Below are 51647 nucleotides of genomic sequence, written 5' to 3' on the forward strand. Positions count from 1 at the left end.
TGCGGCGGCTCGGCTTCCGGCGCCTGGTCCCGCGGCCCCGTCACCCCGGCCATGACGCCGCGGCGCAAGCGTCTTTCAGCGCGACTTCGCCGCCCACACTGCTCGGGCATTCTGAGCGAGCGGGTGAAGCTGCGGGGGTCGGCGAGGTTGCCACCGGACGCCGCGACCAGATTGCGCTCCAGTCGATTGTTGAGCCGCGCAAGCAATCCGCGTTCGATTATATCTTCGGCAAAGGCGACGCCCTGCATGGCCTGCGTCACAGTCCCGAGATCGCTGATGCTGTGAAGGAGGCTCGTGGGCACGCTGATGCCGTCCGTGTCGTCCGGCTCGTCGAGCAAAGCCGGGCAAGCCACATAGAGTGGATCGAGGATAGCGGCGCAGGCGAGCTCCAGCAGTTCTCGGTTCTCATCGAAGTCGCTCACGAAGCCGCGCTGGCGGGTGAGTTCCTCCCGGATGTCCCACAGCTCGGCAATGGTGCGCTCTCGGCTCCAATCGACCTCGGGCAACAGAAACAGCCCTTCGTAGTCGAACAGGCGCTCACTGAATTCGGCAATGACATCGGCTTGTTCGTGGTCCGCCGGTATGCCGAGGCGTTCCGTGACGCCATCCGCAATCGTGCCGATAAGCCGCGTGCGGTCTGACGGGTCGCAGAGGCCAGCCTGCCGAAACAGGCCGGCCACGTCGTTCCATTGCTGGCGAACTAGTTCCGCCTCACTCGGCTTGAACAACCCGTGTGCCAGGGCATGGACGCGCGCGCCGATGCGCCAGACCATGTCAGGCGGCCCTGAGGATGAGGTCCTTGGCCTGTTCCTTTGGCAAGGGATCGATGGTGTGACGCTCGACGCCATCCCAGTGCTTGGCGCTTTCCATGACCTGGCGGAACACGCCGCAGGCCCCTTCGAGCCACGCTTCCTTTTTCGCCAGCTCCACCACGCTCTCGCAGGTGAAGTTGCGGCCGTGCAGCATATCCTTGACGAAAATGGTCTCGCGCTTTTCGTTCATGAGCCAGTAGCCGGCGCCGACACCGGCCGCGACGCCTCCCCAAAATCCGACGGCGGCGCCTCCCATGTAGGTCAGCAGGAGGGCGGCGATCACGAAGACGATGGCGCCGAGCTTGACGGACTTCCGTAACAGCTCGGAATCGTCCGAGCCGATGAGGACGGACTCATCGAAGCGATATCGGGTGATGAGCGCCTGCTCGTCTTCACTGACTTCAAGCTTGCCCCACAGTTTGAAGTTGATCCGGCCCATCTTGCCGGATGTTTGCTCCCGTTTAAAAAGCAGTTCCATGGAATGCCCCCGTTGTTGCCCGACGCTATTGAGACGGGAGTCGCCAAAATGGTCAAGGGTATTCGAGATGACGTCTAGGGTGAGGGTAGATTCATATTGAATATACGGGATTCATTATGAAGTCGCGGTCGGTGCCGCCCGCAGTGGGTGACGCGATGCGCAGCCATGTGCAGCAATGGATGGGGAGCGAAAGCGCTACGAGATGGGGATAGAGGTACGCGGCAGCTTCGCGCCCAAGCCCGTCGTTTCACGGCCGGTTTGACGCCCCCCAAAATCTGCCTGTCCGGTTTCGCTTGCCGAACAGGTTCAACCGCAGCGGAGCTCAGGACCTTTTTGCCCCTTTAATATCGTAACCCTGCCCCCGCCTCCGTTTAGTGCGGTTGCTCTGCGGGACGGCGCCTTGCTCCGGTGCCACAGAGGAATTCGCATTGGGTTCCGCGTTCTCGGCTGGCGTATTGACCTCCTGAGTATCGACGGGCTCCACAGTCTCTGCTCTTGCTTGAGGCTTGCCGCGTAAATCCTCTCCGGCTCCGCGAATGGCATCGGAAATTTCGCCAAGGTCGGCCGGGCCGGAATGGTGCGAGCGTGCGATGAGCCTCTCCAATCCCTTGGGCGACATGCGCGTCAGGATCGGCAACATGCGCCTGAAGCCCTGGGTGCGGCCTTTCAGATCGGTGGCATTTTGCTGGTGCGATAGGAGGAAGCCGCGAACATCGCCGATTCTAGGAAAGGCGCGCCCATCGTCAAAGCGTCTGGCGAGGTCTGTCATGAGCCGTCGGTGTTCGGGTGACATCTCCATCTCGGCGACTAGCGCCTCGACACCCCGGAACCTATCCTCGACCGAGTGCTTGTCGCGTCTATGCTTATCTCCAGGCGTCGCTGTATCCAGCGCCTCGAGCGCCTCCAAGATCGCGCCCTTTCCCCATCCATCGACGAGGGTTTGAAGCAGGCCGCGGAGGATTTCATCACGGTTGAGCTTGGCCACGGTGGTTCACAATCCCAGATGGTCGAAGAATTCGCTCGCAAACGTCCAAAATAACGCTGCGTCGCCTGGATAGCTGTAGTCCCCGCGCATCAATTTGGGATAGCCCCGCGAGTGGTACATTTGCTTCGAAAAAATGTGCCAGCCATTATTCGCGCATTCCTGCGTGATTGCGCGCATGGCCCTCCCTTTCTCCGGACCACCGTCGTTCCCGCCATCATAGAAGGCGTTGTTGATCACGACGCCAGCGACATCGATCGCGTGTCCTTTGTTGTTCCTCCGAAAATTCGCGAGCGATTCTGCCAACAGCGGAAAGCCAATCGTCGCGAAAAACTCGGGCTTTACCGGGATCAAAACATAATCGCTGGCGTGATAGGCGGCGGTTGTGAACACGGATTCTGTGGGCGAGCAGTCGATCAGAATGAGATCCTTGCTCTTAAAATTCTTCGACAGGAATTTGGCGAGGATGCGCGGGTCGGGGCGCACCGCATTGGTCAGTGCATCGGAAAAATCGAAGCGCGATGGAATGAGGTCGAGCCGCCGTTCGTCTTTTTCAAGGATCAGCTCGGTGACTGCCTCGGCCGTGAGAGGCTGAGGCCCGCCTCCACCCTGCGGTGGCATATAGTCGGCAAAAACTTCGACAATCGAGCCACCCTTTTGCGAGAGAAAAGTCGAGTAGGTCTGATGCATGAGACCCTGGCTTAGATTGGCCTGAGGATCGAGATCAATGGCGAGCACATCCTTACCACGGGTGTTGAATGCATAGCGGCTCAAAAGTGCAGTGATGGTCGACTTGCCGACCCCGCCTTTCAGATTGATCACGCAGACCGTGATCGGTCCGCTCTTCCCTACGGCTTTGGCCATACGCCCCCCCTTTTTGTAATTCACTCAACTTTGTAGCTGTTCAAAGTTTGCGTGAACATAGCTTGCTTAACGCAGATTTGCGGCGCGGCCCAGATCTTGGGATAAATGAGCGGCACGCTTCTAGACTAACCAATTAGCCCTCCGAGTAGCTCCTTGCGTCCTGGCCGGCTTTAGGCGCACTACCGTCCGGCTGCTGGATAGCATGCAAACAACCGGTTCCGGCGTGAGCGAACGTTCAAGCGTCAGCCCCGGAATGGATTCAATTGGTCGCGAGTTGCTGCGGTGTGAGTGTCAGTTATCTCACCATTCCAGCTCCGAACCGGACATTCTCCTATCGGCCAAAAATGGGTGGCCGGGCTGTGCACACCCGGCCACCCGCTCCTTCAGAAGGAGTGTCGGCTAGGCGCTTCTCGACGATCCAACCGTTTTTGAAGCCAATCGAGCACTTCAGCCTCAACCCACCCCACTCGGCTAGGGCCAAGGTGTACCCGCTTGGGGAATTGCCCGGCCATTTCCAATCGTGCGATGTGCTGCGGTGAGTACAGAACGAGCTCCTTGAGCTGACGCTTTGATAGTATCCTCATCACGATGTTCCCATGAAGAGAGCATCGCGATGCCCCGGTTACGACAAACCCCGAGGTGGGCTGACGCTATCAGGATCGGGGCGAGTCGCAAATGGGGTGAACATGGCCGCGCATAGCGGGCCGCCCGAGTGCGTAATCTAAGGTGGCCTAAAAGGTGGTCTGGCCTATTACCATCCCACTAACCCCTTGAATTTCATCGATGAATTCAAGGGATTGGTGCGGTCGAGAAGACTCGAACTTCCACGGGCTTTCGCCCACAACGACCTCAACGTTGCGCGTCTACCAATTCCGCCACGACCGCTAAATCAACGGGCCGGATTGCATCCGGCCCTTGGCAGGAGCGGGCCATTAGCAAAGGGATTCGGGGGCTGCAAGCGAGTCGCCGAAGTTTATTTTCGGGTTTCTTTCGATGGCGTCATCGCTCAATCCGGCTTCCAGCCGATCTCCGCGGCGCTGGCGGCCTTGGGGATGTCGGTGAGGGCTTCGTTGATCGTGAGCGTTTCGCCGGGCGCGAGCTTGTGCTTGGGCGGGACGATTTCCTTTTCATAGACGATGCGCTCGCGCTGGTCGCGCAGCACGACCAGTAGCGAGGGAACGTAGCGCGCCTCGCTGCCGATGTTGCTGATCGTGCCGCTGACACTGAAGAACTCGCTGCCGTCGGGCAGGGGCTTGCGGTCCTGGCGGGCTCTCGGGAAGTCGAGCTGGAGGTCGGGCTGGGCCCGCTGGAAGGTCGCGCGCGGGATCGGCACCCAGTCGGGCAGCCCGCCCCAGGCGATCACGCCGGTCAGGCCCAGCGTCACCACCGCGAAGGTCCCCGCCGCGTAGGTGCCGATCTTGGTCCAGTTGCGGCGTGGGCGGAACGGCGGCGCGAAATCGAAGCTCGACGGTCCGTGGTTTGCAGGGCGGCCGGGGTCGCCGTCATCGTAGATGGCCGCGCGTCCGGACTGGCGCGGTGCGGCCATCGGCGGTGGCGGCGGTTCTTCATCCGGCTCGGCCGCATAGCCACCCGGCGCGCCGATCCGCGGCCCGGCTTCGGGTTCCGCTTCCGGCGCCTGCCGGGCCTCCTGACGCGGCGGGGCGGGCGGCGGGGAAGCCGGCGCGACCGGGGGAACCGGAACCGCCGCCGGCCGGGAAACGGGTGCGGCCTGCGCGGTTTCGAGCTGGAGCGCGGGACCTTCCTGGAACCAGCTGTGGCGGCACTTGGCACACCGCACGGTGCGGCCGTCCACCCCGATCGCACTGTCCGGTACGGCATAGCGCGTCGAGCAGGCTGGGCAGGCGATAATCATGATCGCCCTCATAAGCACGGTTGACTCGCACGCGACAAGCTTTGGACCTGTGGGTTCGCGGTCTATTGCCCTTTTTTCCACATACATTGGTCGTTATAGCCGCTAGGCCGCCCGTTCGGACCCGGCGAGCATGGTTAACAGATCGAGCATGACGGCGGACGGGGAAATCATTCACTTCGACAATGTCGGCCTGCGCTACGGCACCGATCGCGAGGTGCTGAGCGACCTGACGTTCACGCTGTTTTCCAGTCGGTTCTATTTCCTGACCGGGGCCAGTGGCGCGGGCAAGACTTCGCTGCTCAGGCTGCTCTATCTTGCCCAGCGTCCTTCGCGCGGGGCGGTCCGCATGTTCGGGACCGATGCCATCACCATGCCCAGGAACCGGCTGCCGCAGCTCAGGCGGCGGATCGGCGTGGTGTTCCAGGACTTCCGATTGATTCCGCATTTGTCCGCCTTCGACAACGTGGCGCTGCCGCTGCGGGTCGCCGGCCATCTCGAGCGGGACCTTGCCGGTCCGGTCCGCGACATCCTCGACTGGGTAGGCCTGGGCGACCGCCTCGACGCGCGGCCCGCGACGCTTTCGGGCGGCGAGCAGCAGCGCGTCGCCATCGCCCGCGCGGTCATCGCCCGCCCGGCGATGCTGGTGGCTGACGAGCCGACCGGCAATGTCGATCCGGAAATGGCGCTGAAGCTCATGCGTCTGTTCGAGATGCTCAACCGGCAGGGCACCACCGTGGTGGTGGCCACCCATGACCTCGACCTGCTGCGCAAAGTGCCCGACAGCCTCATCATGCGGCTGGACCGTGGCCGTCTTTCCGACCCTACCGGCGCGCTGCGCTACCCGCCCCGGAAGACTTCGGGATGATGGGCCGCCTGTTCGCCGCCGGGGATGCGGAACTGATCCCGCAGACGCGCATGTCCGGGCCGATGCCATGGGTCATCGCGATCATGGTGGCGATGACGGCCATCGCGCTCGCCGCCGGCTTCGCACTCGGCAACGCGGTCTCCGCCGCGCGGGCCGAAATCGAGGGCGGCGTCACCGTCCAGATCATCGAACCGCGCCCCGACGTGCGGGAGCAGGAGGCCGTGCGGGCGGTGGAGGCGATCAAGGCGATGCCGGCCGTGGCCGGGTTGCGGCTGGTCCCGCAGGCTGAGCTTGACGCTCTGATCGAGCCATGGCTGGGCACCGGGATCGCCACGGCCACCGGCGCGGCGATCCCGGTGCCGGCGCTGATCGACGTGCGGCTCAAGGGCGCGGCCGGCCCGGCGCAGCTGGCGGCGATCGAGCAGGCGTTGAAACCGGTGGCGCCGTCGGCGCGGGTCGATGCGCAGTCGAACTGGCTGAAGCCGGTGTTCGACGCCATGGTATCGCTCCAGGTGCTGGCCATCGCGCTTGTCGCGCTGCTGGCACTGGCGCTGACGGCGGCGGTACTGCTGGCCGCGCGCACCGCGCTGGGCGCCAATCGCGACGTGATCGAGATCGTCCACCTGCTGGGCGGCACCGATGCGCAGATCGCTCGCGTCTTCCAGCGTTCGATCGGCTATGACGCGGCGGGCGGCGGCACCGTCGGGCTGGCGTTGGCGCTGGTGGTGATCCTCGTGCTCGGCCGGCGCTTCGCCGGGCTTGGCGCCGGCCTCGTGGACAATGGCGCGCTGACCTGGAGCGACTGGCTGCTGCTGGCGCTGGTGCCGCTGCTTTCCACGCTGCTGGCAATGGTTACCGCGCGCCTTACGGTTCTCCACGCTTTGCGTAAGATGCTTTAGTCGGCATCAGAACGTATATAAGCATTCACAATGTTCCGCCGCTTCGTCGCCTTTATCGTGCTGATCTGGCTCCTCGGGTTCCTTTGGTTCGCCGTCGCGCTGCCGGGGCCGTTGCCTGGCGACGCGCGCACTGACGCGATCATCGTGCTGACCGGCAGCAAGGGCCGGATCGAGCACGCGCTTGACGTGCTCAAATCCGGCGGGACGCCGCGCCTGCTGGTCTCGGGAGTCGATCGCGAAGTGAAGCCGCGCGAATTCGCCGCCGAGTTCGGCGTGTCGGCCGCGCTGATGAAGTGCTGCGTGACGCTGGGCTACCAGGCCTACGATACCCGCTCCAACGCCGTCGAGGCGGCGCAATGGGTCGTCCAGCACCGGGCCCATTCGGTGCGGCTGGTGACGGCGGACTGGCATATGCGCCGGGCCGCGCTGGACCTGGCGCGCGAGCTGCCCGGTGACGTCAAGCTGGAGCGCGACGCGGTGCCCTCGCAGCCGAGCCTGGGCGCGCTGGTGCTCGAATATCACAAGCTGCTGGCCCGGGCCGCGTTGAACCTTTTTGGCCGGTGATGCGAACAACTCCCGTCGACGTCCTGCGCAGCCTGGCGTTCTACGCCGCCTTCTACCTGGGCACGGTGTTGCTGGTGCTGGCTGCTTTCGTGGCCGTGATGATCGGCGACGAACCGCTGCGCCGGGTGGTGCGGGCCTGGAGCCTGTACCACCGCGCCTGCGCGCGCTGGCTGCTGGGCATCCGGCTGGTGATCGAAGGTGAGCTGCCGAACGACGGCGTGCTGGTCGCGATCAAGCATGAAAGCTTCTTCGAGGCGATCGACCTGCCGGCGCTGATGGACCGGCCGGTGCCCTTTCCCAAGGTCGAGCTTGTGGGCATTCCTGGCTGGGGACGCGCCGCGCGGCACTATGGCATCGTCGCGGTCGAGCGCGGCGAAGGCGCCAGGGCGCTGCGCAAGATGGTGAGCGACGCGCGCAAGTTCGCGGCGCGTCATCGGCCGCTGGCGATCTTCCCGGAAGGCACCCGCGTTCCCACCGGCCAGCGGCCGCCGCTGCAATCGGGCTTCGCCGGGCTCTACAAGCTGCTGGACCTGCCGGTGGTGCCGGTGGCGGTGAACAGCGGCCGGCTTTATCACCGCCGCTGGAAAAAGCCGGGCACCATCACCATCCGCGTCGGCACCCGGATCGAATCCGGTCTCCCGCGTGAGGAGATCGAGGCAAGGGTGCGCGCGGCGATCAATGCGCTGAACGGGTAGAAATGTGAAAACCGGGACCGGTTACGGTTCCGCGTCTGCCGGGATGACGTTTTTGCCTTTGGGTTGGTCTCAGCCTTGCCCGCCTTCGTGATCGGCACGGCCGAAGTCGGGGCGGGAATCGTCCTGGCCTTCCTCGATGATCGAGCGGCGGATCGCGCGGGTGCGGGCGAAGTGCTCGAACAGGGTGTCGCCATCGCCCACCCGGATCGCGCGCTGCAGCGCGGTCAGGTCTTCGGTGAAGCGTTGCAGCATGGTCAGCACCGCTTCCTTGTTGGACAGGAACACGTCGCGCCACATCGTCGGATCGGAAGCGGCGATGCGGGTGAAGTCGCGGAAGCCGCCGGCCGAGTACTTGATGACTTCGCCCTGGGTCACGTCCTCCAGGTCCGATGCGGTCCCGACGATGGTATAGGCGATGAGATGCGGCAAATGGCTGGTCACCGCGAGCACCAGATCGTGGTGTTCCGGCGTCATGATCTCGACATTGGCGCCCAGGGCTTCCCAGAATTCGACGAGCGCGCTGAGCCGCAGCAGGTCGGTCTGCTCGGGCGGGGTGACGATGCACCAGCGGTTGCGGAACAAATGCGCGAAGCCCGCGTCGGGCCCCGAGTTCTCGGTGCCGGCGACCGGGTGGGCGGGTATCACCAGGTGATCGGGTAGCGCCTCGCCCAGTGCCTTGGCGATGGCCTGCTTGGACGAGCCGACATCGCTGACGAGCGCATCGGCCGGCATGGCGTCGCGCACGGCGGCGGCGGCTTCGCCCATGACCCCGGGCGGCACGCAGAAGATCACCAGGTCGGCCCCGCGCACCGCCTCGACCGCGGTTTCGCAGACTTTGCCGACCAGCCCGCGCTCGGCGGCGCGGACGCGGTACTCGGGTGAGATGTCGTGGCCGGTGGTGACGACGCCGGGCAGGAATTCCCGCACCGCCAGGCCGATCGAGCCGCCTTGCAGGCCGAGGCCAATGATCGCGACGTGGCGGAAGGTCATGCCCAGCATCCCCTGGCGGCGCCATCGCGTTCAGACGCGTATACCGTGAATGGGTTCAAGGACAGGCGGTGAGGCTCGAAGAGAATGCTTTGGGCTGATGCACGCAGAGACGCAGAGACGCAGAGAAGACACGTTTCGCGGCGCAGCCGCTTTCCGTCGCCACGACGCGTTTTACAGCGAGCAACGAATGGCAGGAGACCTGCGGTACGACGGAACATCTCTGCGTCTCTGCGTCTCTGCATGCTTTTTTTGTTTCGCTTCTCTCTCCGCGTCTCCGCGCCTCCGCGCGAAAATTCGCGGGCTGTGACGACGCCGTCGTTGGAGAATGAAGCGCCCGGGCGGCCGCTCACTTCGCCGCCTCCGCCATTTCGCGCAGGCCCTGCGCTATGGCGTCCATGTCGGCGGGTTTGCCGATGGTGATGCGTAGCGCTTGCGGCAGGCCCTGGTTCGGCAGCCAGCGCACGATATAGCCGCGTTCGGCAAGGCCTTCGAAGGCGGCCTCGGCGGTCAGCCTGCCTTCGAACAGCACCAGCACGAAATTCGCCTGGCTCGGCAACGCACGCAGGCCCAGATTGCCCAGCGCGTCGATCCGCTCGACGAAGCGCGCCCGCTCGTCGCGGTTGTGGACGCGGCTGGCCTCGACGAAGGCGGGATCGGCCAGCGCCGCCAGCGCCATCGCCTGCCCGGTGCCGGAGACGTTGAAGGGGCCGCGAATGCGGTTGAGCGTGGCGATGATGCCCGGCGCGCCGGTGGCCCAGCCGATGCGCTCGCCGGCCAGGCCGAAGATCTTGGAGAACGTGCGGGTGACCAGCACGTTCTCGTGCGCGGCGGCCAGAGCCAGGGCGCCGTCGTCATCCTCGGGCGCGACATATTCGCCGTAAGCCTGGTCGATCACCAGCAGCACGTCCGCGGGCAGGGCGGCGTGCAGGCGGGCGATCTCGCCCCGGGGCAGGAACGATCCGGTCGGGTTGTTGGGGTTGGCGATGAAGACCACGCGCGTGCTTGCCGTCACCAGCGCCAGCAGCGCGTCGACATCGGTGCCATAGTCGGCATCCGGCGCCACCACCGGCACCGCGCCGCAGCGGCGCGCGGCGATATCGTAGACCGAAAAGCCAAAGCGCACGTAGATCACCTCGTCACCCGGCCCGGCATAGCCTTGCGCGGCGAGGTTGAGCAGCTCGTCCGATCCGGTGCCCATGACCACGCGCGCCGGATCGATGCCGTGCCGGGCGCCGATCTCGGCGCGCAGCGCGGTGCTGTCCGGATCGGGATAGAGCGAGGGCGCCTGCGCTTTCGCGGCCAGCGCCGCTTCGCTGGTGCCCAGCGGGTTCTCGTTGGCGGAAAGCTTGATGAGCGGCCGCCCGTCCTTGCCTTTCGACTTGCCCGGTACATAGGCATGGATCGCCTCGATCCAGGGCTTGGGCGTGGGCCGTGTCCGGGGGGCTTTGGTGCGGGTTTCGGTTTCGGTCATGACGGGCGCGCCTTTAGCCCAGCGAGACAGCGATTGACAGTAGGGGATTGACGGGCCGCGATTGACTCCCGAAGGGCGGTTCCCCACTTGGCGAAATCATCATGGCGACCGCCCCGATCCTCGACCAGAGCAACTTGCTCGAACTGGCCCAGCCGCTGCCGCTCGACGGCGGGCAGAGCCTGCCCGGCGCGCGCATCGCCTATGAGACCGTCGGCACGCTGAACCCGGCCCGGGACAACGCGATCCTGATTACCCACGCGTTGACCGGCGATCATCATGTCGTTTCCAACCATCCGAAGACCGGCAAGCCCGGCTGGTGGGTGCGCATGGTGGGGCCGGGCAAGCCGATCGACACCAACCGCTTCCACGTTATCTGCGCCAATGTGATCGGTTCCTGCATGGGATCGACCGGGCCCGCCAGCCCGGCGCCGGACGGCCAGCCCTGGGGCATGCGCTTTCCGGTCATCACCATCCGCGACATGGTGCGCGCCCATGTCGCGCTGCTGGATGCACTGGGGATCGAAAGCCTGCACGCCGTGGTCGGCGGATCGATGGGCGGCATGCAGGCGCTCAGCCTGGCCGCCAACTTTCCCGGGCGTGCCCGCGCGGCGCTGGTGATCGCTTCCACCGCGCGCCACTCGGCGCAGAACATCGCCTTCCACGAAGTCGGCCGCCAGGCGATCATGGCAGATCCCGAATGGCGAGAGGGGGATTACTACGCGCACGGGAAAGGACCGGAAAAGGGCCTTTCGGTCGCCCGCATGGCGGCGCACATCACCTATTTGTCCGAGGCGGGGCTGACCGAGAAGTTCGGTCGCCGCCTGCAGGACCGCGCCGAGAAGACCTTCGGGTTCGATGCCGATTTCCAGATCGAATCCTACCTGCGTTACCAGGGCCTGTCGTTCACCGATCGCTTCGATGCCAATTCCTATCTCTACATCACCCGCGCCATGGACTACTTCGACCTGGCCGAGGAGCACGGCGGCCTGCTTGCCAACGCCTTCACCGGGTCCAGGGCGCGCTATTGCCTGGTCAGCTTCGATACCGACTGGCTCTATCCCACCGCCGAATCCCGCAACGTGGTCCACGCGCTCAACGCCGCCGGCCTGCCGGTGAGCTTCATGGAACTGTCCGCGCCGTTCGGGCATGACAGCTTCCTGCTGGACGTGCCGGCGCTAGACCGGGTCGTGGCCGGTTTCCTGGGGGAGGCCCGGTGATTGATTCGGCTATCGAATTGAGCGACGATCCCGCGCGGATCGATCTCGGCCGCGTCCATGGCTGGCTGGCCTCCAGCTACTGGACGCCGGGCATCGCGCGCGAAGCGGTGGAGCGGCAGAACGCCGGTTCGCATTGTCTGGGCGCCTACCGTTCCGGACATGGCCAGGTCGGCTTCGCGCGCATGATCTCGGACCGTGCCAGCTTCGCCTGGCTCGCCGACGTATGGGTGGACGAGAGTGTTCGCGGCCAGGGCATCGGGCGGCAGATGGTGCGCTGGTTCGTCGAGCATCCCGACTATGCGACCGTTCGCCGCTTCGCCCTGACCACCGCCGACGCCCACGGCGTCTACGCTGCGCTGGGTTTCACGCCGCTGCTCCGGCCCGAACGCGTGATGGAACGCCTTTCGCCCGAATTCGCCGCGATGCTGCGGGTCGCCCCGTGAACGCGGCTGTGCCTGCCGGCCTGCAGGGGGGGCTGCGCCGCGATCTCGCGGTGATTGCCGCCAATATCGCGCCAAGCTCCAGCGTGCTCGATATCGGCTGCGGCGACGGCACCCTGATGGCGGCCCTGCGCGACGGGAAGGACTGCGACGCGCGCGGGATGGAACTCGATCCCGCCAATGTCAGTCTCTGCGTCGCCAAGGGGCTGTCGGTGATCCAGGGCGATGCCGACAAGGACCTCGCTTTCTACCCCGACAAGTCGGTGGACTACGCGATCCTCTCGCAGACGCTGCAGACCACCATGCGCCCGGACATGGTGCTGGAGGAGCTGCTACGCATCGGCCGCAAGGCCTTCGTCAGCTTCCCCAACTTCGCGCACTGGCGCGTGCGCCTCTCGCTGCTGTGGGGCGGGCGCATGCCGGTGACGCGGCTGCTGCCGATCCCGTGGTACGAAACGCCCAATATCCACCACCTGACCGTGGACGATTTTCGCGCGCTGGTGAAGGAGCGTGGGATCAAGGTAGAGGGCTGCTGGTTCCTTTCGGGCGGCACCAAATGCAGCGCCGCCGCGGCGAACTTCCGCGCCGAGCACGCGGTGTTCCTGCTTTCGCGGGCTTGAAGCGCGGGCAATCGCCCGTTCGATTGGCGATGAACGCCGGACTTATCCACGCGTTTCGTCCCTGCGCGAAAACCCGTCCGGGTGGACGCTCCTGTCCGGCTTTGGCATCGAAACGACATGTGGCACATCTATCAGTTTCCGCTTTGCCCGTTCAGCCGGAAAGTCCGGCTGCTCATGGCCGAGAAGGGCATCGCCTACGAACTTCAGACCGCGCGCCCATGGGAGGGAGAGGATCGGCTTTTCGCGATGAACCCGGCTGGGCGCACGCCGGTGGTGAAGGAGACCGAGCGCGGTATCGTCCTGTCGGACAGCCGCGCGATCTGCGAATATTTCGAGGAAACCGTCGAGCGGAACCCGCTCATCAGCGGCACGGTGCAGCAGCGCGCCGAAATCCGCCGGCTGATCGCGATGTTCGATGAGAACTTCTTCCATGACGTGTCGGGGCCGCTGCTGCTGGAACGGATGAAGAAGCGCCTGGTGCTGCGCCAGTCCCCCGACGCGAAGGCGCTGCGCGAATCGATGAAGCTCGCGCACGACTATCTCGATTACGTCGATTACCTGATCGACAATCGGCCCTGGCTGGCGGGCTCGACGATGACGCTGGCCGATCTTGCCGCCGCCGCGCAGATCTCGGTGGCGGATTACCTGGGCGGGCTCGACTGGTCGAGCCACGAACAGGCGCGCGGCTGGTATCTGGTGATGAAGTCCCGGCCGAGCTTCCGCCCGTTGCTGTCCGAGCGGATGGAAGTGATCCAGCCGCCCAGCCACTATGCCGAGGTGGACGCGTAAGGCCGCGGTCAGGCCGCGCGGATGTTCTTCGCCCCGAACCTTCCGTGCTTGCGGAATTGGGTCATCCAGCGGTCCAGAAACAGTCCCAGCGGGCGCGGCGACACGCCAAGCTCGGCAAGGCCGGGCAGGGTGCCGGTGGCGGTGCTGCCGGCCTTGAGCAGCTTGAACTGGTCGCTGGTGATCGGCGCACCGGGCAGCCAGCCGGTCGCGGTCGCGATCAGGCTGGAGACCGCGTCCGGCAGCACCGCGAACACGCGCGATCGGCCTTCGGCGGCGGCGATGCGCTGGTTGAGTTCCAGCATGGTCATCACTTCGGGACCGGCCAGTTCGTAAGTCTTGCCGCCATGGGTGATGGGATCGCCTAGGGCATGGGTGATCGCTTCAGCCACGTCGTCCACGAACACCGGCTGCAGCTTCGCCTCCGGCGCGAAGACCGGCATTACCGGCATCCGGGCGATCAGCGCGCCGAACATCATCACCAACTTGTCGTCCGGGCCGAATATCAGCGAGGGGCGCACGATCGTCGCTTCCGGGAACGCGGTGCGTACCGCTTGCTCGCCCTCTGCCTTGGTTCTGGTATAGTCCAGGTCGGCTTCAGTGCCGTTCAACATGGCCGAAACATGGGCGAAAGCCCCCGCGCCGGCCGCTTTGGCCGCTGCTGCGATGCGTCCGGCGCCCTTGCCCTGCAGCGCGTCGAGATCGCCGGCGAAGGCGCCCACCAGGTTCACCACCGCGTCCGAACCGGCCAGCACGGCCGCCAGCGAAGCAGGCCGGGTCACGTCAGTCCGCGCGAACTGCACCTGGCCGAGGTTTCCCAATGGTTTGATACAAAAGGCTTTTTGCGGATCGCGACTGGCGATCCGCAAGCGCGCCCCGCGTGCCAGCAATTCCTGCGCCAGATGCCTGCCGACAAAGCCAGTGCCGCCCAGCACGGTGACGATCCTGCCCGCAAGCGATGCGGTGGGAGAAGCGGCAGGGGGTTGGCTCATGGTCAGATCCGATCCTTCCTCAGCCGCGCGGAACCTCTTTTCCCGCGCCTCGGCACACGATTTTTGCCCCTGCCACAACGACGGGACAGGGGCAACCGGGCAGTTGGCGCGGCTCGACAGACAAACCGAAAATGTTCGCACCACCCCAGTTGACAAGCCCGCACCGCCTGCGTAGAGGCGCGCTCCTACCCAGCGGGGTTCAGCAATCCAGCACCCCGCCCGTGCCCAGATGGCGGAATTGGTAGACGCACCGTCTTCAGGTGGCGGCGCTCGAAAGGGCGTGGAGGTTCGAGTCCTCTTCTGGGCACCATTTGTTCTTCCGGGGACGTCCGAGGACGTCCCAAAAATGGCTGAAATCCGTCGATTTCTGTGCTATAACCGTCCGGCGAAATCCGGGCGGATACGGCACCAATCGAGAACAATTCGGGTATCTCGGAAGGTATCGTTCTCCTCCCCTTTTGGAGGCGATACCTCAGATGGCCACCCTCTTTGCCACGACCGTGGTCAGCGCCAAGCCGGCCGCGAAGGACTATAAGCTCTCCGACGGCGCCGGGCTATACTTGCTCGTGCGGCCGAACGGCTCGAAGCTGTGGCGCTTCAACTATGTCCACCACGGCAAGCACCGCACGCTCGCCTTCGGCGCCTGGCCCGAGGTCGGCCTCGCCGACGCACGCGGCAAGCGTGACGAGGCCCGCCGGTTGGTCGCGGCCGGCCTCGACCCCTCGCATGAGGACAAGGTCGCGCGGGCGAAGGCGCGCGTCGAGGAGAACGACACCTTCAAAACGGTCGCCAAGGAATGGATTGCCAAGAACGAGCGTGAGGACATGGCCGAGATCACGCTGAGCAAAATCCGCTGGCTGCTCGACATGGCCTATCCCAAGATCGGCAACCGGCCGATCGCCAAGATCACCACCCAAGAGGTGCTCGCCGTCCTCCGGTCGGTCGAGGCGACCGGTCGCTACGAGAGCGCCCGCCGGATGCGGAGCGTGCTGGGCCGTGTCTTCCGCTACGCCGTCGCCACCACGCGCGCCGAGCGAGATCCCACCGGCGACCTGCGCGGCGCACTCACCGTGCCTAAGGCAAAGCATCACGCAGCGATTACCAGTCCCAAGCGCGCCGGCGAGCTCATGCGCGCGATCGAGGGTTATAGCGGCCACGCCATCACCCTCTACGCGCTCCGGCTCTCGGCCCATATGTTCGTTCGCCCCGGTGAGCTCCGGCAAGCCGAGTGGGCCGAGTTCGACTTCGACCAGTCGGTCTGGAACCTGCCGCCCGAGAAGATGAAGATGCGCGGCGCCCACCGCGTGCCGCTCTCGACGCAGGTCAGGGCCATGTTCGAGGAGCTTTGGGATCTGACCGGAACCGGCCGATACTGTTTTCCCTCGTTTCGCACCGATCGGCGGCCGATGTCGGAGAACACCGTCAATGCGGCGTTGCGCGTCCTCGGTTTCGCCCAGGAGGAGATGTGTGCCCATGGCTTCCGCGCCATGGCGGCGACCTTGCTCAACGAGAGCGGACGGTTCCATCCCGATGCGATCGAGCGCCAGCTGGCTCATGTCGAGCGTGACGGCGTTCGCCGGGCCTATACCCGCGGCGAATATTGGAACGAGCGGATCACGATGATGCAATGGTGGTCGGACGAGCTCGACCGCCTGCGCAACGGCGCCAAGCTGCTCAAGCCCAATTTCCGCGGCAATGCCCAGGCCCAGGAGGAAGAGGGTCAGTCGAGGCGCTTCGCGTCGTAGATGTAGACGTCGTCGTCCATCAGCTTGAGTTCGGCAATGCGCTTAGCGACGGCGTCCGGCGCGAGCTTGGCGACACCCGCTATCGCTTCAGGGTTCAAAACGCGGTTCTCAAGGCAGCCAAGCTCTCAACTCGGACCAAGATTCTATTCGAGCGGTTTGCCGTCCTAGCCAACACGGCATCTCTCCATTCCTTGGATTGGGATCGCTTCTATGCGTTCGTTCGGGAAGGCCGGCAGGAGCTCTCAGGACACGAATTGCGTGCCATGTTGATCGCTCGCGGCTTTTCGCACGAGAAGGCTGGACACCTGTCGGAGATTTACGCCCACCTCTGGGCCTTCAAGCGTCGCAAGTGGTGATCCATCGCGCTAGCAGACCGCTCGATTTTTAGGTTTTTGTGTCCTGAGAAAATTAGGCTTTCGTGTCCAGCCAGCGAAAGCGTGATCCCCGAATCATCTTTCTGATCGAACCCCTTTCCAGGCCTGCAACTCCTTCGAAGGACTCGAACCACGTCGGCAAAAAGTGCCGGGGGTATCAACGAGGGTATCGCCCCATGAAACGCTCAAAAAATGGCGGAGTTCTGCGCTTTATTGGGCCATTTCGAGTCCTCTTCTGCCAGAATCCGAGGACGTGCGAGCATGTCCGAGGACGTCCAGCGTCGAGGCATTTCGTGGCATATTCGAGGCAGCCACGGGCCTTTTCGGACTCGGTCAAAATCTATACCGAATTCCCTGCGATCTGACCACCGGACAACGGTAGGAAAGAGGGCTCGCCTCTGCCTACCGCAAGCCCATCCTGTCCATCTTCTTGAGCAGGCCAACGCGTGAAAGGCCTAGCTCGCGAGCCGCGTGGGTGTGGTTGTTTCCTGTCCGCTCCAGCGCTTCTTTAATGCGACGACGTTCGAGCCCGGCGATCTCCTGCTCCAGGGTCTGAGCCTCAGAAGCTGGAGCCGGTGACAATGCCTCTCCAGTGGCAAAGGCCAGGTCTTCAACACCGATCGCCAGACCGGTTGCTGATTTGGGCGCCATCGCTGCGGCGCATTCGACAGTTGATCGCAACTCGCGCACATTGCCGGGCCAGCGACGCGCGGCCAGCCAATCAATCGCACCCGGTGCGAAGTTGCCTTCCCCGTCCGTCGCACGGCGCAGGAACAGGCTGGCTAGCAACGGAATATCCTCCCGCCGTTCGTCCAGCGACGGCGTCCGCAGCACGAGACCGCGCAAGCGATAGTACAGGTCCTCGCGAAAGCTGCCGTCAGCCACCGCGGCTTCGAGATCGCGATGCGTGGCAGCGATGATGCGCACGTCGGCCCGGCGCAACTCGCGTGCGCCGACCGGTTGGTAGGTACCATCTGCCAGAAAGCGCAGCAGCTTGACCTGCATGGCCGCAGGCATTTCGCCGATCTCATCGAGGAAGAGCGTGCCATTGGAGGCGATCTCAACCAAGCCAGGTCGGTCCGAATGGGCGCCGGTGAAGCTACCTTTCAGATGGCCGAACAACTCGCTTTCCAACAGATCCGCCGGAACGGCACCGCAGTGAATGGGCACCAGCGGCTGCTTGGCGCGCGGCGAGGCCGCGTGGATCGCTTGCGCGACCAGTTCCTTGCCCGTGCCACTGGGGCCGAGCACCATGACAGGCAGCGCTGTTGGCGCGACGCGACGAATAAGGTCTCGCAAGGCGACCATGGCAGGGGAATTACCGATGAGGCCCATGTCTTCGTCCACCCCGACCTGCGCTTTGAGATCCGCCACCTCACGGGCAAGGCGCGCGCGTTCGACGGCGCGGGCAACCACCACTTTCAGCATGTCGGGATCGACCGGCTTGGCCAGGAAGTCCCAAGCGCCCGCCTCGATTGCTTTGAGCGCGAGGGCATGATCGGCATGGCCAGTCATCACCACGACCGGCGCCGGTGCGAAAGCGGGGATCAGCGCCAGCCCGGCTTCGGGATCGTGATGGGGCGGCATCGAGAGATCGAGTAGGACGACATCGGCCGGCTTATGCGCGAACGCCGCGCGCGCCGCATCGCCATCTCCCACAGTCTGAACCTCATGGCCAAGACTGCGCAGCCATTGGCCCGTCAACCGCTGGAAGGCCGGTTCATCGTCTGCAATCAGGATCATGAGGGGGCTCCAAATGTCAGGCGAAAACAGGTAGACCAGCCCGGCCGCTCCGCCAGCGAGACGGTCCCGTCATGTGCCACCATGATGCGCCGGACAATGGCGAGGCCAAGCCCTGTTCCGCCCGGCCTGCGTGAAACGAAGGGGCGGAACAGGCTGTCGGCAATCTCCGGCGGGATGCCTGGGCCATTGTCGCAGATGTCGATAACAGCGGGTGGCCCCGGATCGGCGAACATCGCAACTTCCGTGCTCAGGGACCTTGCGTTGTCGATAAGATTACTCAGGACCCGGTCGAGCGCGGCGAGATCGGCTGTGACGGTCATGCCTTGCGGGACCTGCGCGGCGATGCCGAAGCGTTCTGCCAGCATGTCCACCGCGATGGCTTGGGGTGCAACTGTCCAGGCCTTCGCATAATCGAGAATGTCGGTGATGAGATGGTTCATCCGCGCCACCTGGTCGCCAATCTCGGCCCGTACATCGGCGGGGGCGCCAGTTGCAGCCATGGTGACGATGCCCAGGGGATTGCGCAGATCGTGCGCCACTGTCGCCGCCAGCGCGCCGAGTTCGGCCAGTCGCGCTTCCCGTTCCACCTCAACAAGGCGGTGCGCGGCCTCAAGTCGTCTTGCAGCTTCGCCAGCAAGCGCAGCAAAGCGTTCAGCGATGTGACGGGTCGCCAGCGGAGCGTCGTTCCATCCGGTTAGTATAACAGTCTCACCCGTCACGCTGAGGCCTGGCCCGTCCGGCGGCAAGGAAAGCCGCTCACGCAAAAGTCTGTTGGCGAGGAGCGTCAGGCTTTCACCATCCGTCGCTTCGGCCAGTTCATCCCGCCAGGCGGCGATATCCGCTTCGGTTAGGCGTCCGCCGGGAAATACCAGTCGATCGACCAGCCGCTTCATCGGCGTGAGCAGCGCGAGGCCGAGAAGCAGGGTTGCCGCCAGCGCGGCCCAGGTCGCCAGGAACCCGGCCGGGCGTCCTGCTAGGGCGAGGGGCAAGGCCGCAATCAAGGCGCTTGCTGCGCCGGCTCCGGCCAGAAGCAGCAGCCAGACAAGACCGCGCTGCGCCCACAAGTCCGCCGCCATGAACCGGTGCCGGACAATGCCATAGACCAGCGCGACCGAGTAGAACGGCAGCAGTAGCACAGGCCAAGGGTAAGCGTCGATGCCGAGTGCCGGAAATCCGAACCCTGTCAGAGCAACAAGGCCGATCGCGCTCGATACGAAGACCGCGCGCGCCTGATCGCGCTGCTGCCCCTGCTGCTCGATCCACATGCGCATCAGCCGAACATGCCCTGCCAGTGAAAGCGCGGCGGTGAGACACAATACCCCCCAACCCACGACCGAGGGAACGAAGAACCCGGGAAAACCACGCCAGGGCAAGACATCGCCCACACCGAAGATCAACCCGATGACCGATGCGAAGGCCGCCACGGCATAGCTCGCCACGGCGACACGCCGCTGTGCGGAGGATAGCGCATAGGCAAAGACCAGATAGACGAACGCCGCTGCCGGCAGCGGAGAAAGCGCGATCAGCGTTGTCGTGAAAGGCGCAGCCGCCGATCCGAACATGGCAGGTGCCGCCTGCGCCAGGCTCCACAAGGCTACTCCGCCTAGGAACATCACGAGCAACCACGCGCCCGGCAGCGCCCGCGCACGCAGCGCGACGAAAATCGCCAGCAAGAGACTGGCGATAGCCGTCAGCGCCAGAGCGCCCAGATAGGCGAGAATGCCAAGTGCCGTATCCATCGTTAACACCATAGCACGACTTCCTGTTTCCATCGTTTACATTTACGAGGGTCCAACCGCTATGGATCTGGCGGTTTTCCAGTCTTCTTCGGCTCCCGATGCAATTGGCACGCCAGTTGCGATGCTGGTTTCGCGCCCGTCAATTCCGGCGGGCCACTCGAAGGAGACAAGCCATGCTTGCACCGATTGCCGCCTTGCTCATCACCTATGCCCTGACTGCTCTTGTCTCGACGCTGGCTGCCGTCGTGCTCTGGCGACCGCTATCGATCCTGCTCGCCGAACTGTGCGGCACGGAGGAGCGTTCACGTTTCTGGACGGTGTGGTCCACCGTCATGACCGTGGTCACGCCAATGCTTTTCGTTTCGCTGCGCAGCGTCGCCAACAACGTGCCCGACCTCGTTCAGAGCACCATGACGAGCACGCTGTTCGGCATCCTGCTCGCGCTGGTCGGCATGGGTTACGCGGTGTGGAGTCGCAGTCCAGTCCGCGACGCGTGAGGGAGCCGGCCATGCACGTCCTTGTGATCGGTGCCAGCGGCTTCATCGGAAGCCATGTTACTGGCCGGCTGCTCGCCGAGGGCTTCCGCGTCACGATCGCCGGCCGGGCTCCTGCCCGGCTGGCACGGACGTGGCCGGAAGCCGCAGTCCTCGCCTGCGATTTCGCACATGACGACGTGTCCGCATGGACGAGCCGCCTACGGGGGGTGGACGCCGTGGTGAACTGTGCTGGATTGATCGGAAACCGTGCGGACTATGCCGGCGTACATGACAGCGGCCCGCGCGCCCTGTTCGATGCTTGCATGGTAAGCGGGGTAGAGCGGGTGATCCAGATTTCGGCGCTGGGCGCCGACGATACAGGTGTCACCCGATATCACCGCAGCAAGAAGAACGCCGACGATCATCTCGCGGCACTTGATCCGGACGGAAGGCGCATGGGCTGGGCCGTCCTACGACCCTCGCTGGTGCTGGGGCGTGGGGGTGCCAGCATGGCGCTGTTCGCTACACTCGCCGCGCTGCCGATCATGCCGCGCCTTGGTGAAGGAAGCTGGCAGGTGCAGCCGGTCTATATCGACGATCTGGTCGAGGCGGCCCTCCGGTTGTTGCATCGGCCCGGACTTATAGCGCTGAAGCTGGACGCGGTCGGCCCTTGTGCCGTCACGACTGACGAACTGATCCAGGGATTGCGGCGATGGCTCGGTCTTCGTCCGGCACCGCCACTGGCTTTGCCCATGCGGTTCCTGTCGCTCGTTGCACGTTTTGGCGTGGGGCCGGTGACGCGGGAAAGCCTGTCCATGCTTGTTGCCGGCAATACCGCTGCTGTTGCTCCCTTCGCCCACGCCACAGGCCTTCATCCGATGGCCTTGGACGAGATGTTGGCCCGCCATCCAGCCTGTGCCGCCGATTTGGTCGAGGCCCGGTTGCAGGCGTTCGCGCCAGCCCTTCCTATTCTGCTCGCGCTTGTTTGGCTGGCGGGCGGGGTGGTGTTGCTGGCCTTCGCGCCTGCCGTCGCCGTCTCAACCTGGCTGGCAAAGGTCGGACTCGTGGGCCTGCCGGCCTCAGTGGCGCTTTGGAGCGGATCGCTGGCGGACATCGCCATCGGCCTTGCCCTGCTGGCCCGCGTCCGTGGCGCGGCGCTTGCGGGTACCGCGCTGATGCTGGGTTACACCGTGATCCTCACGCTCGCCGCTCCTGACGTCTGGGCCGATCCGTTCGGTCCGCTGGTGAAGAACCTCGCGGTTCTTGGCCTGTCGCTCGTCGTTCATGCAATGGAGGCCCGCCGTGGCTGACTATGTCCTGCTCAAGACCATCCATATTCTCAGCTCCACGCTTCTGTTCGGCACGGGCCTGGGCACGGCGTTCCATGGCTGGATGGCGAACCGCGCCGGATCGCTGGAGGCACGCCGGGTAGTGAATCGCAATGTCGTGCTGGCCGACTGGCTGTTCACGACACCCGCCGTCATCGTCCAACCCGTCACCGGAATATGGCTGGCGCGGATCGCGGGCTTCCCGCTGACCAGCGGCTGGCTGGTGGCCGCCATGGCCCTTTATGTACTGGTAGGCGCCTGCTGGCTGCCGGTGGTCGCCATCCAGATCGCGATGCGGCGGATTGCCGATCAGACGCCGGACGGCCAGGCCTTGCCGCTGCGTTACTTTCAGCTCTCCCGCTGGTGGTTCGCCCTGGGTTGGCCTGCGTTCATCGGCGTAATCATCATCTTCTGGCTGATGGTCGCAAAACCGGAGATTATGCTGTGAACCTTCCGCTCTTCCGCCGCCTGCTGGGGCAGGACATTGAAGCGCTCGCACCGACTCTGCGCCAGGCGCACGATGCCACCGAGACCCAACGCTGGACCGGCACGGCGGTCGTGACCCGCAGCCGCAATCCCATCGCCATTCTCCTGTGCCTGATGCTGAAGCTACCGGCACCCGGCACCAACATTCCTGTCACCGTCGTATTCGAGCGTCGCCGCGACGGCGAAAGATGGCGCCGGACATTCGCGGGACGGTCGTATCACAGTGACTTCATCAGCAAGTCCGGCCTGATCGTGGAGCGCATGGGGCCTACCACCAACATCTTCTGCCTTTCGATCAAGGAAGGAAAGCTCTGCTTCTCGCTCATCGGCTTCCGGTTCCTCGGCATACCGCTCCCCGCGTGGCTCAGGCCGCGCTGCCCGGCGATCGAGAGAGAGGAAGCGGGACGCTTTGTCTTTGACGTGCCGGTGAGCATCCCCTGGCTGGGTTTCGTCATCCGCTACACTGGCAGTATGGAGCTCATCGATGACTGACGATCACCCGATCATCCTTTTCGACGCAGAATGCGTGCTGTGCTCGGCCAACGCCCAGTTCATCCTTACGCACGACCGCGACCGCCGCTTCCGCCTCGCGTCGATGCAGGGAAAAACCGGCTCCGCGCTGTTTTGCCGTCATGGCATCGACCCTACTGATCCCGACACCATTCTCGTAATCGAGGGTGAGAGCGTGCTTAGAGACAGTGACGCTGTGATTTCTATCTATACAGGCTTGGGCTGGCCATGGCGGGCTTGGCGAGCATCGTTCCTCGATCGCTACGGGACCCGGTGTATCGTTGGATCGCGCGGAACCGCTACCGCATCTTCGGCAAGCGCGACACCTGCTGGATACCAGATTCACAGTATGCTGATTGGCTGCTATGATGCTGTACGCGCAATTTTATGGGCGTTTATTCAACCGCCCGAGCCCAAACGCTCCCGCCGGGATACTGTATTGAGGCAATCCGTGGCCTAACGAACCGCTCGCAACCGACGGCCTTGTACCGATGCGCCGCCAGTTCCCTCAGAAAGCAGCCAACTCCACGAGCATGAACACATGATTGTTCATATCACATGCCGTTGAATGTCGTGGCTGACGACTTGCCGTTTAAAAACCGATCGGTCGGCTAGCCCCGGGCTTTGCCGCCACTTCGGCACGCAGGCGCGCGACAATCTCGTTGCCATCGTGGGTTGGATCATAACGCAACTGGCGCGCAACCACGGCAAGATCGCCGGGCGTGATGCCCTGCAATGACACCAATGATGCTGGAGGCTCTATTCCGAAGAAGCGGACGAAAGCCTGTTCCACCTTGGTCCCCGAGAGTGCCCGCAGCTCCAGTTTGAAGACGAAGCGCCGCAGCGTTGCCGGGTCCAGCCGCTGGGCATGGTTGGTTGCGGCAACCACTGGCAGCGGGTGACGGTCGAGCCAGGTCAGCAATTCGTTGACCTGGCTGACTTCCCAGTTGGTGCGGGCGGTGCTGCGGTCGAACAGCAGCGAATCCGCTTCGTCGAACAGGAGCACGCTCTCCTTGCGCCGCGCCTCGGCAAAGGCCTCGGCAATGCGCTCCTCGGTTTCTCCGACCCATTTGGAAAGAAGATCCGATGTACGCCGCACCAGCAGCGGGCGATCAAGCGTCCGGGCGAAGTGATGCGCCAGCGCGGTCTTGCCCGTGCCGGGGACGCCGGTCAGGAGCAGCGAGACATTCATATGCTCACTTTCACGCAGACGTTCGAACAAGGGGCCAAGCGGTCTGTCGGTTTCGAAGAGATCGAGATCGATCGGCCCCGGACCGTCCAGCGGCAAATCGCTGCTGCCCCGCAGCGCCTTGGCCAGCGCGCGGGCAGGGCGCAGTCCGCCGTCGGCTTCGCCCGCCAGCCGGGCACCGCGCGCGGAGACGCGCAGCACCGAAGCCACTTCTGGCGTGTTTTCCAGCAATGACCCCCAGCCATCACCGGGCGTCACGGCTTCCTCGCGCGCGACATGGTCGAGCATGCGCATGGCGGTATTGCGTGAAGGCAGGTCCAGTTTCAGGACGTGGCTCATACGCCGCAGGATCGCCGGATCGACATTGCCGATGGCATTGGTGGTCCAGATCACCGGAACCGGGTTGGTTTCGAGCAGGCGGTTGACGAAGACCTTGCTGCCCTGGCGCCCGCGCATCCAGTCGCCCTGGGCGGGCTGCGCGTCACCGATCAGGTCTTCCATTTCATCGAAGAGGAGCGCCGCATCGCCCTTTCCGGCGAGCAGGCGCTGGCCCATCTGGAAGGCGGCGATGCGGTCGCGCCGGTCCGGCTCGTCGCCATCCTCGTCCGCCTCGCCCGCGCCGTGCAGGGAAAAGCCGGCCGCCGCCGCCAGACTGCGTGCGAACTCGGTCTTGCCGGTGCCCGGCGGACCATGGATCAGGATGTTGATGCCGCGAGCGCGTTCGCGCCGCGTACCTTCGAGAAGGCGGCGGAGAAATTCCGTATCCTCGACATGCGCAAAGGCGGAAAGGGGCAGGCCTGCGACGTGACGCGGACCGACCATCAAGGCGATGATCTCCGCCTCGGTTTCCGGCAAGCGGTCGAGCAGGTTTTCGAGCGCCCAGCGAGTCTCAAGGCGCACCTGCCCGCGCCAGTCCGCGCGAAACGTCACAAGACCCATGCGGAACAGCGGATTGAGCCTGACCCGCCGCTCAGCGTCCTGCGGTTCGGCCCCGGCCACCTCGCCAATCATCGCCGGCACATCGTTGGCGGAGCGGGCAAGGATGTCGTCGAGTTCGCCCGGCAGGCACAGCCGATCGAGCGCGAACGTCACTTCGACGATCGCGCTGTCGATCACATCGAGGCGCAGCAAAACGGCCAGCTCGCGCGCGAGCCGGAGCACGCCACTGCCATCACTGGCACTTTCACCGGCGCAAGGTCCATCCTGTGCAACCGCGCGCTTGAGCGCGGCCCAGGCGAGCTTCTTCGCCTCCGCGACCTTGAGGCCGAAGAGCGCGGCGCCATTGGCGCGGGCGAATTCGAGCAGGGCCTTTGCCTGCTGGGACGCGGCCGGCATGCCGCGCATGGCCCGGCGCAGCATGCGCCGGGTGATCTCAATCTGGTTCATAATGTCTCGCTTCGCGAGCGGCCGCGCAGACGCGCGGGGTCGCTCTTTCAGTTTCCGGTTCTATCGGGAAACCGGGCAGCGGCGCTCAGGCCCTGCCACGGCGAAGGAGACGCCTAGGCGAAGGGCTGGAACGCGGCGGGCACGGTGCCCGAATAGATGCGTAGGTCCAGCAATGGTCTTCTCCTGCGAACTGCGGAATTGCCGTTCGAGCGGCGCGGCCTTTACGCGAATCGAACGGCATTCGCAACGATGGAATCAGGTGAGGTCGGCCCGGCGATAGATCGCCAAGCCTGCACCTCACCCGAAGCTGACGAGATGACTTCCACCGTTCTGCTGTTCGAGACCGATGGCTCTGCCAGTAAATCGGCGGGCAATATCGATCGCGGTCAGCGTGTGCTGGCTGGGCTTCACGGTCGTGAAAGCACCGCCACCTGCCAGTGCGAAAGGCAGAACCAGCTGATCGGCGAGGTAAGGCCCGGCGAAAGCATCGCTTTCAATATAGCCGTTCATGCGCGCGGCTGATGTCTTCGCCAGCCGTTCGGCAGGCACGCCAAGCTGGCCGAAGCCGCTGACGACCTCGGTGACGTTGGCATAGCGCGCCTCCAGCATCAGGATCACGCCCGGCCCCTGATCTGAAGGCAGCTCCCGGACCGCAAAGGCATCGTCTGGCCAGTCGGCCAGGTCGCGCTTTGCACGCGTCAACATTCGCTCGGCAATCTCGAACGGCAGGCCGGTGAAGACTGCCTGCGCATTGACGCCCGCCGGCTTGCCCCGGTCAAGGCAATCGATCGGCGAGAGGGGCGAAGGCGTGATGTCGACCTCGATCCGCCCGCCACCGCGCGGGTAGAAACCGTGCCGGACGATACGCGCGGAAACGCTCGGCCCCATGCGATTGATCACGGGGAGGAAGGTGCGTTCGATGAAGTCGAACGGCGGCGCCAACATATTGTGCGTGCCGCCTTCGAGAACGAGGCGCGATGGACCATCGGCAAGGATGAGCGGCATCAGAACGGTCTGGAGTACAAGGCCGGTCGACCCTGCCGTGCCAACAGCAAAGAGATACTCGCCAGGGATCACCCGGCCGGGGCGGAATTCGAGCTCGGACCCGCCAACGGCAAGGCCGGTGCATTCCGAACCCGAGATCACGCACGCGGCTTCCACCGCTGTCACATGCTGCCGCATGAGCCCGGGCTTCGAGCGCTTTGCGCGAATGTTGCTGATGCGGAACGGCTCGCCGGTTACGAGCGACAGCGCGCATGAATTGCGCACCATCTGCCCACCGCCTTCGCCTTCCGATCCGTCGATCGTGATCATTCTCTTTGTCTCAATTCCAACATTTATCTTATCGACCTGGGCATCCACCAGAACATCCACGGATCGATCTTGCGGTCGTTGGATGGACGAATTCCGAAGTCGCCTTGGCCGATTTCAACATCGGCAAATGCCGAGGATAGAAACCGCAGACGCTTTTCGCCAACGGTCATGGTCAAACTCTCGCAATTCGAAACGAGGGCGAGGTCTTCGCCCTCTGGCTCATATTCGATCCGGAGCTTTTCGAAGCGTCCATCACATTTGCTTCCAAAATTCGGTACGCTCAAAACGGCGTCTGTAACCGGAGAAAGTCGAAGCGTGCGATGACATGCCGCGCCTCCTCGCATCCGATCCAGCAAGTTCCTGATCGAACGGCAGCCAGCTGGATCGGCTGTAAAATGCCACCCGCGCCAAGATTGTCTTGGTTTTGCATAGCGCCAGATGAACAGCTGACCTTCCTGCTTCCATTCACTCACCCAGTCCCGCATGACGGCACCCTCGGGAAGTCCACGTGAAGGGGGATCACCCCTTCACGCAGACCACCTGCTTCAGTGTATGGACGATCTCCACCAGATCGGCCTGGGCGGCCATCACGGCTTCGATCGGTTTGTAGGCCTTGGGCGTCTCATCGATGACGCCCACGTCCTTGCGGCATTCGACGCCTTCGGTATCGCGGACGTGTTCATCGAGCGTGACGAGGCGCTTGGCCTCGTTGCGGCTCATGACGCGTCCGGCCCCGTGCGAGCAGCTATCGAAGCTCTCCGGGTTGCCCAGTCCGCGCACAATGAACGACTTGGCGCCCATCGAGCCCGGAATGATGCCCAGCGCTCCCTTCGCCGCGCGCACCGCCCCCTTGCGGGTGACGAGCACATTCTCGCCGAAGTGGTTCTCGCGCGTCACGTAGTTGTGATGGCAGTTCACCGCTTCCAGCTCGGCCTCGAACGGCTTCGCGATCACCGAACGCAGCGCGGCGATGACGTTGGTCATCATCATACGCCGGTTCAATGCCGCGAAGTCCTGCGCCCAGCCCACCGCTTCGACATAGTCGTCGAAGTGGTCAGTCCCTTCCGGGAAGTAGGCGAGGTCCTCATCGGGCAGGTTGATGTGCCACTTGCGCATGTCCTGCTTGGCCAGTTCGATGAAGAACGTGCCGATGGCGTTGCCCACCCCGCGCGAGCCCGAATGCAGCATCACCCACACGCGCGCCTCCTGATCGAGACACAGCTCGATGAAGTGGTTGCCCGTGCCCAGCGTGCCGAGATGCACCAGGTTGTTGGTGTTCTTCAGCCGCGGGAACATCTCGCAGATCCGTTCGAACCGAGCGACGAGTGTGGCCCAGGCCTCGACAATCGCCGGGGGCGGGGAACCCCACGAACCCTTGTCACGCTTGCCCCGCCCGACATCGCGCCCATGCGGCACGGTCTGCTCGATCGCCGAGCGGATTCCCTCCAGGTTGTCCGGAAGGTCATGCGCCATCAGCGAGGTGCGCGCGGCCATCATGCCGCAGCCGATGTCCACACCCACGGCCGCCGGGATCACCGCGCCCTTGGTCGGAATAACTGACCCCACGGTTGCGCCGATCCCCACGTGCACGTCGGGCATGGCCGCGACGTGCCTGAAGATGAACGGCATCTGCGCCGCGCGCGAGAGCTGATCGCGCGCCTTGTCGTCGACCGGCACGCCGCGCGTCCACATCTTGATCGGCACGCCGCCTTCGACATGCCGGAATTCGTAAGTCGTGTCGGTCATGGCCGATCTCCTTGAAACAATCATAGGTGCCGGCGACGAAAAGTGGCGAGACGTTTTTCCTGAGCTACTCCGGATTGCTCCGGGGGCGGGCTCGAACCGCCGACCTCCCACCTCAAAGGTGAGTGCTCTATCCCTGTAGTCCCGCCGGCATTCGCCGACATATTGCGCGTACTGGCGACGAGATTTGACGAGACATCCCAGATCGCTCCGGGGCGGAATCGAACCGCTCGGCCTTTCGGCCTTTACCGATGTAGTCCCGTCGGCATTCGCCAGCATTGAACGGTTTCACGGCGACGAGGTGTGGGAAAGACATTGCCCACAAGGGGCGCCGCTCTATCCGCTGAGCTACGGGCCCGCACATGGTGGACCCGGCGGGATTCGAACCCGCGACCAGCATCGTGACAGGATGTAGTCCTTACCCGGCATTCGCCGTGAATTGGGGTTGCCGTGGCGACAAGGGATGGTGAGACGCGGTCCTTAAGCTACATGGCAAGGCGGGATTCGAACCCGCATCTCCCCATCGGATTGCTCCTCATGGGGCGCTTTACTCGTCGGACCTTACCTTTCGGTTTGGAGCCAATGTAGTCCCACCGGCATTCGCCACGGCAATTCCTGAATTCTGGTGAAGGGTCACGGCGACGAGAGTTGGAAAGACAACCGCCTTTCGGCGTCTGATGCTCTACCGCTGAGCTACTGCTTCGAAGGGGCAGGCGGGATTCGAACCCGCGCCGGTCAGATCCTGATGTAGTCCTTCCGGCATTCGCCGTGACCCATTCTTTCATACCTCCGTATTCTGAACGATCTCAACCCAGTCGCGCGTCTCACCCTTGGCGAAGCGCGCCATTGCGTCGAACACCGCGTCGGTGAAGCCACCGACATTCATGATGTCCTCACGATCCTTGGCCTGTGTGGAGCCATAAGGCTGGATGTCGATGCAGATCAGCTTCGCGCCAGGGTTGCGGGCCTTCAGCTTGTTCCACTCCGCCATCGTCGCCGTCGCCCCGCGCCGCGAGGGATCGACCCAGGATTCGTTATCCGAGACGATCACCACCGTATCCACCCGCGCCCGCTCCTTGTTGAGGAGCGCCAGCGGAGCCGAGACATTGGTCCCGCCACCACCGACCCCCGCCAGCTTCGCCGCATTCACGGCAATACGGGCACGGGGGTCGAGCTTCAGCTTGACCACGGTCTGCTCGAACGGGATTACCCGGGCATCGCGGTTCTGGCGCAGCACGGCGGCTGCGACCAGCGCGGCGATGTCGATGCAGCGCACCTTCGAGCTGGCGCCCTTGCGGTAGCCCGTTGCCGGCGAACCCATCGAACCCGACACGTCAGGGCAGACCACGATCTGACCTTCCAGCTTCGGCACACCGGCCAGCGATGCTTCGAGCGCGCTTTCGAGCGCTGCCTGCACCGCCAACGGCACACCGTCACCCACCTGGCCCAATGCCACCATCAGCTGATAGGGCATCGGGCGCACGCGGGCGATCGCTTGGCGGTCAGCGAGCCGGGCTGCGACCGCTTCGGTGACCCCGTTCACCGCGAACGCGCCATTGCGCGCCAGCGTGTTGAGGTTCATCCGCAGCGCCTGCCAGCCCATGCGGCCAAGGCCGTCACGAGTTGCAAGGACGCCCCACTGCTCTGCCGAGAGTGGGAAAGCGGTCAGCCATTCGAACGGCACCGGGGGCAGTTCGCCCTGCGGCGAACGCTTCCAGTCTTCGAATGCAGCGATCTCCGCCGGCAGTGCCGCGACATCGTAAGGCTTGCCGATCAACCAGCCATAAAAGGCGCGCCGCTCAGCCGAGGCCGGTGCCGGGTGGACCATCTTGACCACGTCGGCCAGGCTCGGATCGTTGCCGGTCGCTGCCTGCATCAGCTGCGCCATCGACGCCTGCTCCAGCCATTCGCGGACGAGCCGCTTCGGCCGCGAGCCCAGCGAGGCACGCCCGACCTGGCCCGAGCGCATGACCTGCACGAAAGTGCGCAGCATGCGGCCGTTGTCGATTACGCGCTTGAACACGCGCACCGACAGGTCAGGATCGGCCATGGTCAGATAGGCAGCCAGCAAAGCCGGCATATCCTTCATGGCGCCCGACTGGCGCGAATAGACCGCGCACTTGGTGACCCATTCCGGATCGACATCCTTGGCCGCCAGCACGACATCGGCGAGCTGGGTCTCCGCACTCGAGTAGAAGCCATCGGCCAGCGTGCCGGTAGCGGCAACCTGGGCCAGCTTGGCTTCCGGGCCATAGGCATAGGCCACACCGCCCGCTTCGTTCACGGCATCTGCGCGCGGCAGGAACCGCGAGGCGGTGCTGGCAAAAAGGCGCTTCAGAGCCATGATACAAATCCTTCGTTTCGGGGCTTGAGGCGGCCAGCCCATTCCAGCCGCCCCACTTTCCCGTTTCCTCGCACCGGGCTGTTCGACCGGCCCGGTGCCAATGATATTGCAGAGGGCGTGCCAAATGGCTGGAAGAGGCAGAGAAATTTTTGAAAATGGCGGATTTTCAGGCTCTTTAAGCAAGAGCCATCTCAATGCACGCAATACAGCGCCCGCAAGGTATGATCGATATTTATCTTAATGTATAAATCTATATAAGCTTCTCGCATGAAACCCACCACCGTCATCGGCTTTCTCGGCTCCACGCTAGACGCTTCAAAGTTCGGTCCCTCGCGCTGGATGAAATGGCGGCCCTCAGTCGCGCTCGCCATGCACGAGGACCTGCGTGTCGACCGCTTCGTCATGATCCACGGCAACGCTCACCGGCGCCTCGCCGAATATGTGTGCGAGGATGTCGCCTCGGTCTCGCCCGAAACGCATGTCGAGCGCCATGTGATCGATTTCGAGGACGCCTGGGACTTCGAGGAAGTCTACGGCAAGCTGCTCGATTTTGCGCTTACGCTGAACTTAGACCCGGAAACGGAGGACCTGCTGGTCCACATCACCACCGGCACCCACGTCGCGCAGATCTGCCTGTTCCTGCTGACCGAAGCGAACTACCTGCCCGGCCGCCTGCTCCAGACGCAGCCCGGCAAGCGGGTGGATGGAACCGCGCCGGGCACGTGGAGCGTGATAGACCTCGACCTGTCGCGCTACGATTCCATTGCCACCCGCTTCGCCGTGGCGAGCGCGGAAAGCACGTCGTTCCTCAAGTCCGGCATCGATACGCGCAACGCGGCGTTCAACGCGATGATCGACGAGATCGAGCAGGTCGCCAGCCGCACCCGCGCGCCGATTCTGCTGATGGGGCCGACCGGTGCGGGCAAAAGCCAGCTTGCCCGCCGCATTTTCGAACTCAAGAAGTTGAAGCGTCAAGTCAGCGGCTCGTTCGTCGAAGTGAACTGCGCCACCCTGCGCGGCGACAGCGCGATGTCGGCACTGTTCGGCCACAGGAAAGGCGCTTTTACCGGCGCGGCGGCGGACCGCCCCGGGCTGCTTCGTACGGCCGACGGCGGCATGCTGTTCCTCGACGAGATCGGCGAACTCGGCCTCGACGAACAAGCAATGATCCTGCGCGCGATCGAGGATAAGCGTTTCCTGCCGGTCGGCGCCGATCGCGAAACGGAAAGCGATTTCCAGCTGATCGCCGGCACCAATCGCGATCTTGCGCAATGCGTTGCTGACGGCACCTTCCGCGAAGACCTCTACGCACGCCTCAACCTTTGGACATTCCAGCTTCCCGGCCTCGCCGAACGCCGCGAGGATATCGCCCCGAATCTCGACTATGAGCTCGACCGCCATGCCGAGCGCGAGGGCGAGCGTGTTACCTTCAACAAAGAAGCACGCGAACGTTACCTGGCCTTTGCAATGTCGGCAGAGGCATTTTGGCCCGGTAACTTCCGCGATCTTGCTGCGAGCGTCACCCGCATGGCAACATTTTCGCCCAAAGGACGGATCGATGCCGATGGCGTAGCCACAGAGATTGTGCGGTTGAAGCGGTCTTGGCCCGGCGCGCGACAGAACGATGACGGACTCGAAGATTTGCTGGATGCAGCGACATTTTCTGAAATTGATCCCTTTGATCGTGTCCAGTTGGGTTTTGTCGTAAAAACGTGCCGAGAGAGCCGCTCTCTATCCGACGCGGGTCGAAAGCTATTTTCAGCCTCGCGCGCAAAGCGCGCGAGTACGAACGACGCCGATAGATTACGGAAGTACCTCGCTCGCTTTGGTCTGATATGGGATGCAGTTGCCAAGGGAGGCGGCTGAATCGGCTTCGCGCGTTGTTCAACATATATGAGCCACTCCCGTCGAAGGTGGAAGGGAGCACACTCCCTGGGCAAGAAGAAATTGCATGAATTTTTAATGAGAATCGTTGCATGACATACTCCAAGCGCTTATCTGGGGCGCAGGAGATTTGACATGTCGGCCCTCAGCGATCTCAAGCGCCACCTGCGCCCTGGACAGGTTTACCGTCGCAAGGATCTCGCGCGCTGGTCCAACGCCGTCGATCGTCATGTGCGGCAACTGGTGGAGGAGGGGCGGCTCGAAAAGGTTTCGACTGGTGTCTACATGGCGCCGCGTCAAACCCGGTTCGGGGCCGCGCCGGCCAAGCCCGAAAAGCTTGTCGAGACATTCCTCGGCGACGACCGTTTTCTGATGGTCTCGCCAAACGCGTTCAACGGGCTTGGGGTCGGTACGACGCAGCTCTACAACGAGCCGGTCGTCTACAATCGCAAGCGGCACGGAAGGTTTACCCTGGACGGGCGTGTCTATGATTTCCGGATGCGGTCGTCGGTACCCAAGCGGCTATCTAAAGAAGTCCTGCTGGTCGACCTGTTGCACAATCTTGATCGGCTGCCAGAAGACAAATTGGCAGTGCTGCCACGCGCTCTCGAGCGGGCCAGGGAAATGGACCGTTCGCGTCTCGCCAAGGCTGTCCAGGATTTTGGCTCCGCGCGGGCCGAACGCTTGCTGGCACCTGTTCTCGAACGCGGCTGAAGGCGCACGAGATGTTGCTGCACGATCGAGAGGATTTTGACGATCTCCTTGCCGTTGTCTCCCGCGAGCAGGCGATCGATCCGGGCTTGGTCGAGAAGGATTATTGGATCATGCACGCCCTCTGGGGCTTGCAGCAGTTGGGCTTCACCTTCGAACTCAAAGGCGGAACGTCGCTCTCGAAAGGGTATGGTCTCATCCATCGCTTCTCCGAAGACATCGACATTCTGATCCATCCCGACGTTGAGGACCTGCCGACCGGCAAGAATCAAAACAAGGTCACCCACATCGAGGCCCGCCGTGCCTTCTATGACGGTCTGCCGGCGAAAATTGCGATTGCCGGCTTCGATGACGTTGAGCGTGATGAAGCATTCGATGACCCACGCATGCGAAGCGCCGGGATCCGTCTACGATATACGCCCCGTAACCCACTGCCAGAGGGCGTTAAGGATGGCATCCTTCTGGAAGCAGGTTTCGACCAGGTGGCACCCAACCGACCGTGCCTGATCAGTTCATGGGCATATGAAAAAGCGGCAGCGAGCGGTCTCGTCGAGCTAACCGACAACCGGGCGTTCGATGTGCCCTGCTACGAACCTGGCTACACGCTGGTCGAGAAGCTCCAGACGATCTCGACAAAATTCCGACGGCACCTCGAAGATGGCAGCATGCCTCAGAATTTCCTCCGCCACTATTATGACGTCTACTGCCTCCTCGGCGATCCCGGCGTTCAGACTTTCATCGGCACCGAAGCCTATGCCGCCCATAAGGACGGGCGCTTCCCCGCCGCCGACAACAAGGTGATCGCCGAAAATCCCGCGTTCAAACTTTCAGATGAAACGATACGCGGCCGCTTCACTGGCGCCTATGCCGCGACTTCCGCGCTCTATTATCGCGGACAGCCAAGCCTCGATGCTGTCCTTGGTCGAATCCGAGAGTTCGCCGATCGCCTGTGAAAGGTCACCGTGTCTCTGGGGCGGCCCGAAGCTTGTATGCATTTTTCGGACAAGTCGCAGCGGGAAACGCCTCCGGTTATCCCTGCATTTGCGGAACATGATTCCAGATTTGCAAGATTGCGATGCGTGCCTTGGTCGGTCACCCAAGATCGATATTATTCGATCGTATAGCCGAGCGCCCGATATCCGGTTCGCCGTTTGGCCGCCATACGCGCCAGCATTGGAACCGTTTCGTCGACATAATCGACAACGAGAACCTCGGTCTTGCCGGCATGCTGGCGATGCAGCCGTCCGACATATTGAGCCAGCGTGCCTTTCCATGAGATGGGCATCGTCAGGAAAAGCGTGTCAAGCCGCTGGTCGTCAAATCCCTCCCCGATGTAACGTCCGGTCGCCAGAATGAGACGTTCCTCATCATTCGATACGCGCAGCGCGGCTTCCGAGGCATTGCGTTCGGTCACCGACATGCCTCCCCGCAAAACGACGAGATTGCGTACAAAACGTGAGAAGCGGCGTTGGAGATAGTCGAGATGATCCCGCCGCTCGGTCAGAACAACCGGCGATCGCTTCGCTTCGAGCGCCTTCAGAACATCGTCGAAGATCAGGTCATTGCGCGGTTCGTCCTGCGCGAGGGCAGCATAGACAGCCGGCATGGAAGGGCGGTCCAAAGTAGCCAGCGGCGACGGCAAGCGGAACGCTGTCCGGCGATGCCTGGCGCGATGCGCAATGCCGCGCTCAGCGGCCTGCACGCGCGCATCGACGCGATGACGGACAGGGCCACATTGCATGAAGATGATGGGGTGATGACCATCCTTTCGGGCAACGGTCGCCGATAACCCCAGCACGTAACGCGCCTTGGCCCGTCTTGCCACCAGCTCAAAACTTGCCGCCGAGAGATGATGGCATTCATCGACAACGATGTGCCCGTAATCCGCTACCATGTCCGATACCTCGCCCTTGCGCACGAGGCTCTGGATCACCGCGACATCAATGATGCCCGTAGGTTTTCGGCGTCCCCCGCCGACAATGCCGATTTCCTTGGGATCGATGTCAAGGAATGTCCGGAGACGTTCCACCCACTGGGTGAGCAACTCGCGGCGATGAACGAGAACGAGCGTGTTGCGCGCCCGCAAAGCAATGAGCGCAGCGGCCACGACCGTTTTGCCGAACGCGGTGGTGGCTGCCAGCACCCCATAATCATGCCGTGCCAACGCATCGAAGGCCTTCACCTGAGAGCCGTGTAACGTGCCCCGAAAGCAGACTTCCCTGGAAAATGGAGAGCCTGTCGTCCGCAAGTCTTCCACCACCGCTTCGGCCCCATGAACACGAAGGAGTTCGACGGCTTCATCCAGGCAACCACGTGGCAACCCCACATGGCGCGGATGAAGTTCGGCGCAGGAGATGATCCGGGGCTTGCCAAAGGTCGGCAATCGCATGGCCTGGGAACGATAGAATTCGGGATTTTGGAAGGCCGCCAGACGAATGATCCGTGCCGTCATGGCGGGCGGCAATTCGGTGCGGTCAACATAAAGCTGGTCAGCGACGACGATGCCGACTTTCTCCGGCAAGGGGATGTCAATCGGTCCGGGCTCCCGGCGCCGCGATGGCGTCATGCTCCACGGTTCGTTAGCATCCTCATCGTCGACCGGTAACCGCACGCTCAGTACCGTGCCGCGCCTTTCCGCCTCGGCAACCATTTCCGAAGCTTGCTCGGGGGCAAGCCGGGGCAATGACGACAGAAATGCCCATTGATCGTCATAGGGGCGAAGGTTTCTGTCAATGAAGACGCTGTTGCCGTTCTCGCGCGCCCTGCGCTGCAAGGGTAATGCGATAAGGTTGCCAAAGCCGCCGAGCGGCATCGTATCCTGACTCGGAAAGAAGCGGTCATACGAACCGAAGCCAATCTCCGGTCGGCGTTCCATCGTCTCGGTCATGATCGCCGCCCCGAACTGACGGGCGATCCGCGCCGGGATCGGGGCCGCGAAGAAAATCCAGACATGCCCGCCATTACCGGATCGTGACCGCTCAAGAGCGGCGGGAACGCCCTTGGCATGGCACGTATCGATCATCGCCAATGCATCGTCCGCCCAGTCCTGCTTGTCGAAGTCGGCGGCGAGGAACCAGCAAGTTTCGTCGGTGAGCAGCGGGTAAACTCCGGCAACGAAGTCGCTGGCAGCACGGGGCCGACTGCCCCCGCCGCGAAGATGCTTATCGATCATGTCGTCCGACACCGAGATGAATGCCTGATGCGGGCACTCACCGCATTTGATCTGCGGCTTGCCACACACCCCTTTTGCCCATTCGTTTGCGCACGCGGGGGAATAGCCCGAGCGCCCCGTCTTTTGATTGTCCCAGCGCGCAGGAAATATATCGGTGCGACCAGCGAAGAGGCGGCGAAAGAGCGCCACTTTTTCCGCCGGAGATGAGGAAGCCGTCACGGCGGGCTCGTTCGCGCCAAGCACCTGATGCCGATCATTGGAGCTGGACGATGCCTGCTGGCGTTCGAGCTTTCGAAGCATTGCTTCGAGCTCCACCTGCTCGGCGCCGAGCGCGGCAAGCCGGGTCCGAATATGTTGAATTTGCTCGGCTGTCATGTGGTCGCCATCAGTGTCCCCGACTCGTCTCTTTTACAGGCTCAAGTGCTGATTCGTATGCGTAAGTTGATTACGATAGCGGCCCGAATGAGCGCGACCTCAGGGAATTGCCGCGCCAAACAGGATGCAACCTTCCTTCGAGAGCAACCGGTCGCCTATCGGCATCGTTTGTGACAGTGGAAGCGCGGCGGAGGCAAGCGTGAGCGAATATCAATATTATGAATTCCAAGCGGTCGATCGCCCGCTCGACGACACGGATCGCCAAGCGCTCCGGGCGATATCGACACGGGCGCGGATAACCGCGACGAGCTTCACCAATTCCTACGAATGGGGCGACCTGAAGGGCGACCCCGCCGATTTCATGAAACGCTGGTTCGACCTTCATCTCTATCTGGCAAACTGGGGAACACGGCGGTTGATGATCCGATTGCCTAAAAGGCTCGTCGATCAGCGATTTATGAAGCCGCTCCTGCTTGGGATCGATTGGGCTACGCTACAGGCGGCTGGCGACACCCTGATCCTCGATATCGCACGTGACGAAGTCGAACTGGACGAGGATTGGGATGATGGCTCCGGCTGGCTCGCCGCGCTTGCGCCGCTCCGGGCCGATCTCCTCGCGGGCGACCTCCGGCTCTTTTATCTGTTGTGGCTGGGAGCGGTCGAGCGCGATGGGCTGGGCGATGACGAGATCGAACCCATGGCGGGCATCGGGCCGCTGACGGGGGCGCTCGAAGCATTCGCGGAGTTTTTCGGCATCGGTCCCGACCTCGTGCAGGCGGCAGCCGATCGCCCCATGGATATGATGGCGGGATCGCCCGCCGCCGCCGGAGAAGTCATCGCGGCCATGACCGATCATGAGAAGACGGGCTTGCTCACCCGCCTGTTCGACGGCGATCCTCACATCGCCGAAAAGTTACGCGCGCTAGTTCGAAAACAGCTGGGTGAGCAACATATCGGCTTGTCCAATGGTACGCGAACCGCTGGCGAGTTACGGTCCCGCGCACGCGCCGTCCGCCTCACTCGTGATCGCGCGAACGCCGAGAAAGCTGCAGCCGACCGCCGCCGGCAGGCGGAGGAAGCCGAGAAAGCGCGTCTTGCCCGGATCGATGCCGTTGCTCGACGGGGCGCGAGCGTCTGGCAGGAGGTGGAAGCCGAAATCGAGCGCCGCAACGCCCCCGGCTATGACAAAGCCGCCGCCCTTCTTGTCGATCTGCGTGCCATTGCCGAAGCTCAAGGTACGGCGGCCGAATTCGACCGGCGGCTTCACGAAATCCGCGAGCGGCATGCTCGGAAAGAGCGGTTTATCGAACGGCTGGCGGCGCTGCCTTAGCCGCGCTGCAATGAGCGCGTGTCAGTGTCCGTGAGGGGCATAACGAATTCGGATAGGCTCGATCAATCATGCGGGCGTCAGTAATCTCGCGCGCGCTGTTGTTTGAGTTTTTTGACGCGGTGCCGCTGATAGGCTTCAATCTGGCGGAATATGGGGCATCGTCTGTCGAATATAAGATGGGTTATTGAGACGAAGAAAGGGGTTTTAGCGCCCGGTCCGCCGATATTCAGACCACAAACTATCCCACCCTCTTCGCCCATGTAGAAGATTTTTGTGACCATGCACCTGTCCGGGATCGCAGAATCGGGCGACTGTTTCGCAAGGGTGCTTTGGACGTTCGGCGACAGCCTGGTTTCCAATGGAAGCGAGGCTTCCATTTCTGCGACAAGGCGGTCGGTTTTGGCGGGATCGTCTATCATTGCAGATGGATCTCAGGATGACTGCAACGCCAATGCCGATCCACAGTTTCGGACGAAAGAATCATTCCCCGACCATCTTTGCAAGTTTCGCGAGGAAGAAGCGGTCGCTCCATAATTCCAGCGACTTTGCCTCCGCTGGGCGCAGGAAGCGCCTGACATCGGCGGCGGCGGCCTTCCAGTCGACGGCGGCAATTGTATGCCGCAACATGTTCTCCAGCCACGCCAAGTCGATCTTGAAGCCTTCCTGCCCCGCCCATGGGCCCGCCTGGATGAGGGCCGCCTGGAGATGCGTCAGATTGGGAGACGCCCCGTTCGAGACATACCAGGCAAAGTCATACCAATCCCTGCCCTTTAAATAGCCCCGGCAAAGCAGAGCATGGATTTTCAGCGCGAAGTTGGAAGGCAGATCCTGATGCCGCACCTCGTAATCGGCGGGGAAATCGAGAAAGGTGCTGGCTTCGCCGGATCGCGGCGGCGGATTGGTGTCGATCTCCAGCTTGATCTTGATCGTCCTGCGACGTCCCGTACCCGCGAAGGTCAAATCGAGCTGACTCGCGATGGAATCGTCTTTGAGCACCGCCTCCCGAACCGCCTTGTCCATCCTCTCCTTGGGCTGGGCATCAAGCTTCAATCCGAACTGCGCGAAAACCTCGACCAGAATTTTGAGATAGGGCGCCCAGTCAAACTCGGGGTTCGGTGACCTGAGCATGAAATCGAGATCTTCGGAAAACCTCGGCAGGCGATACAAAATTCGCAGGCTGGTGCCACCCTGGAAAAGAGCGACGTCGAAAAAGTCGCTACGCCAGAGCGCGTACAGGGCGATCTCCTGGATGATCTCCTTGGTCGCATTCTCCTCCTCGACCGCATTGGTCGCTCGATATTGGCGAAGCTTCTCCTGAATGATTTCAATCATCCGCGAGGCGTCCCTTGGCTGCGCCTTTGTTCGTCAGAATAGCGGCTTCGAGAGAATGGAGAAAATCGTTGGCGGCTTTGTGCTTGTACACGGGCCGGAGTGCCGAGAAATCCTTGCGCTTAAGCGACAGCACCCGATCCACGTCGATCCGCATGCCGGTGATGAGCCAATCCAAACCGGACCAATGCTCCTTTCGTAAAGCGACAAGATCCATCAGCGCCCGCAAAGGCTGCGCGACGAATGCCGTGAGTTTGCCGAACTTTTCCCGTTCCACGCTCGTCAGGAATTGGTATTCCCGGAGCGCGAGCGGATGAAAGCTGAATTGCCCGAGGGATGGCGTATCATAGGTAATCGTCTTGCGGCCCGGTGAAACGCTTGCCGTGGTGAAGACGGCCTCCGGAATCCAGCCGTGATAGGCCAGCGCTGTTTCAAAGGAGATATAGCTCCCCGGCAGAAGCGCCTGCGCCACGGAGAAGGGATGAACCGCCTCACGGCGGCTCCTTTCGCCGAGCATGTAGGTGGCCCGTTTGAGACGGATCAGCGAACCGTCCTTCAGCGCCCTGTTGACCAGAGCATAGCGGCGGGCATCGCTATCGCCCAGCAGTTCACGAAGCTGGCCTTCGTTGAAGACCCGCTCAGCGAGGCTTGATCCCGAAATGTGTTCCGAAAGCGCGCTCATAAAATTCCAGATACTTACAAATAATGAAAGTTTCAAGAATTTCTTGAATCGACATCAAGGGCCATCGCCTCCCAAAGCAGCTTTATCGAATCACCTGGGCACACTCACAATTTCGGGGCTTCAGGACTCGAACCGCTCCGACAAAAAGTCCCTGGGTATCGATCATGGTATCAGCTTGCGACAATGCTCAAGAAATGGCGGTTTTCTGCGGCGGAATCGCTCGTTTTGGAGTCCTCTTCTGCTTGGAATCCAGGGACGTCCGGCGGCGTTCAGGCATGTCCAGCGAGAGAGATTTTGCGGCAACTCAAACATGAAGACGTGCTGGCGGCCTTGGCGGAACTGTTCGTCACGCGAGGGCCGCCAGCCCATATACGGTCGGACAATGGCGCCGAATTTATCGCTAATGCCGTCCAGCAATGGCTGGGGCAGATCGGTGTGAAGACGCTCTACATCGCGCCGGGATCACCATGGGAGAATGGATATAATGAAAGCTTCAACGGGTCGCTACGCGACGAATTGCTTTCTATAGCCTCACCGAGGCCAAGGTGCTGATCGAAGCATTGCGGGCGGCACTACACACTGTTCGTCCGCACAGCAGCCTGGACCACCGGCACCAGAGTCGGCCTCACCGCCATATCCGGCCTCCGGTTCCGCTTCGCTCCACCTCCACCTCCACCTCCACGCCGATATGGCGGCGGCGAGCATAATCCACTAACAAACCAACCGGCCCACTCGGCGGTGGCAGATCAACGCCCGGTAATTTCTGGGCGATACGGTCCCCGGAGGTGCCGTCCAGATGACGCACCTATCGAGAACGCGGCTTGCCCACCGCTTATATGGCAGGATCTCAATTCACCCGATCTTTCACTGAACTTCGGGCGGCCAGGAAATAGTGAATGGTCGCCCAGACCAGCATGGTGGCGGCGATCAGGAATGCATACCGAAGGCTTTCCTTGCCAAAGCTCGGCTCGAGGAGGTCGCTCGCCAGGCCGATCAGATAAGGCCCGGCACCCCCGCCGAGAATCGCCGCCAGGAACAGCACGAGCGATACCGCCGTGGCCCGACGGCTGGGCTCGGCAAAGGATTGCACGGCCGCAATGGCAACGCCCGACGCGGTGGCGCCGAAGAATGCAATCAACGCCTTCATCAGCAGCACCAGCCACGCGAAGGGGCTCAGCACCATAATGACGAACAGCGGGATACAGATCGAGAAGGCAAATCCCGGGATCCACAGTTCCCAGCGTGCATCGCGGGGGATCAGTTTGGCAGCCAGCAAACCACCGACCACTACGCCGAGCACGCCGCCGCCGGCGCTGATCCCGCCGATCCATGCGCCAATCTCGGCCATGCCCATATCGAAGCTACGGATGAGGAAAGTCGGTGCCCACTGCGAAAAGCCGTGGGTGGCGATCTGTCCGAGCGAGAACGCCAACGCCAGATGTACGAAGGCAGGACGGCGAAGTAGGGCGCCGATCGACTCGATCGCCGATTCCTGCTGGGATTTTTCCAGCTTGGGGCGTGGCGGGTCGCGCAGGGTCAGGAAGGTAAGCGCCGCCAGGGGCAGGCCCATAAGCCCGACGATCTGGAGTGACGCGCGCCATCCCAGCGTTTCGCCAAGCGAGCCGATCATGAACATCCCGCCGCTGACGCCGACCGCCGCCCCCGCATTGAAAAGGCTGATGCCCAGCGCGCGCTTGGCGCGGGGAAAATAGTCGCCGATCAGCGAATGCGCGGGCGGCACGCAGCCCGCTTCGCCGATGCCGACGCCGACTCGGGCCAGAAAGAGCTGAGTATAATTTTGTGCGAGGCCACTGACCGCTGTCATCGCGCTCCAGAGCGTCAGGCAGATCGATATCAACCGAACCCGCGATGAACGGTCAGCGAGCCGCGCGAGCGGTACGCCCAGAATGGCGTAAAATAGTGCAAACGCGATACCCGAGAGCAAGCCGAGCTGTTGGTCGGAGAGATGCAGGTCAAGCTTGATCGGCTGCATCAGGATCGAAAGCGCGATCCGGTCCATATAGCCGAAAATATTGATGAAGGTGAGTACCCCCAATGCATACCAACTCGCCGCAGGGACTTTCGAAGCGGCCGGGATTCCACCGGCCGTTTCCGGTGGGTCGAGTTCCTCTTCCAATCGCGACTTATCCAATGTCACTTCCCTTTATATATCCTTGCGAGCCGGATATCGCGGTTTCGTCCCGGGACCGGCGAGCGCCACCTTTCGAGAACCGTCCCATGAAGGCCCGTCCACATTCGGGTATGACGATCAACGTGTTCACCAAAGTTTTTCGAGCTCGCACCGTTGCCTGGTTGATCAATCCATGACCGCGACACGCTGTGCATCCGATCGCTTATCTTTTCCAGACATAGCTCCGGTACTGCAGAGAATGATCGTTTGATGGCTGTGCCCATTCATTTTCGCTGCGGCGACCATCGATAGATTCTTTCTGCCGCGCCGCCCAGCAGCATGGCCTTGTCGCTCTGCGATAAGCGCTCGGTCACGCGGAATGCCTCGGTCCCCTGTCGATAGCTCAGCAAATCCGAGGTCCGCGCCCAATCGGTTCCCCACATGCACCGCTCGACCCCGTAGGCGTCGAGGATCCGCAGGAGCGGATCCCAGATGTCGCAAAACGGAAAGGGCTCGGCCGACATGGCGCATGCGCCGGTGAATTTCACGCTGACATTCCCGTAACGAGCGAGAGCAAGCAGCTTCGGAAGATCGGCCCAGACATCCGGTCCTTCGGGCCGATAGGGCTGTGGCAGACCGACATGGTCGATTACAACATGCGTATCGGGATGTCGCTCGACGATGATCCGCGCCTCGTCCAGATAGTCCCATGCGAACAGGTTCACCGGAAGACCATGCTTGGCGCTGGTCGAAAGCGCTAGGTCCAGTCCGGGATCAAGAGGGTTCCTGCCTTCCACGAAGACCAGCATGATCCTGACGCCGACGGCGCCCGACGCCCCGGCCCATTCGGACACGATCTCTCCAGCAGCAGGGTCTCGAGTGTCGACTGGCTTTACCAGTGCGAACCGGTCGGGATATCTTGCGTAGACTTCCTGCGCATAGCTGGCGTCGTAGCGATAGGTCTGGTATGTTGAGATGACGATTGCGCCGTCGATACCGAGCCGGTCCATCTGGGCGATTTGTTCCTCGCCAGTGACTTGCTCGGGACCAGCGATGTTCTGCGCCCAGGGGCGCTTTTCGTGATTTGGCTCGTAGAGATGGACTTGAGAGTCAATCACAGCCACCGTTCGTCTCCGCTTTGGTTAGCTGCTTTCTGAGCGCCCTTGCCACGTTCCCGGGGCGCATGCCCGGGGTTATATGATCAGTCCGCCCGGATCGGTTGCAGGGAGAGTGTGGGAATCCGGCCGCGACCATAAGTGCGGTGGTGCGACGCCGGATAAGGCTGGCTCTTGCGGCTGGCGCGGTTGAGCTTTTCCGTGTCAGCATCGCTTAGCGACCATGTCGCCGCCGCGAGATTGTCCTTGAGCTGGTCGATCGTGCGCGCGCCGATCAGGACCGATGAAACGCCCGGCTGGCGGCGGATAAAGTTCAATGCGACTTGTGACAGGCTCGCGCCCGGATAGCCGGCGGCGACTTCTTCCAGCGCCTGCACCACCTTGCGGCCGGTCTCGTCGTCCCAATAGTTCACCCGTCCAACCGAGCCGAGCCGCGTCACTTCCGACACGTCCGTCCGAAACTTGCCAGAAAGATAGCCTTGCGCCAGCGGGCTCCAGATCAGCGCGCCAACGCCCTGGTCGACACCGGCGGGCAGCATCTCGAATTCGGCATCGCGCTTGAGCAGCGAATACTGGATCTGCTGGCTGACGAAGGGCGTGAAATTATGCTTTTCGGCCAGGCCCGCAGCCTTGGCAAGATGCCAGGCCGCCCAGTTCGAATGACCGATATAGCGGACTTTGCCCGCACTCACGAGATCGTCAAGCGTGCGCAGGATCTCTTCCATCGGCGTCAGGCTGTCGAAATTGTGGACCTGGTATAGGTCGACATAGTCCGTGCCCAAGCGCCTCAGACTGGCGTCGAAGGCATCCATCAGGTGCTTGCGCGAAAGGCCCTGACCATTGGGGCCTGGCGACATCGGGCCGAACGCCTTGGTCGCGATCAGCACGTCCTGACGGCGGCCCTTCAGCACTTCCCCCAGGATCTCCTCCGATCGGCCGCTGGAATAGACGTCGGCCGTGTCGAACAGGTTGACGCCGGCATCGAGGCAGAGGTCGACCATGGCGCGCGCCTCGTCCGGCCCGACATCGCCGGACATGCCGCCGCCAAAGGTCATCGAGCCAAACGAAAAGGCCGAAACGTAAAGGCCGCTACGGCCAAGAAGACGATATTCCATGTGATCCTTCCAGAATGATGACTTGTCAGGCGCAGCCGCCCTCAGTGCGCCACCTCTGCCCGAGCATAGGCTTGGGAATGCTGCGGCCCGCGCACGAGCCGTCCTGGCAGTTCGCCGGTGGCGGCCCCATCCCGATACGTGACCACGCCCGAGACGATGGTCGCGATGTAGCCCTTGGCCCCCTGGAGCAGCCGCATCGCGCCTGCCGGCAGATCGTGGCTCACCCGCAGCGGCCCGACTTCGAGCGCGGCGATGTCGATGATGTTGAGGTCTGCTTTCATGCCGGGCGCGATCACGCCGCGGTCGCGCAGGCCCACCGTTTCGGCGGTCGCCGAAGTCTGGCGCCGGATTGCCTCGACGAGCGCGCCCTGCTTGCCGTTTGCCGCGTCGCGGCCCCAGTAGGTGAGGGCGGTCGTGGGGAAACTGCCGTCGGCGATCATCCCCACATGCGCTCCGCCGTCGCTGAGGCCCAGAACCGTGCCCGGATGCGCGAACATTTCCGCGAGCGCGTCGTAATTGTGATCGAGATAGTTCATCGCCGCGCAAAACAGCAGACTCTCACCATTCTGCTCCAGAAGACGGTCGTAGATCACTTCATTGGCCGATCGTCCTTCGCGCTCGGCGATGGCTGCGATCGATTTTTCCGGATCCTTGCCATAGTCTGGAACGCCCTCGATCGGGAACATTCGTGACGGATTGAAGATAGCCGGCGGTGCCGGGCTGTTTTCCATTTCGGACAGCACAGTCTCGCGGAATTCGGGGTCGCGCATGATCGCGACCTTTTCGTCGAGCGGTTTGTTCGAAATTCCCCGAATGCTGCCAGCGGTGTGCAGAGGCGTGTGGGTGGTGGCCAGACCGAAAATCATGCCGATCGGCCGGGGCGCCACCTGCGCGCGAATCTCCAGACCTTCAGCCGTTGCTTCGGTGATTGTCGCCAGGATCTTGCGCCAGTCCTGGTTGAACGTGTGACTCTGGCCAACCGAGATCGACAAGGGCCGTCCCGATGCCCGCACGATCCGCAGGATCATCGCCATTTCGGCATCCTGATCGTGCCAGTCCGAAACCCATTGCAGGACGCCGCGATCGGCATCCTTCAGCGCCATTGCGATCGCCATCAATTCTGCTTCGTCCGCCAGATAGCTCGGCGTGACCTCACCCTTCTTGGTCTTGTGGGCAAGCGACTGGGACGTGGAAAAGCCGATGGCTCCCGCCTCCATCGCATCGCGCGCCAATGCGCGCATCCTGGCGCAATCCTCTGGCGTGGCGGGCTCCAGACGCACGGCCCGCTCGCCCATGACGTAAAGCCGCAGCGGGCTATGGGGAAGCTGGGCGCAAACATCGATATCGAAGCTTCTCTGCCCCAGAATATCCAGATACTCGCCGAACGACTCCCATGTCCAATCGATGCCTTCGTGGAGCGCCGTGCCGGGAATATCCTCGACACCTTCCATGAGCTCGATCAGCGCATCACGGTCCCCGGCGCGGACCGGGGCGAATCCCACGCCGCAATTCCCCATCACCACCGTGGTCACGCCGTGCCAGCAGGAAGGCTTGAGCGTGTTTTCCCATGACGCCTGGCCATCGTAATGCGTGTGGATATCGACGAAGCCGGGAGTCACCACAAATCCCGTCGCGTCGATTTCTTCGGCGCCGCGCCCAGCGACCTTGCCGACCTCGACGATGAGACCGTCCTTCACCGCCACGTCCGCCGCCTTCAGCGGAGCACCCAGCCCATCGGCGACTGTCCCACCTCGAATGACAATATCAAATTCGTAGGCCATACGCTCTCCTATTTTATGGTCTATGCCACTTTCAGTAAGGCAATAATGGCTCAAAGCCATCGATTGCCACGCCCCTCGCCGCCGGCCAGATCGAAGCTGCCATCGCGGCTGTTCTACTGCCCACCGCAATAGCAAGGCACGCCCAATGGTAGGGCCTTAATCTGCAACAGGCGGACGGGCTTTCCTACGTCTCGAATCTCCTGCCTTCATGCGGCGCATGCATATGCGTTATGCTACGGCATCTGCTTCAATGAAGGCCATTGCCAGCCCGTGGGCATGGATGCGCTTGAGGGAGCAGGAAAGAGAAGTGGCCATGATCGATTGCCAGTTGCATGTCTACGAGGTCGGCCATCGTGGGCCTCCATGGACCTACAAGATTGAAGGTGTCGATCAAGCGACCGGCGAACAGCAGATCGCGGCTATGGATGCGATAGGTATCGACGGCGCGATCATCGTCTCGAATTTCACCACCTGCCGGTATCACACGAGCTATGTGCCCGGCATCCAGGCCGGTTCGCGTTGATCAAGCCTGTCAGCGTCACCGACCCCGATCCTGCCGAGTTCAAGCAGTTCGCTCGCGATCATCTGACGCCCTATCAGGTTCCAGTGGCCCACAAGTTCGTCGACAGCCTGCCGCGTACCCATTCGATGAAAGCCATCAGGGCCCAAGCCCTGGAAATCGCAAAAGGCTGAAACGCCCAATTTCGCCCGGGTGCTGCGCGGTCAGGCGAACATATTTGAGGAGAATGCCATGTCTGACGCCAACCAAACCAACACCCCTAACGATATCGACAACGCGCGGATCACCGATGAGGATATCGAGCGGGAGCGTGCCCAGATCGGCGTTTCGCAATTCGAGCATGGCGAATGCTTCAACCGGCTCGTGTCCGACGACGGCATCCGGCATTTCGCCTTCGGCTTCGTCGCAGACGAGAACCCGCTGTGGCACGAACCCGACTATGGAGCAAAGACGCGCTGGCGTGGCCAGATCGCGCCGCCCCTGTTCCCGACCACGACCGGCATCAACGAAACGCCGAAATATGACACGCCCGAAATGAAGGCCCTGTTCAAGGGCCTGTACCGCGGTGTCGGCCGCTACAATGTCGGCACCAACTGGAAGCTGTTCCGTCCGATCCGCCCCGGCGACGTCATCTATCATGACAGTGCCGTCTCCAACATGCAGGTCAAGGCGAACTCGTCGTTTTCCGGCGCACGCACCGTGCTCGATACGATCCGGCATCTCTATGTCGATCGCGACGGCAGGCCCGTGGCGGTTCGCTACGAAAACTTCATCAATGCCGAACGTGGCGGCTCCAGGCAGGTCGGCAAGCACGCCAACACCCAGCGGCACGTCTACACGGACGAAGAGATCGCCAGGATCGACGCGGTCTACGCGGCCGAGGAAATTCGCGGGCCGGAGCCGCGCTGGTGGGAAGACGTAAATCCCGGCGATAGCATCGTGCCGGTGGTGAAAGGGCCGCTCGGGACGCTGGATATCATTGCCGGACATCTGGGCTGGGGCCTTAGCGGCACCTACGGCGCCGGTCCGTTTCGCTATGACTGGAAGACACGCCAGAAGCTGTCCGCCTTTTACAGCAAGGATCGCTACGGTGTGCCGCAGACGATGATGCGCGTGCATTGGGAGCAGGAGCGCGCGGCGGAACTGGGCCTGCCGGCGCCCTATGACTATGGTCAGATGCGATCCAACTGGATGGCACACGCCATCACCAACTGGATGGGCGACGACGCGTGGATCGCCACGCTGGATACCGAAATCCGTGGATTCAACTTCCATGGCGACACCACGTTCATCACCGGCACGGTCGTGAGCAAAAGCGACGCGGACGGGATCTGCTCGGTCGATCTCTCGATTATCGGCACCAACCAGCGCGACGAGATTACGTGCAAGGCCTATGGTACGATCCGCCTGCCCTCGCGGACGAAGGGCGCTGTCGTGTTGCCCTTCCCCGATGCCGACATTTGCGCGCGCGGCGCTGATCTGATGGCGACGGCGGCAAGACGCCTGAATTCTCCGGCGTAAGGGCGAAAATAACCCGCCGGGTGAAAGGTCACCGTGACCGGCGTCCTCGCGAGGAGTGGCATGTCGCCATTCACCCGGCGGATCATCCCGCATAGCGCGGGGCTAGGAGATTGTCGGAAGCGGTTGGAAGCCAGGACATTGTCCAGCCGACTTGCGGATGCAACGTCCTGGTCAGGCTCGCAATCGATGCGAGGCGCGAGGGGGATAGCGACCAAATCCTGCAGCCGGAATCTGGGGACAGGTCCCCACCATCAGGTCGATCTGCAGTGGCTCGCGTCATGAGGTCCGGTAGGCCGCCCGCACGATGTCAGCCGCTGCGCGGCGCTGGCGGCGATGATAGACTGCGATGAGACGCCGAAGAAACTCGCGCTCTCCTCCAACTGCCGTCGACGTCCACGCGGCCAGATCCTAGTCTGTCCGTTCGATCACATGCGGTTTAACGGTCCGGACCGCGTGCAGACGTGCGTTGAGGCGATCCACGGCGCCTTGATGCTCGCCGTTTGTCGAACGTCGGGCAATGGACAGAAATATCGCCGCGGTGCGATCGGCAATCGACCGGTCGCCCTAGCCGCTGTCGAGCGCAGTCGCCGCGGTAACCGCGCGCGGCTATCCACGGATAGCGAGCGCAAGCAGCTCTGCGGACTTGCACGCCTAATCACTGGGTAGCTTCTGGTGCGCGTCCGCTACTGTAGACCGGCGTGCAAAAGGGCCCCTCATTTCGATGGTTTAGGCAGCGGCCTGGTTTTCCAGGTGGCGAGATCGGGATGTTGGTGGTGGAGACAGTGGTTCGGATCCGGCGGGAGCATGCCGGGGGCACGCGGATCAAGGCGATTGCGCGTGATCTGCGGTTGTCGCGCAAGGCGATCCGGGCGCCCGAGGGTGGCTGAATTCGGCCGACGACTTCATGGAATCCGCGAACGACACGCCCGAAAGGAGCGTTTCATCGAACGGCTGACGACGATGCCCTAGCCGTGGCGCGCTGACATAGGTGCGTGGCGGCCGGCAAGAGCGGCAAAAAGTCACGCCCCCACCATCTTCTCCAGTTTCGCGAGGAAGAAGCGGTCGCTCCATAATTCCAGCGACTTTGCCTCCGTTGGGCGCAGGAAGCGCCTGACGTCTTCGGCGGCGGCCTTCCAGTCGACAGCGACTATTGTGGCCCGCAGCATGCCCTCCAGCCATGCCATATCGATCTTGAGGTCTTCCTGCCCCGCCCATGGGCCTGCCTGGATCAGAGCGGCCTGGAGATGCATCAGATTGGGAGAAACCCCGTTCGAGACATACCAGGAGAAATCATACCAATCCCTGCCCTTCAGATAACCCCGGCAAAGCAGAGCATGGATTTTCAGCGCGAAGTTGGAAGGCAGATCTTGATGCCGCACCTCGTAATCGGCGGGAAAATCGAGAAAGGTGCTGGTTTCCCCGGACCCAGGCGGTGGATTGGTATCGATCTCCAGCTTGATCCTGATCGTCCTGCGACGTCCCGTGCCCGCGAAGGTCAGATCGAGCTGACTCGCGATGGAATTATCCTTGAGCACCGCCTCCCGAACTGCCTTGTCCATTCTCTCCTTGGGCTGGGCATCGAGCTTCAATCCGAATTGGGCGAAAACCTCGACCAGAATTTTGAGATAGGGGGCCCAGTCGAATTCTGGGTTCGGCGACCGGAGCATGAAATCGAGATCTTCGGAAAATCTTGGCAGACGGTGCAGAATGCGCAGGCTGGTGCCACCCTGGAAAAGAGCTACGTCGAAAAAATCGCCACGCCAGAGCGCGTACAGAGCGACCTCCTGGACGATCTCCTTGATCGCATTCTCCTCCTCGACCGCGTTGGTCGCTCCATATTGGCGGAGCTTTTCCTGAATAATCTCAATCATCCGAGGGACGTCCTTTGACCGCGCCTTTGATCGTCAGAATGGCGTCTTCGAGTGAATGGAGAAACGCGTTGGCGGCCTTGTGCTTGTAAACGGGCCGGAGCGCAGCGAAATCCTTGCGCCCGAGCGATCGTAGCCGGTCTTTGTCGATCCGCATGCCGATGGTGAGCCAGTCCAGACCGGACCAATGCTCCTTTCGTAGAGCGACAAGATCGATCAGCGCCCGTAAAGGCTGCGCGACAAATGCCGTGAGTTTGCCGAGCTTTTCGCGGCCTACGCTCGTCAGGAATTGGTATTCCTGGAGCGCGAGCGGGTGAAAGCTGAATTGCCCGAAGGATGGCGTATCATGGGTGATCGTCTTGCGGCCCGGTGAAACGCTTGCCGTGGTGAAGACGGCCTCTGGAATCCAGCCATGATAGGCCAGGGCGGTTTCAAAGGAGATATAGCTGCCCGGCAGGAGGGCCTGTGCTACGGCAAAGGGGTGGACGGCATCGTTGCTGGTTCGCCGACCGAGCATATAGGTAGCCCGCTTGAGACGGATCAGCGACCCGTTCTTTAGTGCCCGGTGAACCAGAGCATAGCGGCGGGCATCGCTGCCACCCAGAAGCTCACGAAGCTGGCCTTCGCTGAAAATACGATCTGCAAGGCCCGATTCTTCAACCTGTTCTGCAAGCGTGATCATAAAATTCCAGATACTTTCAAAGAATGAAAGTTTCAAGAATTTCCTGAAGAGCCATGAGCAGCGTCCGTTGGTCCAACGCAGCCCCGTCGAATCACCTGCCAACGCACATGATTTTGGAGGCTTCGAGACTCAAACCACTCCGATAAAAAGTCCCAGGGTATCGAGCATGGTACCACCTTGCGATGACTCTCAAGAAATGGCGGATTTCTACGCCATACAGGACTGTTTTCGAGTCCTCTTCTGGCACCACTTTTGGACGCTAAGTGCGTCCAGCAACGTCCAGCAAGCGGCTGGTTTTACAGCATAAATCGACGGATGATCGCCGGCTAAATTTCCGGTGACGTCCGGTCAAGACCAGCAACAGCACATCATTTTGTTGGTGCTTTTCTTGGTCCCGGATCGACCCGGCTTTGTTGATTTCCGCTGAGAGTTGCCCCGGGAGAGGTATAAATTTCCACTGAGAAGTGACCCATGTTTTGACCTTTCCCCTGGCTGATTTGTCGGGG

At 62.6% G+C, this 51647-nt stretch carries 47 protein-coding genes, 2 tRNA genes and 2 pseudogenes; 23 read left to right on the forward strand and 28 right to left on the reverse strand.

The window, feature by feature from the left end:
* From BM052_RS16220 to BM052_RS16250, 7 genes are all read right to left on the reverse strand, one after another.
* Window positions 1-773: hypothetical protein (locus tag BM052_RS16220; RefSeq protein ID WP_143084872.1), on the reverse strand; the 773-nt coding region annotated here is incomplete at its 3' end.
* Between the two features lies 1 nt (window position 774).
* On the reverse strand, window positions 775-1290 hold the full coding sequence (locus BM052_RS16225; protein ID WP_091148586.1) for a hypothetical protein: 516 nt from the start codon (window positions 1288-1290) through the stop codon (window positions 775-777).
* 322 nt (window positions 1291-1612) lie between these two features.
* The gene (locus tag BM052_RS16230; RefSeq protein WP_091148587.1) at window positions 1613-2275 is read right to left on the reverse strand and encodes a hypothetical protein; all 663 of its coding nucleotides are present in this window, start codon (window positions 2273-2275) and stop codon (window positions 1613-1615) included.
* A gap of 6 nt (window positions 2276-2281) precedes the next feature.
* Window positions 2282-3136: a ParA family protein gene (locus tag BM052_RS16235; protein ID WP_091148589.1), complete on the reverse strand. Its 855-nt coding sequence runs from the start codon at window positions 3134-3136 to the stop codon at window positions 2282-2284.
* A 383-nt stretch (window positions 3137-3519) separates the two neighbouring features.
* Complete coding sequence (locus BM052_RS20465) at window positions 3520-3720, reverse strand: helix-turn-helix transcriptional regulator (RefSeq protein WP_091148591.1); 201 nt, start codon at window positions 3718-3720, stop codon at window positions 3520-3522.
* A gap of 214 nt (window positions 3721-3934) precedes the next feature.
* Window positions 3935-4021, reverse strand: a tRNA-Leu gene (locus tag BM052_RS16245).
* A gap of 121 nt (window positions 4022-4142) precedes the next feature.
* Complete coding sequence (locus tag BM052_RS16250) at window positions 4143-5009, reverse strand: zinc-ribbon domain-containing protein (RefSeq protein ID WP_091148647.1); 867 nt, start codon at window positions 5007-5009, stop codon at window positions 4143-4145.
* A gap of 148 nt (window positions 5010-5157) precedes the next feature.
* Between BM052_RS16250 and ftsE the strand changes: the two genes are divergently transcribed.
* From ftsE to BM052_RS16270, 4 genes are read left to right on the forward strand one after another with little or no spacing between them, the layout of a single operon-like run.
* On the forward strand, window positions 5158-5874 hold the full coding sequence (gene ftsE, locus BM052_RS16255; protein WP_091148592.1) for a cell division ATP-binding protein FtsE: 717 nt from the start codon (window positions 5158-5160) through the stop codon (window positions 5872-5874).
* Window positions 5871-6773 carry a cell division protein FtsX gene (locus BM052_RS16260; protein ID WP_369821549.1) on the forward strand — a complete coding sequence of 301 codons (903 nt, stop codon included), beginning with the start codon at window positions 5871-5873 and terminating at the stop codon, window positions 6771-6773. Before ftsE ends, BM052_RS16260 begins: the two co-directional genes overlap by 4 nt.
* 30 nt (window positions 6774-6803) lie before the next feature.
* The gene (locus BM052_RS16265; protein ID WP_091148595.1) at window positions 6804-7337 is read left to right on the forward strand and encodes a YdcF family protein; all 534 of its coding nucleotides are present in this window, start codon (window positions 6804-6806) and stop codon (window positions 7335-7337) included.
* Complete coding sequence (locus tag BM052_RS16270; protein WP_091148597.1) at window positions 7337-8032, forward strand: lysophospholipid acyltransferase family protein; 696 nt, start codon at window positions 7337-7339, stop codon at window positions 8030-8032. Before BM052_RS16265 ends, BM052_RS16270 begins: the two co-directional genes overlap by 1 nt.
* 69 nt (window positions 8033-8101) lie before the next feature.
* Here BM052_RS16270 and BM052_RS16275 read toward each other — a convergent pair whose 3' ends face one another.
* Both BM052_RS16275 and hisC read right to left on the reverse strand, forming a co-directional pair.
* Window positions 8102-9022 carry a prephenate/arogenate dehydrogenase family protein gene (locus BM052_RS16275; RefSeq protein ID WP_091148648.1) on the reverse strand — a complete coding sequence of 307 codons (921 nt, stop codon included), beginning with the start codon at window positions 9020-9022 and terminating at the stop codon, window positions 8102-8104.
* A 346-nt stretch (window positions 9023-9368) separates the two neighbouring features.
* The gene (gene hisC, locus BM052_RS16280; protein WP_091148598.1) at window positions 9369-10493 is read right to left on the reverse strand and encodes a histidinol-phosphate transaminase; all 1125 of its coding nucleotides are present in this window, start codon (window positions 10491-10493) and stop codon (window positions 9369-9371) included.
* Window positions 10494-10594: 101 nt separating this feature from the next.
* On the opposite strand from hisC, the gene BM052_RS16285 reads away from it, so the two are divergent.
* The 4 genes from BM052_RS16285 (at window position 10595) to BM052_RS16300 (ending at window position 13559) form a co-directional block, all read left to right on the forward strand.
* Entirely contained in the window at window positions 10595-11710 is a 1116-nt protein-coding gene (locus BM052_RS16285) for a homoserine O-acetyltransferase MetX (RefSeq protein ID WP_091148600.1), read from the forward strand.
* Window positions 11710-12153 (forward strand): GNAT family N-acetyltransferase, encoded by a 444-nt coding sequence (locus tag BM052_RS16290; RefSeq protein WP_091148650.1) that lies wholly within the window; start codon window positions 11710-11712, stop codon window positions 12151-12153. The genes BM052_RS16285 and BM052_RS16290 overlap by 1 nt, the downstream gene beginning before the upstream one ends.
* Window positions 12150-12770, forward strand: a complete 621-nt coding sequence (gene metW / locus BM052_RS16295) for a methionine biosynthesis protein MetW (protein ID WP_369821550.1) — start codon at window positions 12150-12152, stop codon at window positions 12768-12770. Before BM052_RS16290 ends, metW begins: the two co-directional genes overlap by 4 nt.
* A 117-nt stretch (window positions 12771-12887) precedes the next feature.
* Entirely contained in the window at window positions 12888-13559 is a 672-nt protein-coding gene (locus tag BM052_RS16300; protein ID WP_091148601.1) for a glutathione S-transferase family protein, read from the forward strand.
* An 8-nt stretch (window positions 13560-13567) separates the two neighbouring features.
* On the opposite strand, the gene BM052_RS16305 is transcribed toward BM052_RS16300, so the two are convergent.
* Window positions 13568-14548, reverse strand: a complete 981-nt coding sequence (locus tag BM052_RS16305; RefSeq protein WP_091148603.1) for a complex I NDUFA9 subunit family protein — start codon at window positions 14546-14548, stop codon at window positions 13568-13570.
* A 223-nt stretch (window positions 14549-14771) separates the two neighbouring features.
* On the opposite strand from BM052_RS16305, the gene BM052_RS16310 reads away from it, so the two are divergent.
* Together BM052_RS16310 and BM052_RS16315 are read left to right on the forward strand one after the other, a co-directional pair.
* Window positions 14772-14858 (forward strand) — tRNA-Leu (locus BM052_RS16310).
* A gap of 166 nt (window positions 14859-15024) precedes the next feature.
* Window positions 15025-16293: a tyrosine-type recombinase/integrase gene (locus BM052_RS16315; protein WP_091148605.1), complete on the forward strand. Its 1269-nt coding sequence runs from the start codon at window positions 15025-15027 to the stop codon at window positions 16291-16293.
* On the opposite strand, the gene BM052_RS20305 is transcribed toward BM052_RS16315, so the two are convergent.
* The 3 genes from BM052_RS20305 to BM052_RS16325 form a co-directional block, all read right to left on the reverse strand.
* Window positions 16269-16391, reverse strand: a complete 123-nt coding sequence (locus BM052_RS20305; RefSeq protein WP_255406212.1) for a hypothetical protein — start codon at window positions 16389-16391, stop codon at window positions 16269-16271. The genes BM052_RS16315 and BM052_RS20305 overlap by 25 nt on opposite strands.
* A gap of 678 nt (window positions 16392-17069) precedes the next feature.
* A complete protein-coding gene (locus BM052_RS16320) occupies window positions 17070-18410 on the reverse strand; it encodes a sigma-54-dependent transcriptional regulator (RefSeq protein ID WP_091148606.1) in 1341 nt (446 codons plus the stop codon).
* Window positions 18407-20149 (reverse strand): sensor histidine kinase, encoded by a 1743-nt coding sequence (locus BM052_RS16325; RefSeq protein ID WP_255406213.1) that lies wholly within the window; start codon window positions 20147-20149, stop codon window positions 18407-18409. The genes BM052_RS16320 and BM052_RS16325 overlap by 4 nt, the downstream gene beginning before the upstream one ends.
* Before the next feature lie 173 nt (window positions 20150-20322).
* On the opposite strand from BM052_RS16325, the gene BM052_RS16330 reads away from it, so the two are divergent.
* From BM052_RS16330 to BM052_RS16350, 5 genes and pseudogenes are all read left to right on the forward strand, one after another.
* On the forward strand, window positions 20323-20646 hold the full coding sequence (locus tag BM052_RS16330; protein ID WP_091148609.1) for a hypothetical protein: 324 nt from the start codon (window positions 20323-20325) through the stop codon (window positions 20644-20646).
* 11 nt (window positions 20647-20657) lie between these two features.
* Window positions 20658-21935 (forward strand): SDR family oxidoreductase, encoded by a 1278-nt coding sequence (locus tag BM052_RS16335; protein WP_091148611.1) that lies wholly within the window; start codon window positions 20658-20660, stop codon window positions 21933-21935.
* Complete coding sequence (locus BM052_RS16340; RefSeq protein ID WP_091148612.1) at window positions 21928-22401, forward strand: DUF2269 family protein; 474 nt, start codon at window positions 21928-21930, stop codon at window positions 22399-22401. Before BM052_RS16335 ends, BM052_RS16340 begins: the two co-directional genes overlap by 8 nt.
* On the forward strand, window positions 22398-22931 hold the full coding sequence (locus BM052_RS16345; protein WP_091148614.1) for a DUF4166 domain-containing protein: 534 nt from the start codon (window positions 22398-22400) through the stop codon (window positions 22929-22931). Before BM052_RS16340 ends, BM052_RS16345 begins: the two co-directional genes overlap by 4 nt.
* Window positions 22924-23318: pseudogene (locus BM052_RS16350) on the forward strand (thiol-disulfide oxidoreductase DCC family protein). The gene BM052_RS16345 and the pseudogene BM052_RS16350 overlap by 8 nt, the downstream one beginning before the upstream one ends.
* A gap of 223 nt (window positions 23319-23541) precedes the next feature.
* Here the strand turns inward: BM052_RS16350 and BM052_RS16355 are convergent.
* From BM052_RS16355 to BM052_RS16370, 5 genes are all read right to left on the reverse strand, one after another.
* Window positions 23542-25524 (reverse strand): AAA family ATPase, encoded by a 1983-nt coding sequence (locus BM052_RS16355; protein ID WP_091148616.1) that lies wholly within the window; start codon window positions 25522-25524, stop codon window positions 23542-23544.
* Window positions 25525-25821: 297 nt separating this feature from the next.
* Entirely contained in the window at window positions 25822-26886 is a 1065-nt protein-coding gene (gene rtcA, locus BM052_RS16360; RefSeq protein ID WP_255406215.1) for an RNA 3'-terminal phosphate cyclase, read from the reverse strand.
* Window positions 26862-27323 carry a hypothetical protein gene (locus BM052_RS19635; protein ID WP_130751606.1) on the reverse strand — a complete coding sequence of 154 codons (462 nt, stop codon included), beginning with the start codon at window positions 27321-27323 and terminating at the stop codon, window positions 26862-26864. The genes rtcA and BM052_RS19635 overlap by 25 nt, the downstream gene beginning before the upstream one ends.
* A 34-nt stretch (window positions 27324-27357) precedes the next feature.
* Window positions 27358-28584 carry an RtcB family protein gene (locus BM052_RS16365; protein WP_091148619.1) on the reverse strand — a complete coding sequence of 409 codons (1227 nt, stop codon included), beginning with the start codon at window positions 28582-28584 and terminating at the stop codon, window positions 27358-27360.
* 778 nt (window positions 28585-29362) lie between these two features.
* Window positions 29363-30925 (reverse strand): vWA domain-containing protein, encoded by a 1563-nt coding sequence (locus BM052_RS16370; protein ID WP_091148621.1) that lies wholly within the window; start codon window positions 30923-30925, stop codon window positions 29363-29365.
* A gap of 267 nt (window positions 30926-31192) precedes the next feature.
* On the opposite strand from BM052_RS16370, the gene rtcR reads away from it, so the two are divergent.
* The 3 genes from rtcR to BM052_RS16385 all read left to right on the forward strand — a co-directional run bounded on the left by rtcR (window position 31193) and on the right by BM052_RS16385 (window position 34473).
* Entirely contained in the window at window positions 31193-32791 is a 1599-nt protein-coding gene (rtcR, locus tag BM052_RS16375) for an RNA repair transcriptional activator RtcR (RefSeq protein ID WP_091148622.1), read from the forward strand.
* Between the two features lie 153 nt (window positions 32792-32944).
* Window positions 32945-33523 carry a hypothetical protein gene (locus BM052_RS16380; protein WP_091148624.1) on the forward strand — a complete coding sequence of 193 codons (579 nt, stop codon included), beginning with the start codon at window positions 32945-32947 and terminating at the stop codon, window positions 33521-33523.
* Window positions 33524-33534: 11 nt separating this feature from the next.
* Window positions 33535-34473 carry a nucleotidyl transferase AbiEii/AbiGii toxin family protein gene (locus tag BM052_RS16385; protein ID WP_091148625.1) on the forward strand — a complete coding sequence of 313 codons (939 nt, stop codon included), beginning with the start codon at window positions 33535-33537 and terminating at the stop codon, window positions 34471-34473.
* 155 nt (window positions 34474-34628) lie between these two features.
* Here the strand turns inward: BM052_RS16385 and BM052_RS16390 are convergent, their stop codons facing one another.
* Entirely contained in the window at window positions 34629-37067 is a 2439-nt protein-coding gene (locus BM052_RS16390) for a TOTE conflict system archaeo-eukaryotic primase domain-containing protein (RefSeq protein WP_091148627.1), read from the reverse strand.
* A 199-nt stretch (window positions 37068-37266) separates the two neighbouring features.
* On the opposite strand from BM052_RS16390, the gene BM052_RS16395 reads away from it, so the two are divergent.
* Window positions 37267-38397 (forward strand): coiled-coil domain-containing protein, encoded by a 1131-nt coding sequence (locus tag BM052_RS16395; RefSeq protein WP_091148654.1) that lies wholly within the window; start codon window positions 37267-37269, stop codon window positions 38395-38397.
* A gap of 77 nt (window positions 38398-38474) precedes the next feature.
* Here the strand turns inward: BM052_RS16395 and BM052_RS16400 are convergent, their stop codons facing one another.
* The 3 genes from BM052_RS16400 to BM052_RS16410 form a co-directional block, all read right to left on the reverse strand.
* Window positions 38475-38816 carry a hypothetical protein gene (locus tag BM052_RS16400; protein ID WP_091148629.1) on the reverse strand — a complete coding sequence of 114 codons (342 nt, stop codon included), beginning with the start codon at window positions 38814-38816 and terminating at the stop codon, window positions 38475-38477.
* 61 nt (window positions 38817-38877) lie between these two features.
* Window positions 38878-39729: a nucleotidyl transferase AbiEii/AbiGii toxin family protein gene (locus tag BM052_RS16405; protein WP_091148631.1), complete on the reverse strand. Its 852-nt coding sequence runs from the start codon at window positions 39727-39729 to the stop codon at window positions 38878-38880.
* The gene (locus BM052_RS16410; protein WP_091148632.1) at window positions 39722-40408 is read right to left on the reverse strand and encodes a type IV toxin-antitoxin system AbiEi family antitoxin domain-containing protein; all 687 of its coding nucleotides are present in this window, start codon (window positions 40406-40408) and stop codon (window positions 39722-39724) included. The genes BM052_RS16405 and BM052_RS16410 overlap by 8 nt, the downstream gene beginning before the upstream one ends.
* 291 nt (window positions 40409-40699) lie before the next feature.
* On the opposite strand from BM052_RS16410, the pseudogene BM052_RS16415 reads away from it, so the two are divergent.
* A pseudogene (locus BM052_RS16415) lies at window positions 40700-41123 on the forward strand (integrase core domain-containing protein); the annotation flags it as partial.
* A gap of 132 nt (window positions 41124-41255) precedes the next feature.
* Here the strand turns inward: BM052_RS16415 and BM052_RS16420 are convergent.
* From BM052_RS16420 to BM052_RS16435, 4 genes are all read right to left on the reverse strand, one after another.
* Window positions 41256-42545 carry a spinster family MFS transporter gene (locus BM052_RS16420; RefSeq protein ID WP_143084873.1) on the reverse strand — a complete coding sequence of 430 codons (1290 nt, stop codon included), beginning with the start codon at window positions 42543-42545 and terminating at the stop codon, window positions 41256-41258.
* A 278-nt stretch (window positions 42546-42823) separates the two neighbouring features.
* Window positions 42824-43663, reverse strand: a complete 840-nt coding sequence (locus tag BM052_RS16425; protein ID WP_143084874.1) for an amidohydrolase family protein — start codon at window positions 43661-43663, stop codon at window positions 42824-42826.
* 77 nt (window positions 43664-43740) lie between these two features.
* Entirely contained in the window at window positions 43741-44769 is a 1029-nt protein-coding gene (locus BM052_RS16430) for an aldo/keto reductase (RefSeq protein ID WP_091148637.1), read from the reverse strand.
* Window positions 44770-44810: 41 nt separating this feature from the next.
* Window positions 44811-46550 (reverse strand): N-acyl-D-amino-acid deacylase family protein, encoded by a 1740-nt coding sequence (locus BM052_RS16435; RefSeq protein WP_091148639.1) that lies wholly within the window; start codon window positions 46548-46550, stop codon window positions 44811-44813.
* Between the two features lie 250 nt (window positions 46551-46800).
* Here BM052_RS16435 and BM052_RS16440 point away from each other — a divergent pair, with 250 nt between their 5' ends.
* Genes BM052_RS16440 through BM052_RS16445 form a run of 3 tightly spaced genes read left to right on the forward strand, consistent with a single transcriptional unit; the run spans window position 46801 to window position 48591 of the window.
* On the forward strand, window positions 46801-47073 hold the full coding sequence (locus BM052_RS16440; protein WP_143084875.1) for a hypothetical protein: 273 nt from the start codon (window positions 46801-46803) through the stop codon (window positions 47071-47073).
* Window positions 47070-47243, forward strand: coding sequence for a long-chain fatty acid--CoA ligase (locus BM052_RS19640; RefSeq protein WP_143084876.1), 174 nt, complete (start codon window positions 47070-47072; stop codon window positions 47241-47243). The genes BM052_RS16440 and BM052_RS19640 overlap by 4 nt, the downstream gene beginning before the upstream one ends.
* A 58-nt stretch (window positions 47244-47301) precedes the next feature.
* Window positions 47302-48591, forward strand: a complete 1290-nt coding sequence (locus tag BM052_RS16445; RefSeq protein WP_091148655.1) for an FAS1-like dehydratase domain-containing protein — start codon at window positions 47302-47304, stop codon at window positions 48589-48591.
* Window positions 48592-49610: 1019 nt separating this feature from the next.
* On the opposite strand, the gene BM052_RS16450 is transcribed toward BM052_RS16445, so the two are convergent.
* Both BM052_RS16450 and BM052_RS16455 read right to left on the reverse strand, forming a co-directional pair.
* Window positions 49611-50462 (reverse strand): nucleotidyl transferase AbiEii/AbiGii toxin family protein, encoded by an 852-nt coding sequence (locus BM052_RS16450; protein ID WP_091148643.1) that lies wholly within the window; start codon window positions 50460-50462, stop codon window positions 49611-49613.
* Window positions 50455-51141, reverse strand: coding sequence for a type IV toxin-antitoxin system AbiEi family antitoxin domain-containing protein (locus tag BM052_RS16455; RefSeq protein ID WP_091148645.1), 687 nt, complete (start codon window positions 51139-51141; stop codon window positions 50455-50457). The genes BM052_RS16450 and BM052_RS16455 overlap by 8 nt, the downstream gene beginning before the upstream one ends.
* Between the last annotated feature and the right edge of the window lie 506 nt (window positions 51142-51647).

Origin of the sequence: Novosphingobium sp. CF614 (assembly GCF_900113255.1) — a bacterium.
Classification (GTDB): domain Bacteria; phylum Pseudomonadota; class Alphaproteobacteria; order Sphingomonadales; family Sphingomonadaceae; genus Novosphingobium.

Coding starts and splice junctions, on each gene's coding strand:
- BM052_RS16450 (WP_091148643.1), bottom strand. CDS start 50,462: ATGATTGAGATTATTCAGGAAAAGCTCCGCCAATATGGAGCGACCAAC.
- BM052_RS16410 (WP_091148632.1), bottom strand. CDS start 40,408: ATGAGCGCGCTTTCGGAACACATTTCGGGATCAAGCCTCGCTGAGCGG.
- BM052_RS16305 (WP_091148603.1), bottom strand. CDS start 14,548: ATGAGCCAACCCCCTGCCGCTTCTCCCACCGCATCGCTTGCGGGCAGG.
- BM052_RS16370 (WP_091148621.1), bottom strand. CDS start 30,925: ATGGCTCTGAAGCGCCTTTTTGCCAGCACCGCCTCGCGGTTCCTGCCG.
- BM052_RS16400 (WP_091148629.1), bottom strand. CDS start 38,816: ATGATAGACGATCCCGCCAAAACCGACCGCCTTGTCGCAGAAATGGAA.
- BM052_RS16445 (WP_091148655.1), top strand. CDS start 47,302: ATGTCTGACGCCAACCAAACCAACACCCCTAACGATATCGACAACGCG.
- BM052_RS16235 (WP_091148589.1), bottom strand. CDS start 3,136: ATGGCCAAAGCCGTAGGGAAGAGCGGACCGATCACGGTCTGCGTGATC.
- BM052_RS16275 (WP_091148648.1), bottom strand. CDS start 9,022: ATGACCTTCCGCCACGTCGCGATCATTGGCCTCGGCCTGCAAGGCGGC.
- BM052_RS16300 (WP_091148601.1), top strand. CDS start 12,888: ATGTGGCACATCTATCAGTTTCCGCTTTGCCCGTTCAGCCGGAAAGTC.
- BM052_RS16265 (WP_091148595.1), top strand. CDS start 6,804: ATGTTCCGCCGCTTCGTCGCCTTTATCGTGCTGATCTGGCTCCTCGGG.
- BM052_RS16335 (WP_091148611.1), top strand. CDS start 20,658: ATGCACGTCCTTGTGATCGGTGCCAGCGGCTTCATCGGAAGCCATGTT.
- ftsE (WP_091148592.1), top strand. CDS start 5,158: ATGACGGCGGACGGGGAAATCATTCACTTCGACAATGTCGGCCTGCGC.
- BM052_RS16325 (WP_255406213.1), bottom strand. CDS start 20,149: ATGGATACGGCACTTGGCATTCTCGCCTATCTGGGCGCTCTGGCGCTG.
- BM052_RS16435 (WP_091148639.1), bottom strand. CDS start 46,550: ATGGCCTACGAATTTGATATTGTCATTCGAGGTGGGACAGTCGCCGAT.
- BM052_RS16250 (WP_091148647.1), bottom strand. CDS start 5,009: ATGATTATCGCCTGCCCAGCCTGCTCGACGCGCTATGCCGTACCGGAC.
- rtcR (WP_091148622.1), top strand. CDS start 31,193: ATGAAACCCACCACCGTCATCGGCTTTCTCGGCTCCACGCTAGACGCT.
- BM052_RS16455 (WP_091148645.1), bottom strand. CDS start 51,141: ATGATCACGCTTGCAGAACAGGTTGAAGAATCGGGCCTTGCAGATCGT.
- BM052_RS16260 (WP_369821549.1), top strand. CDS start 5,871: ATGATGGGCCGCCTGTTCGCCGCCGGGGATGCGGAACTGATCCCGCAG.
- BM052_RS16320 (WP_091148606.1), bottom strand. CDS start 18,410: ATGATCCTGATTGCAGACGATGAACCGGCCTTCCAGCGGTTGACGGGC.
- BM052_RS16270 (WP_091148597.1), top strand. CDS start 7,337: ATGCGAACAACTCCCGTCGACGTCCTGCGCAGCCTGGCGTTCTACGCC.
- BM052_RS16380 (WP_091148624.1), top strand. CDS start 32,945: ATGTCGGCCCTCAGCGATCTCAAGCGCCACCTGCGCCCTGGACAGGTT.
- BM052_RS16430 (WP_091148637.1), bottom strand. CDS start 44,769: ATGGAATATCGTCTTCTTGGCCGTAGCGGCCTTTACGTTTCGGCCTTT.
- BM052_RS16440 (WP_143084875.1), top strand. CDS start 46,801: ATGAAGGCCATTGCCAGCCCGTGGGCATGGATGCGCTTGAGGGAGCAG.
- BM052_RS16285 (WP_091148600.1), top strand. CDS start 10,595: ATGGCGACCGCCCCGATCCTCGACCAGAGCAACTTGCTCGAACTGGCC.
- BM052_RS16355 (WP_091148616.1), bottom strand. CDS start 25,524: ATGAACCAGATTGAGATCACCCGGCGCATGCTGCGCCGGGCCATGCGC.
- BM052_RS20465 (WP_091148591.1), bottom strand. CDS start 3,720: ATGAGGATACTATCAAAGCGTCAGCTCAAGGAGCTCGTTCTGTACTCA.
- BM052_RS16225 (WP_091148586.1), bottom strand. CDS start 1,290: ATGGAACTGCTTTTTAAACGGGAGCAAACATCCGGCAAGATGGGCCGG.
- BM052_RS16330 (WP_091148609.1), top strand. CDS start 20,323: ATGCTTGCACCGATTGCCGCCTTGCTCATCACCTATGCCCTGACTGCT.
- BM052_RS16385 (WP_091148625.1), top strand. CDS start 33,535: ATGTTGCTGCACGATCGAGAGGATTTTGACGATCTCCTTGCCGTTGTC.
- BM052_RS16390 (WP_091148627.1), bottom strand. CDS start 37,067: ATGACAGCCGAGCAAATTCAACATATTCGGACCCGGCTTGCCGCGCTC.
- BM052_RS16365 (WP_091148619.1), bottom strand. CDS start 28,584: ATGACCGACACGACTTACGAATTCCGGCATGTCGAAGGCGGCGTGCCG.
- BM052_RS16405 (WP_091148631.1), bottom strand. CDS start 39,729: ATGATTGAAATCATTCAGGAGAAGCTTCGCCAATATCGAGCGACCAAT.
- BM052_RS19635 (WP_130751606.1), bottom strand. CDS start 27,323: ATGCGGGACTGGGTGAGTGAATGGAAGCAGGAAGGTCAGCTGTTCATC.
- BM052_RS16315 (WP_091148605.1), top strand. CDS start 15,025: ATGGCCACCCTCTTTGCCACGACCGTGGTCAGCGCCAAGCCGGCCGCG.
- hisC (WP_091148598.1), bottom strand. CDS start 10,493: ATGACCGAAACCGAAACCCGCACCAAAGCCCCCCGGACACGGCCCACG.